Here is a 57,671-nt window from a genome sequence, read left to right as displayed (position 1 = left end):
CGCCCAGCTCGAAGAAGCGGTCGCTGCGGCTCACACGCTCGACGGCGAGCAGCTCCGCCCAGATCCGGGCAAGAGTGACCTCGATCTCGCCAACAGGAGCCTCATGCACCTGCTCGACAGGGCCGCCTTGAGACGGCGGCGGCAACCTGCGCCTGTCGATCTTGCCGTTGGGCGTGAGCGGCAGTTGCGGCAATATGATCAACCGCCACGGTACCATGTAGTCTGGCAGCACCGCGATGAGGGCCGAGCGCAGGCTTGCAGCATCGAGCGCTTCGTCGCCGCTGACATAGCCGATCAAATTCAGGCCGCCGCCGATCTCCCGCGCCACCACGACACTGTCGCGTACGCCGGGCTGCGCCCGGAGATGCGCTTCGATTTCGCCGAGCTCGATCCGGCGGCCTCGAATCTTCACCTGATGGTCGGCGCGACCGACATAATCGAGCACGCCATCGGCACGCCAGCGCGCCAGATCACCGGTCCGGTATAGCCGCGCACCGGCCGGCCCAAACGGATCCGGGACGAAGCGCTCGGCGCTCAGCCCTGCACGGCGCCAATAGCCACGCGCAAGTCCCGCGCCGCCGATAAAGAGCTCGCCGGCCACGCCAATCGGCGCGAGATTGAAATGCGAGTCGAGCACATAGAACGTGGTATTGCCGACCGGCCGACCCAGCACAGGCGACCGATTGTTCGCGTCAAGCCGACGGCGCGCGGACCAGACCGTGGTCTCGGTCGGCCCATACAGGTTCCAGACATCGTGGCTCAGCTCCGTCAGCCGCGCGGCCAGGTCGGGCGCTAGCGCCTCGCCACCACTCAGCACGCGGCAGCCGTCGGGAAGCCACACGTCACCGTCCTCATGGTCGAGCAGCATGCGCCAGCTCGACGGCGTCGCCTGGACCATGGTCACACCATGTCTGACCATCATCGCCTTCAACGCCGCCGGATCATGCGCGGCGGCCCGATCGGCGAGCACGATGCGAGCCCCGCACGTCAATGGCAGCCACAGCTCCAGCACCGCGATATCGAACGACAGCGACGTCAGGCCTAGCGCGCAATCTGCGGACGCCATTCCCGGCTGCTCGGCCATCGTGGCCAGAAAATTCGCGATCGCGCCATGCCGCACCATCACGCCCTTGGGCAGCCCGGTCGAGCCCGAGGTGTAGATCAGGTAAGCGAGGTTCTCCGGATGCAGGCCAATGCCGAGATTGGCGGCTGAGCCAGCCTCTTGACCGGTCTGATCATCGAGCAGCCAGGCCTCGGCGCCGCCATCGGCCAGCGCTGCCGCAAATCGATCCTGAAGCGACGCTTGCGTCAGCAGCAGCTTCGTGCCGCTGTCGCGGAGCATGTGGACGAGACGGTCAGGCGGATAGTCGGGATCGAGCGGCAGATAAGCCCCTCCCGCCTTCAACACCGCAAGCAGCGCCACCAGCATGATCGGCGCGCGCTCCAGCGCAAGGCCAACCACCACGTCAGGACCGATCCCGCGCGCCCTCAGCCGCCGCGCCAACCGGTTTGATCGGGCATTCAGCTCAGCATAGCTCAGCCGGCGCTCGCCGCTGATGACGGCAACCGCATCGGGCGTTCGGGCCACCTGAGCCTCGATCTGCGCCACGAGGTTCAGCGATCCTGGCGCGAGGGCGTCGCCATCCGCACTCCCCCAACGCAGAACGCTTGCGAGCGTCTCCTCGCTGATCGCCTGCAGGCTGCCCATGACGCGCGTGGCATCGGCCGTGATCGCGATCAGCCAGTCGCGCATCGCAGCGCTCACCCATCGTGCCGCGTGCTCATCCAGCTGCGACCGATCATAGTTGAAGTCGAGCCGGAGACTTTCGCCGCTTTCGAAGACCGCGACCGCCATTGCATAGGTCGTCGGTGTCACATGCTCGACACGTCCGACCTGCGGTAAGGCATCGTTGCGATCCATCAGGGACTGATCGATCGGATAGTTCTCGAACACCAGGATGCTATCGAACATCTGCCGGCCACCGAGCTCGGCGAGGCGCTGGATTTCGTGCAGCGGCATCCATTCATAGTCGCGGGCCGCCACGTTGCGCGCCTGCAGCGCGCGCAGCCAATCACCGATCAGCGCCTGCGGATGCGGGGCATCGACCAGCGGCAACGTGTTGATGAACAGCCCAATCCCGTGCTCCGCGTCGACAAGCTCTGCCGGGCGTCCGGCGACGGTGACACCGAAGCAAATGGTGGCCTGCCCGCAGAGCTGCCGCAGCACCTGCGCCCAGGCGCCCTGCAGCAGCGTATTCATAGTGACCCGCTGCTGCGCCGCGAACCGCTTGAGACGCGTCGCCAGCGCGCCGTCCAGGACCTGCGTCAGCCGTCCGTGTCCGATCGCCCGGCTGATTGGGCCCCTGGCGTGCAGCGCATCAGCGAGCAGCGTCGGCTCCGCGAGATCGTCCAGTGCCTCGCGCCAGAAATCAGCGGCCACGCTGCGGTCTTGCATCTGGAGCCAAGCGATGTAGTCGCGATATCGACCTTGTGACACAGCCGGCGTGCCGCCAGCCGCGCGCTTCAGGACCTCGGCCAGCAGCCGGGCCGAGCTCCAGCCATCGACCAGCAGGTGATGGTGCGTCCAAATCATCCAGAGCCGATCATGATCGAGCCGGATCAGACGCAGTCGCTGCAGCGGCGGTTGGGTGACGTCGAATCCAAGCGCTCGTTCGCGCTGCCCGGCTTCGGCCAACGCCGCGTCGAGATCCGCGCCCTCGCGCAATGAGGCCATCCGGCTGCGCCAATCGTCCTCGACGATCGGAACATCCAGCCGGCGATAGACGATCTGCTGAGCCGCCTCCGAAAGCTGCCAGACAAAGCCCGTCCGCAGCACTGCATGCTGCGCGCTCGCCGCTTGCCACGCCGCGCACAGCGCGGCCGGCGTGACACCACGCAGCTCCACCGCGAGCTGATTGACATAGGCGTCGTCGTGGCCATCGCGAAGCGCATGAAACAGCAGCCCCTGCTGCATCGGCGATAGCGGATAGATCTCTTCGATATTGCGAACGTCGCGCGCTGCACAAAGACGGTCGAGCGTCACCTGATCGAGATTCGCGAGCGGAACGTCGGAGGGCGTGAGGCAGCCCGCGCTCTGAACACAGTGATCCACGAGACCGCGCAGCGCTGCGCGATAGAGCTCGGCAACCCGCTCGATCGTCGCCCGCCGATAGCGGCGTCGGCCATAGCGGAAGGCAAGGCGGAGGCTGCCGTCGCGCACCTCGCCATTGATGGTGAGCCGGGCCCGCAACGGCGTGTCCGCCGCCCGCATCGCGCCGGGATCTTCCGCGCCGATCCGATACGCGGCCGCCGCGCCGAGGTCCTGATCGAACCGGCCGAGATAGTTGAAGATGACGCGCGGGTTTGGCGCCCGCGAGAGTGCCTCGCGATGCTCAGGCCTGCCGAGGTAGCGAAGGATCCCATAGCCGATTCCATGATCGGGAACGGCGCGCAGGGCTTCCTTCACTGTCTTGATGAGGGCTGCATCGGCGTCAGCACCGCCCTTCAGGCGGAACGGGAATGCGCTCGTGAGCCATCCCACCGTTCGCGTGATGTCGGCATCGGCAAAGATGTCCTCACGACCATGACCCTCGAGTTCGATCGCGATATCGTCGCGGCCGCACCAGATCGCGATCGCACGTGCCAGCGCGGCGAGCAGCAGGTCGTTGATCCTGGTGCGGTAGGCTGCCGGCGCTGCCTCGAGAAGCTGCGCGGTCAACGCCGCGTCCACATCGAGCACCACCTCATCAGCATCGGCTTCGAGGTCGACGCCGCCATGGTCGTCATCGCAAGGCAGATCGCTCCCTTGGGACGTTGCCAGCCAGAACGGCAATTCGGCCGCGAGCCGTTCGGATGTCGCATATGCGTGCAGCCGCTTTGCCCAGGACGACGGCGAGTCGCTTTTCGGCAAGGTGACCGCCGCAGCTCCGGCCTCGAGCTGCTCGCAAGCCGAGACGATGTCCGCGAGCAGGATGCGCCAGGACACGCCATCCACAGCGAGGTGATGGATTGCGATCAGCAGACGCTGACTGCCATCGATGAGGTCACAGCCGACTGCGCGGAGCAAGGTTCCCGACGCCAGCGAGAGGCTGGCCTGCGCGGACGATGCGATGGCGCCTAGATCAGCCGGCTGGACCTCGCTTCGGGTCCACAGCAGATCGGAGGCTGCAGGCGGATCGGCAAGGGACGCCTGCCAAGTATCCGCCACTCGACGATACCGCATACGGAGCGCGTCGTGATGCAGGACGACCGCCATGAGCGCGGCCTGCAGCACGCTCCACCTGGTGCGATCTCGCGGTACGAGCATCACGGCCTGATTGAAGTGATCACGGCTGGGGATCTTCTCTGCAAAGAACCGCAATTGGATCGGCAGCAGCGCCGCAGCGTCGGAGTTCGCGACGCTGCGCGCTGCCGCCGACGCCGCCACAGCCGGCGCGGAGGTGGTCGCAACCACGCCGGCCAGGGCCGCGATCGTCTGCTGCGCAAAGACCTGCTTGGGTGTCAGGACCACGCCGCGTTTGCGCAGCCTTGCGATGATCTGCAGGCTGAGAATGGAATCGCCGCCGAGCTCGAAGAAATTGTCGTCGCGGCCGATACGGTCGCGACCCAGCACTTCGCGCCATACGGCGGCAATGGTCTGCTCGACCTCCCCGACCGGATCGGCATAGGATGTCGTGGCCTCGTCATCGGGCTGCGGAAGCGCAGCCCGGTCCAGCTTGCCGTTCGCGGTCAGCGGCAGGCGATCGAGAATGATCACGCGCGAAGGAACCATATAGTCCGGTACCAGCGCAGTCATTTGCGCCCGCAGGATGTCTGGCGAGAGCTCCGTGCCCGTCTCCACGACGCAATAGGCCACCAGCTCGAGCCGATCCTGCTCGACGTCGCTCGCGCGGGTCACAACGGCTGCATCGACCACGCGACTGAGCGAGGTCATCACCCGCGCGATCTCGGTCGGCTCGACGCGGTAGCCACGGAGCTTGACCTGGTCATCGCGCCGGCCGAGGAACACGATCCGTCCAAGTCGATCGCACCGTACGCGATCGCCGGTGCGATAGAGGCGCTCGCCGGGTGGTCCGAAAGGATCCGGAACGAAGCGTTCGGCGGTCTGCCCCGGCGCCCCGCAATAGCCTCGCGCAACGCCCGAGCCACCGACATAGAGCTCGCCTGCGACCCCGCATGGCACCACGCTCAACGCATCGTCGAGCACATAAGCGCGCAGGTTCGCCAAGGGCAGGCCGATCGGCACGATATCGCCGTCAGTGATCCCTGCCCATTCATGGGTCGCGATTCCCACGGTGGTTTCGGTCGGGCCGTAATGATTGACGATCCGGCATTGGGGTCGCAGCTGGCGCACGTCTGCGAGCAGCCGCGGATCGCTAGGCTCACCACCGAGCACAAGCACATCCCGCGGCAGCACGTCCTCCGAACGGCGCGCCTGCAACAGACCGCGCAGATGACTCGGAACGATCTTGAGGATGTCGACGCTCCCCTCGCGCATGGCCTGAGCGAAGGCGTCGGCATCGAATGCGGCATCAGCGGGCAGCAGGTTCAGGGTCGCGCCGCTGGCAAGCGCACCGAACAGGACGGTGTGACCAAGGTCGGCGGCGACGGTCGAGACCATCGCCATATTGGTATCTGCCTCAGGCCGCAACCGCGTCAGCACCGCCTGCACGTAGTTCGCCAGTGCGCCGTGCGACACCGCGACGCCCTTCGGCGCGCCGGTCGAGCCGGAGGTGTAGATGATGTAGGCGGTCTGGGCCGAATGATTGGCATGCGGCACGAACCGGTCGGAGACGTCGTGATCGCGCCATTCGGCATCGAGCACGAGACATTCCAACTCCTGCGCTGCTGCGAGGCGGTCGCCGGTCGCGATCAGCAGGCGGATCTTTCCGTCTTCGAGGATACGCCGCGCGCGGGCGACAGGCCAAGCCGGATCGAGCGGGACATAAGCGCCGCCCGCCTTCAATACCCCGAGCAGCGCCGCGACGAATGCCGGGGACCGCTCGATCCACAGTGCGACGGGTACTTCGCGCCCGACGCCGCGCGCCGCCAGCCGATGCGCAATCTGATCCGACCAGCGCTGCAGCTCGGCAAATGTGACACTGGCCCGTCCTTGCCGCAGAGCGACCTTGGCGCCACGACCCGCAGCCGCCGCCTCGATCAGGGCAACGATGTCCGTCAGCGGGAACGTCCGAACCTCCTGCGCCACCGCCTGACGAAGCTGAGGTGCAAGGGCGAAGTCGGTCAGCGGGCGTTCGACGCCGTCTGCGATCTGCTCCAGGAATTCGACGAATTGGGCGCCCATCCGCTCGATGGTGAGCCTGTCGAACAGATCGGTTGCGTAATTGAGGCTGGCCGCCATACCCGCGGCGCCATCGACGACATCGAGCGCGAGATCGAAATGCGAGCCGACCAGATCCATGATGTGGGTTTCGGCGCGCAGGCCGTCGGCCGCGGCGAATCCTCTCGGCTCCGCCATGTAGTTGAACTTGACCTGGAACAGTGGATTATGTCCGCCCAACCGCACGGGATTCAGCGTTTCAACAAGTCTGTCGAACGGCAGGTCCTGATGCGCGAGCGCCGCAATGACTTCGGCCTTCGCCTGGTTCAGCAGATCGCCGAAGCTCATATCGTCAGCCACGTCGGCGCACAGCACGAGCGTGTTGACGAAGCAGCCGATCAGGGCGTCAAGTTCGGTCTGCCGGCGGCCGGCGACCGGCACGCCGACCCGCAGAACGGACTGGCCCGAGTAGCGGAACAACAGCAGCTGATAGGCGGCAAGCAGCAGCATGAACATGCTGACGCTTTGCTCACCGGCACGCCGACGCAGCTTCCGCGCCAGGTCCGACCCGATTTCGAGGTGAATGGTATCACCACGATAACTCTGAACCGGCGGACGCTGCCGGTCGAACGGGAGCGCCAGCGGTTCCTGCGTCTCGCCGAGCCGCCCGCGCCAATAGGCGATCTGCCGATCGGCCTCTGGACTCGTCAGCCAAGCCCGTTGCCATGCCGCGTAGTCGGCATACTGGACGACGAGCGGCGGCAGTGACGCTGGAGATTGCTGCCCATGCGAGCCATAGATGCTCGAAAGTTCGTTCAGCAGCACATTGAGTGACAGACCATCGGCCACGATGTGATGCGCCGAGAGCAGCAGTTCGTGCCGATCGTCGGCCAATTGCACCAGAACGGCGCGCAGCAGCGGCCCATTGGCGAGATCGAACGGCCTCGCCAGCTCACCCTGGATTCGCGCTGCGGCCCGCATCGCACGATCTGCCGCCGAGCAACGCCGAAGATCCTCGACGGCGACGAGCACCTCCTGGACGTCATGAATCACTTGCGCCGCTCGGCCATCGTGGGACGCAAAGGTGGTGCGAAGCGGTTCGTGGCGCGCGACGATGTCGTTCAGAGCGCGCACCAGTCGAGCCTGATCGAGTGCGCCTTCGAACCTGACCGTACAGGCGATGGTGTAGGCCGTGCTGGCAGGGTCCATGCTCCAAAGGAACCAGAGCCGCTCCTGTGCAGGCGACAGCAGCACGCGCGCGTCCGGCGCCGCGGTGCGCAGCGGCGGCACGGCGTCAGCCACACGGTCCGCGGCATCGATCGAGGCGGCCAGAGCACCGAGCGTGGGCGCATCAAAAAAGCTGCGCAGATCAAGATCGACATGCAGGCGCTCACGCACCCGTCCGGCAATTTGCACAGCGGTAATCGAGTTGCCGCCAAGCACGAAGAAGTCTTCCTCGCGGCTGACTTTCGCAAGGCGAAGCACATCCTGCCAGATCAGTGCAAGACTGCGCTCGGTTTCTGTGAGCGGATTCGGCGCCGGCCGCTCGGCGGCCTGTTGTCCCCGTGCGAACACCGCGAAACTGTCGAGCGTCCCCTGCATCCAACCCGCGCGACAGGCGGAACGCTGCAGCTTGCCGCTGGTGGTCAGCGGCATGCCCTGCGGATTGAGCAGCACGACAACCGCGGGATATTCCTGGGTCTGCCGCATGACCGCATCGCCGACGGCCTTGATCAAGGCGTCAGACGGCGTCCGCCGCAGCACGGCTCTGCTGAACTCCGCGGCGATGCCGATGCCTTCCGCACCGTCAATCTCGACCGGGAAGGCCGCGACGCGGCCCTTCCGAACCTGGGACACCTCGGTCTCGACGGCCTGTTCGAGGTCGAACGGATAGATGTTCTGACCACGAACGATCAGCAGATCCTTGAGCCGCCCCGTCACGACCAGCGCGCCATCGCGGAGAAAGCCGAGGTCGCCTGTGCGCAGCCAGCGCGAGCCGTCTCTGTTTACAAATGTCTGTTGCGTCGCCTGTGCGTTGTTCCAATAGCCGTTGGCCACGCTCGGGCCAGCGACCCAGATCTCGCCGATCTCGTCCGCATCGGCCTCACCCGAGCCATCCGGCCGCATGATCCGCACGACGTGATGTTCGGCTGCGACGCCACACGCCATCAGTGCGGAGCCCTCATCGGCATCGGCGACACGCCCCTGAGCAAGCGCGTTCGGCTCGAGTGTGTGGCACACAGCCCTGCTTGCACGCTCGCCTGCTGTGACCAACAGGGTCGCCTCCGCGAGTCCATAGCACGGCGTCAGCGCGCGCTGATCGAATCCTGTGGGACGGAAGCGCTCAGCGAACCGTTCGAGCGTCGCACGCCGCACGAATTCCGAGCCGGAGAATGCAAAGCGCCAGCGGCTGAGATCAAGGCGCGAAATCGCTTCGTCGGAGATCCGGTCCGCGCAGAGTGCAAAAGCAAAGTCCGGTCCGCCACTGACCGTGCCGCCATGCCGATCAATCGCATCGAGCCAGCGGCGCGGCTGCTCCAGGAAGTTGCGCGGCGACATCAACACTGCCGAGTAGCCCGTGAAGAGCGGACTCAGCAATCCGCCCATCAGACCCATGTCATGGTAGAGCGGCAGCCAGCTGACGAAGACGTCGTCCGCCGTCACCCCCGTCGCGGCCTCGATCGCGACCTCGTTGGCGACGAGGTTCCGGTGTGTGACGCAAACGCCTTTCGGTTGCGACGTCGATCCTGACGTATATTGAAGGAATGCGATCGCATCGCCTCGCGGCCCGGTCTCGTGCCAGGACGCCGCACCTTCCACCGGGATGGCATCGACGGCGAGAACATGAGGGACGAGGCGGCCGAACGAGGCAGGGATCTTGTCGCGCAGGCCCGCCGCGGTGAGGATGAAGCGAGGCGCCGCGTCGCGCAGGATGCCATCGAGGCGAGCCGTATGGCGCTCCTTGCCGCTTTCCGGCGGATAGGCAGGCACGGCAATCACGCCGGCGTAGAGGCACGCATAAAAGGCCACGGCGTAGTCGAGACCGCTCGGCAGCAGAATGACGGCGCGTTCTCCGGCGCCACCGAAATCCTGCAGCCGTGCGGCCAGGGCACGCACACGCCGGTCGAGATCAGCGAACGTCAACTCTCCAACGACAGTCTCGCCTTCGATGAAGCGCAACGCCAGACGGTCGGCTCGCAGCGTAGCGTGCTCACGCAGTCGTTCGACGAGAGTTTCTGGGAACATGTTGCAGATATCCGCTAACGGCGTGGCATTCGATCAGTGGTCTGGACGGCTGGGATCACTGCAGCCCGTAGGCTTGTGCCATCGCGACGATGACCCGGCGCGGCCCCTTGAACGGCTCGCGGGCATGCGCCGTCAGCATGTTGTCGAGCATCACGACGTCGCCCGCCTGCCAGGGGAAGATGATCTTGTGGCGATCGAGCACATCGCGGACAGCAGCGAGCGTCTCATCCTCGATCGGCGAGCCATCGCCATAGAAGGCGTTGCGGGGCAGTTCCAGCGGATCGCTCACAATGTCGAGCAGGCTTTCGCGCACCTCGGGTGCAAGACTGGAGACATGGAAGAGATGCGCCTGATTGAACCACACCTTGTCCCCCGTGAAGGGATGCACAGCGGTGCCCTGGCAAACCTGGCGTGTGCGCAGCTCATCGCCGTCCTTCCATTCGCAGGCGATCGCATGAGCCGCACAATACGCCTCGACTTCGGCCTTCGATTGCGTGCCGAACACGTCTCGCCAGTCTACGTCGAGGCCGCTGCCATAGTTACGGACATACATGACGCCCTTCTCGGCAAATCGGCTCCGGATTGCGGCAGGCATGTCGCGGTAGATGAGCCGGCTGTCGGCGATCGGCGTCTCGCCGCCTTGCTGAGCTGGCTGTTCGCAATAGAACCAAATCTTCAACGGCCAATCGCGCGTGTAGGCCTGCTCATTGTGCAGGGGAATGCTTTGATGCGGCGGATATTCTGTCGACGTGTAGACGCCAGAGCTCACTTGCGTGCGCGGCGTCGAACCGAATTCATAGCTGAGCAGCGGATGACCAAAGCTGGCGGCGAAGCTCCTGAATGCTTCGGCGCCGTCGAGATGAAAGTCGCGAAACAGAATCCCGCCGCTGGCCTGGAGCTGCCTCTCGATTATGCCCCGCAGCTCACTGACGGCATCCGTCAGTGACTGCTGCTTGCGGCTGGCACGCAAAAGAAACGGAAGCGCCTCACCATCAATTTTAGATTGCATTGCGAACATGAATCCTCCCTGCTTTCCACCTCGACCGCGCCATCACCCTGCCTTCAAGAAGCCAATGCAGCCAGCCTCCCTGCCCCGGCCCGCTACGGCTCCGCGCCGACAGCAGCAGGCTGGCGCCGGCTTTGGCGTGCCAACAGTGCGGCGATGCGGCTCACCAATTCGGCCTGCCGCGCATGAATGAAGAAATGATCGCCTGCCAGCACGTCGAGCCTGAACGACGCCGATGTCTCGTCGCGCCAGGCATCGAGCGCCTCCCGGCGCGTCTCGTCCCGATCACCGCCGAAAACCTGTATCGGACAGGGCAAGCGCTTCCGCTGTTGCGGGACGTAGTTGCCGCAAATCAGGAAGTCGGCCCGCAGAATCGGCAGAGCGTGACGCATGATCTCCGGGCTTTCCAGGGCTTCCGACGGCGTGCCCTTCAATCTCGACAACTCGCCGCGAAGCGCATCATGGTCGAGCGGTTCCCGCCAACGGCTCCCGTCACGCATCGCCGGCGCCTCCGTTCCAGATACGAGCAAGATCTGCGGACTGGGCGCGCCGCGCGCAAGCAATCCGTGCGCGACCTCGAAGGCAATCAACCCACCGAGACTATGCCCGAACAACGCATAAGGCGATCGCCACGCTGTCCCGATCAACTCAGTTGCAAGCTGATCCGCGAGTCCGGCCATTTCCGTGTGCAGAGGCTCATCCATTCGCGCGCCACGGCCAGGCAACTCCAGGGGCACCACCTCGATCCATGACGGAAGAAGGCGTCTCCAGCGCGCATAGATCATGGCGCTGCCTCCCGCGTAAGGCAAACAGATGAGCCGCATTGGTGCCAGCCCCTTGGATCTAGGATTGAGCCGGCGTCTGGGGGCTCTCCTGCATGAACTTGCGCAGCGACAACGGTCGCATGTCCGTCCAGACCCGCTCGATATGATCCAGACATTCCTTCTTGCTGCCGGTCACACCGACCGCATTCCATCCGCTCGGAATGTCCTTGAATGTCGGCCAGATCGAATATTGCTCTTCGTGATTCACGACGACGGTGAAGGTGACATCGTCCCTGTCGAAGACCATCATGCCCGGCTACTCCTACTAACAAGCGATAGCGATGAGCTACGAGTAATGCAGCTGAGAATGACAGTCAAAAGGATACCGCCCTCTCAAGTTTTTAATCTCTCCAAGGTAACGCTGCGCCGACGACACAACATCAGGATGCGTTACAGTTTGAACGTGTTTCGACCTTTGATAGGTCGACCAAGACCACTCGTGATCCACAGACGAAGTGTCGATATGATCTCGCAGTTGAATGCGACTGAACTCCGACGACGCCCAAAGCGAGCACAAACGAGCTCACAAGGCTCAACGAGATCGTTACCCCACCGCCGCTATCGATCGCGCAGCAACCCCTTCGGACATCCCGATCATCCCAAGCTCCAGCTCTCGGTACGTGGGCGCTCCTAACACACGAGCATTCCGGGATGACGACACGACGGCTAGAACTCGTCTAACAAGCACCAGGCCGGACGACGACTCCGGACGAGCATGTTGGTAATTCAGCGATTTCTCTTCGTAGATACTTCTTCGACGCTTTCCAAAGAAGCGCGCCAACAGCGACGGCATCGTTTCCGCCCTTGAAAGCGCCGCAAAGCAGACGCGCACCGTCATGCAACTCGGCAGCACGCGCCGAGCCCCGAAGACATCAGGACATCGCCTTGCTAAGCAACCACAACTTATCAGTTTGCATATCTTTGGTTCTATATTGTTTCAGACGCGCCGCAGATGTGACGCGCGTCGCTCTGAATTGCGGCGATACGCGCCACATGCATCTGAGTATGCCGTGCCAGGGCAGGCTCGAACGATCATCCCTGTGGCAACAACAAGGATGTTCAATCACCCCGGCCAAGGGGCACGCTTCATCGCCTTCATCTCTGCCCCGAAGAGGGTACACAGAATCGCTTCAAATTGAGCGACCTGTCGCTCTTCATTCGTCTTATTCGTCCAGGAGGTCCAAGAAGAGCTCTACTCTTCGTAAAGCAGGTTCACTACTGCGCCCGGGATAGACGACGCGATCGCCCTCGCGCTGCAGCAGCCGCGAGCACGACTTCCTGATCTTCCCTGCGAGCATCGTCGCCGCGATCGCATCCGGCCCGACATCGAGACGCATGATCCCTCGTTCCCGGCAATTCACCCTGAGCCTGGCAACCGCAAAGAAATTGCCGGCCTCGGACGGCAGCTTTCCAAATCGGCGCTGCGTTTCATCCTCGAGCTCCTCCAGCTCGTCATCACTGCGGCACCGGGCGGCCCGCGCATAGATCTCGAGCCTGACGGCCTCCGATTGCACATAGCTCGCGGGAAGCAGCTCAGGGATGGGCAAATTCAGTTCAGGGATCCAGAGCGCGGACATTCCGTCGCGATCTCCCTCCAGCGCAAGTGTAAGAAGGTGGCCGTAAAGAGTCGGCCCGAACACCTGCATGTGGCCCGATTGTCGATCGGAGCGCAGGTCGCCGCCGCCACGGAGGTCGAGGTCGCGAGCGCTGATGGCAAAGCCAGCTCCCGGACGGCTCAATTCCTCGAGAACCGAGAGCCGCTTTTCCGAGCGGTCAGAGCCGCCTTCCGTCAGGAAATGCGCAAACGCGCGGATGCCGCCGCGTCCCACTCGTCCCCTGAGCTGATGCAACTGTGCCAAGCCGAATTTTTCCGGCCAGCATACGACGATCGTGTTCGCACGTGGAATGTCGAGACCGCTTTCCACGATGTTGGTGGCAAGTAGGACATCGGTGCGGCCCTCGACGAACCCCATCAATCTCTCGTCGATCTCGTCCGTCGGCAACTTGCCGTGAATGGTATTGATACGGAGTTCCGGCACCAGCGCGTGAACCTTGGCCAGGAGAGGATCGAGATCCTGGATCCGCGGACAAATGACAAAGCTCTGACCGTTGCGTCTGTGCTCGCGAACCAGGGCAGCGGCGATCGCGATGTCCGACAGCGGCGCCACCTTGGTGGCGACCGGAACACGATGCACCGGCGGGGTTGCGATCACGCTGAGATCCCGCAAACCCGTCAGGCCGGCCGCGAGGGTGCGGGGGATCGGCGTCGCACTCATCCAGAGCCTGTGGCCGTTTTTATTGAGATTCGACAGCATGGCTTTCTCGGCAGCGCCGAAATGCTGTTCCTCGTCAATGATGATCAGGCCAAGGTCAGCAAATTTCACCTCCTTGGATGCCAGCGAGAGGGTCCCGACCACGATCCTGAGTTCTCCGCTCTTGAGGCGCTCCCTCACGTCGCGCGCGTCCGCGGCCGAGGCCACCCGCGACAGGTTTCCAACATCGAAGCCGAGAGGCGCAAAGCGCTTGCGGAAGGTTTCGAAATGCTGTCGTGCGAGCACCGTCGTCGGCACGACGATAGCGACCTGCTTTCCGGCCAGCACAGCGGCTGCCGCCGCGCGCAACGCCACTTCGGTTTTACCGAAACCGACGTCGCCACAGACGATACGGTCCATCGGGTGCCCCGATGCAAGATCATCCAGGACGTCGCGAATAGCCTTCGCCTGATCGGGGGTGGTGAAATAGGGAAACCGCGCGACGAACTTCTCATAGGCCGCCGGGCGCGGCACAAGCTTCGGAGCTGGACGCCGCCGGCGCTGCCTCATCTGCTTGGCCAGCTCCTTGGCAACGACGTGAATCTCTGTCTCGGCCGCAGCTCGCCGCGGCCGCCACGAGCTGCCGTCGGCCTTGTCCAGGGAGGTGTTCCCGAGTTCAGCAGCATACGGCCAGATCAGGGCCAATTCCGCGAGAGGCACGAGAACGGCGTCGTTTCCGGCGAAGACCAGCCTGACCATCTCGCGCGCCGAAAGATCTCCGCTGCCCATGGATCGCAAGCCGCCAAGGCGTGCCAGTCCGCGTTGCAGATGAACGACCACCGATCCGAGCTCGGGGAGGTCACCCGCCTCGAAGCCAGGCGTCCAAGCCCAGTTCGTCGGTTGCGGTTGGTGGGCCCTGCTGCCGAGCACGTCGGCAGCAGTGATGACCACGAGCGGCTTCTTTCCAGGAACGATAAAGCCCGCATCGAAGCCGGCCAGCAACGCGGCCTGCCGCCTGCCCCTTGCGGTCGCGTGCGCCCAATCGGGCACGCATTCGGCTTTGGCAGCGCTCATCCGGGCCATGAGACGCAGATCCGATTCGACCGCAGCGACGAACACCACACGTGCGTCACCGCGTTGGGCTTCCTCGATGAACGCACGGAGGGCCTTCCGGGGCGAGGACGCCTTATAGAACTCCGGCGTCGCGCGAAACGGAACGGTCGGCGCCAACAGGGTGATCTTCTTTGCCGCCTGATCCCATTCGCGTCGACTCAGATATGCACGGTCACGCTCGCCACGGGCGGCCGCATCCTCGATCGTGCTCAACCAAGTGTCGGCGTGCCTAGGCACCGCGCTGTCGGCGATCCACTTGGCGCGCGAACAGTAGTCGAACAGGCTGGATCGTTTTCGAGCTCTGTCCTTGAACGCCAGACGCTCGGACATCGGATCGATGAAGAGCTCGTTCGTCTCAGAAATCACCTCCTGATCCATCGGATTGATCGCTGCGATACGCCGGATTCGTCCTCCGGAGTGCTCTATTCTCAACGGCCCGAGCGCGCCGGCCGGGAAGATCTCAAAGGTGTTGCCGTGAAACAAGACTCCACCGGGATAATCGGGGCTGTCGTCCAGATCGTACCCAAGGGCCTTCAAGCGAGCCTCAAGGTCGGCTTCGGAATAGATCGCCCCAGTCCGAAGTTGGAATCCGATACGAGACCAGTTTGTGGGCAACGGCAGGAGCTCCATCATGGCTTCCGCCGTCGTGATCAGCAGGATCGGCTTCTTTGTGCCGGCCAGACGTCTCAGGACAGAACTCCGTCGGCCTGCAATATCACGTGACGGCTCAAGCTGATCGAACGGGAGCGTGTTCAAGCGCGGATAGACGAGCACATCACAGGCCGGCTCGATGACGGGGATGATAGAGCCCAAACGTTCGGCTCGACTCTCATTTTCCGCAAGGAACACAACTCCGTCTCGGCCCGAAGCACGCCATTGCGCCGCGAGATACAGCGCCAGCATGCCGAGCGGAGATGAGGAAGAAATGCCGGCCCGAAGCGGAGCGCTCGCTTTCGTCACAACGACTGTCTTCTTCCGCGGAGCGGCCTTCAATGGAGCGGCTTGCTTTGCTGATGCTTTCTTGCGCAGCGTTGAGCCGCGGGCGGTACGAAGAGCGGATGTCACTGAAGTCTCGTGCTGAATTGACGAATGCCAGGCAAGCCTGCGAATCTCGTTCGGAGCTTTAGCGGATTCGGCGGCTCGAGGGGATCCAAACTTCGGAGTATCCAACATTCGGCCCCCCTTGAGCGCGAAGGTGTCACTCACCGGCACTCGCGCAGCCCTCCGCGGAGCGAGCCAGGCGCCACAGAATTCGCCGCGCCTCGATGCCTTCCTCACTCATGACCACGGTACTTGAAAGTGCGGTTCCTTTGTGATCGAGCTGCACAGAGTTCATGAGCCGGAGCCGAGAAAAGCACGCAGCAGGCGATTGAGTTGCGGCAAGATCGTCGCACGCGAGGATGAACGGCAAGGCCTCAAGAGCAATGGCGCCTCCAGAGGGTGTCCCGGCAAGACGAGAATAGGGATCGCTGCTGCGATCGGCATGGTGCGTCACGAGCTTCGAGCGCCCACCGCGGTCGCAACGCGGTACACCCGGCCTATCCGATCACCCAGATGCTAGATCATGATGCGCTTCCACGGAAACGCATCATGATCTTTCCTCTTTGTTTGAGCATGATCTTTTCGGGAAACCGGTTTCCACTTTTCCGGATCATGCTCTAAAATGCGACGGCGAAGGTTCAGCTGCGAGACTGCCCCCTCATCGGTGAGGCTGAGCACCAAGTGATCTCCACCATCCAAGACAATGGAATATGGCCGCGCCATCACCGGCGCGTCTCTTATCGCGGCAGAGCGGCTTCCGAGCGGTGCGGGGCCAGCAGTCTGCGGCCGAAATCGAGCAGCCTGCGTTCGATCAGCACATGGGCCGCCGCACCGGCTGCGAGGCAGATGAGGACGACAAACGGCACCACCGGCAACAACGACATTTCGCTCAGGCGCGGCTGGTTCTTCACGATGCGCGCGAACACGACCATCACAAACGGGTGGGTGAGATAGATCGCGTAGGAGCAGTCGCCGAGCCATGCCATCGCGCGCTCAAGCCTTGAGCCGACCGCCTTGAGACTCAGCGAGGACGCGACAATGAGCAGCGCCGGAAGTCCCCAGGCGACGACCCGCGCGGCCGGGGGCAGTCCATTCGTCGTCTCATGCGGGACGAACAGCGAAGCCAGGACGATGGCGGACAGTCCGGCGGCGATCCCGATCCACGCGGGCATCACGTGCAGGCGACGAAATGCGGTTGCGAGCAGCATGCCCATGCAGAACTCGATGACGATGGGATTGGACAGGAAGTCCTCCCGGTCGCCGAGCAGCAGGCTTGCCGCCAGCAAGGCCGCGATCGCGGTCGTGATGCCGAACACCGCGACGTGGCGCGACCACTGCAGAAACAAGGCAGCCGCAAACAGCATGTAGAAATACATTTCGTAGACCAGGGTCCACGAGACGGTCAGGACCGGCTGGTCCGTCGGCAACAGGAGCACCGCGCGCAGCCAGATGCCGGGCGTGGGATCCAGCTTGCGATAGAATCCGAGCCCCCAAAGGATCAGGATCAGCAGCAGACATGTCCAGTAGAACGGATAGATCCTGACAAATCGCTTGGCGAGAAACGTCCCGGCGCCGATGGAGGGACGCTCGGAGGCGAAACTCGCATAGACCATGACGAAGCCGCTGATCACGAAGAAGATGTCGACACCGGACGCGCCGAACGTCGTCAGCCAATCCGGGCTGGTCGGCGCGGCCTTGGACGCGAGCGACTCCTCGAGCGTGTGATGCAGCACGACCATCGACGCAGCCAGGCCGCGCAGCATCTGGATGCCGATCAGATCCGGCCTCTTCTCGGCTCCGGCAGGCTCGCGGACAACACCGGTCTCGATCATGTCAGCGCCCAGGATTGACTTATGAGATTGACGTTTGAGAATTCGGACCAGCCTCAAGGTACTGAAAGATCGAGGACTCATTCGGCGGCAATGAGGCGGGCTGCTTCCACGCGCTCCTCGGGCATGTCGGGCACGATCGACGGCGCCTCCACCTCGCGCAGCGCCAATTGCTGCAACAGCTCCAACAGCCGCGGCGGAACGCTGGTCGAGCTCCGATCCAGGTAATACCGCAATCGCTCGCCAACCTCATTGCAGATCGCCCTGCAATGCTGGCTGCTCAGCTTTGCCTCGCTCATCCCGATCACCCTCCGTCAAGGAGGATGAGAGTTCCCTCTGAGGACCTCGTTAATGAAAGCGATCCGCCGCGGCTTATGGTCAACCTGACGTTAACGGGTGATCCGGGATCAACCGGACTCGACCCGTAAAACGGACGTTAACCAAGAGCGGCTAATTTTACCTCACACGACGAGGTACTCACGGGGGCCGACGTGGATATCGTACTTTACGGAATGCTCACGCTGTTGGGGGCCTCGTTCTATTTCGCCTGGTCCTGCGGACGGTCCTACCAGGCGCGCGGACGGATCAGAGGAATCGAGGAAGCGGTCCGCGAGCTGCAGGTCGGCATGGCGTCCCATCTGGCCAGCACCCCGGGCGCCGACATCCAAAACGCGCTGAAGAACCTCTCCAGGATGCTCGCACAGAGCTCCGAGCCGCGCCGGCGCGAGACCGACCCCATCCCGTCCCTGCTCTGGGTTCTCGGTGCGGCTCTGGGCGAGGAATGCTGGCGGATCGGGCATGGCGCCGGCGTCCGGCGCAAGGCGCCCGCCGAAGGTCAGATCAGACTCGACCTTTCGCCGACCGAGCTGCTGCAACTTGGCGGCCTTGCCAATCTCGGCTTCCAACACATGATGCCCAATGCGCGGATCATCGCGACGCACCGGTTCGTGGATGTCGATGACGCAAGAGATGCGTCGCGATCACTGAGCAAGGTCGAGGCCGCGATTCCAAGCAAATACCGTCCCGACCTGCTGCATCAGGCTGAAAGCCGCGAGGAGCTGATCAAGGGCTGGTGGCGGCCGGCGGTGCGGCCCAAATCAGCCTGACAGGGCTCAGGCCCGCCGGGGCGAAGCCGGGAGGCCATATCCGCACTCAGCGATCGCGGCCGGATGACCCCGATGCGTTGCACACGAATTCGCCCGTAAGATGCGAAGCGCTCGTGTAATGCCCGCGCTGCGCCTCGGGGCTGGGACGATCGACCGGACCCTGGCTGATATGGCGGCGGATCAAGCGGGCATCCGCCGGATGTCGCGCGACGAGGTCGCGTTCGTGCGCGGCGACGAGCGCGGGCTCGGCGGACGGCACGTCGTGTCGAACGGCAGAGGAGCTCAGATAGAAGCTCTTCGGATCGCGATCGAGCTCTTTCGGAAACAACGCGATCAGCCGCTCATCAGCCGACTCGGCCGAGAGCGTATGCTGGCGACCGCTGACCTCCGACATCAGGGCGCCGGCGAGATCTTGACCGAACAATTGTCCCAGATGACAGCTGCCGACACAGCGCGGGTTCATCTCGATCAGCGTGGCCGTTTCATCCTCGGTGTTGAGCATGAAATCGAAGCTGACGAAGCCGGAGCAGCCGAGCGCCTCGGTCAGCGCAGCCGCGGTCTCGGCCATTTCCTGGTTCTCGACATGACGAATGACGGTGCTGGCGCCGGTCGGCTCCGGATGGATCTGCTCGGCGACGAAGCTGACGCCAGCCAGCACGCGGCCTTGCCAGGTGCTGACGGTGCGAAAGGCAGGCCGTCCCACCGCATGGGTCTGGGCGATCATGTCCGCCGAGGCCCACAGATCGAATCCGGCTGCGCGCTGTAGCGCATGTTTCGCTGTCGATGCGAGACGGCGTATCCCGGAGCCGCCGCGCCGCTGTGCGGCGACGCGCTGGGCGAATTGGGAGCGGTCCTGCACGACTTCGACCCCGAAGCCTCCGCAGGTGTGCTCCGTCTTCAGGAACAGCGGAAACGACCAGTCATCATCAGACGGATCTTCGTCCGCAAATGCTCCGGTCACGGCCGCGTGGTGCGGCTTGCGCAGACCGAGGCGCGCAGCGAGCTCCATGAGCAGATGGCGGCTGGTCGCCGTCCGATAGCCGTGGGGGGCACCAAGCGACCGAACCAGGATCTCGCGTGCGCCGGCCGAAAGCTGACGAGTTGCGACAAGGCTGCGGAGCAGCCAGGCTGCGATGTCGTCCAGCGGCACGATCAGCTCGGGCGACCAGTCTCTCACGACCTGTTCGAGCCGGCGGCGAACGAACAAAGAGGTCAGCCAGACGCTGCTGAAAGAGGGAAGCGGGATGTGTCGCGTCAATCCGCTCACCGACGCGGCATAGAAGTCGGGCGGGCTGATAAGAGCACACAGCGCCCCATGTTGCGCCATGTCGACGACGACCCGTTCGCAGCCGACATTGTTGACGATGGCGACGAACAAGACGCGCGGCTTGCCTGGGGGACAGCGTTCGCCCTCAATCGGCCCGCTCGCCTCCATCGCGTCCGCCGCGAGATCCACGCGGTCCGGCGAGACCGGATCGACGACCGCGGGGCGGCCGGGCCGGATCACGGACGCGACCTCTCGGAGCTCAGCGCCGTGAACCGTTCATCCTGCCGGTTGCCTTTGCGAACCGAGACTCCGGCCAGATGGCGCGACAGCCGCCTGGCGGTGTAGTCGGCACCATAGGCGAAGCGCATCAACGGTCCGAAGCTGTTGGCGGCGGCGGGACCGACGAAATAGAGGTTCGGGACGCTCGACTCGAAATGCCGCGACAGCGCCGGCGCGGTGTCCGACCTGCGCAGCGACGAGCGGATCCCGTCGCCAAGAAACGTCAGGCGGTCGAGATCGACGCGATAGCCTGTCGCACTGATCACGTGATCGGCCTCCAACGTCCTTGTCGCACCATCGGAGTGGCTGATCTGCAGGCGCACGCCCCGTCCGCCGGCTTCGACCTTTGCGACCTTTGCGTCGGCGACAACCGGCACATGTCCCTCGACCTGGTCCCGCACAAACCAGGCCGGCGCCGGACCGAGATAGCGTCGGACGACGTCGACGCGGAAGTCCTCTGGCATGGCGTGGAACACGAGCGGCGCGTGAACGCACAGCACCGACTTCCAGCCCGGGCCCAGTCCGGTCATCGGCGCCTTGATCCGGTCGAGCAGAGAGCGCTGACCCAAGGCTGATTGAAAGCGGATGCTCGGCCGCCGGGTGACGATGAACGGGTTGGCTCCGCGCGCGCGAAGCAAGGCCGCAATGTCGGTTGCCGAAGCGCCCCCGCCGACCACCGCGACGTCTCGCCCGGCGAGATGCTCAGCGTCGCCGTAGCACGAGGCATGTGTCACGAGGTCATTCGACAACCCATCGAGCTCGGGCGGCGTGTAGCTGAAGGCCTTGATGCCCGTTGCGACGACGACCGTCCGCGCCCGGACCCCTTCCCCATCGTCCAGCCGCAGCGCAAAGCCATTCGGGACCCTTTCGATCGACGAGACCATCCGGGGTTCGAGATGCGGGATGAACTTCTGCTGGAAGGCCCGGCCATAGGCCGAGAAGATCTCCACCTTCACCGGAGTTCCGGTATGCGAATAAGGCAGGCCGTTCAGTTGGCAATAGCGCTCGAGCGTCAGCTCACCGGTGGGATCGGACAGATTGGACGCGAACCCTTCCGATTTGAGCTTCATGCCGACCGGCATCGCCTCGTGCCACGTCTGCATCGGCAGACCGAAGACGCGGACCTCGCGTCCTTGCGCAAGAAGATGGCTCGCGACCGACAGCCCGTAGGGGCCTGCGCCGATGACCGCAATCTCGACCTGGGTACTCATGATGCAACTCACTCCGGGAACTGGTTGGGCGCCGCCTCGGTGATGGCTCGCGACGGGAACGATAGGTCATGACGACAAGGCTTGGACCGGGCGAGACGGCGCGAACGTCAACTCGGCCTCGGAACTTGCCGGTTCGGAAAAGAAGGCATGGATCGTGCCGAGCAGCGCCGACAGATCGCCGCTCGCCTTCAGCAGGGCGTCGTAACGCCGTGCTGCCTCCCTTGCTGCCGCGAGGCGTTCCGGTTGATTCAAGATCATGTGCGCGGTGCGTTCGTCGATCTCGAAAACGGCGCCTTCATGGCCGGCCGGAAGCCCTTCCAGACAATGCGTGGATGCCAGGACCGGCATCCCCGCCGCCAGCGCGCTCACGACCTTGATCTTCAGCCCGGTGCCATCAACCGGCGCCAGCGCCGCCTTGCTGCGCGCATAGATATCCTCGACACGGTCGACGAAACCCAGCAGCTCGACATTCGGAAATTCAGCGGCGGCGGCGATCACGGCCGGCTGATCGCAGACCTTGCCGCACACCGCGATCCGATAATTGGCCAGCCATGATCCGTGCTCCTTGAGCAGCGTGGTCAGGCCGCGCACATTCATCTCGTATTCTGAGCCGACGAAAATGAGATCGAAATCATAGTGCTGCTGCGCCAGATCCGCCGTGGAATTCGGCCGCTCCCAAGAGGGAACGTAGGAGATCGTGGGCGACGACAGCATCATCTTGAAAAACGCTGTCTCGGCCGAGGAGATCGCGAGCACGCCGCGCACGGCTTCCAGTGCCCCGACCTCGCCGCGCAGCTTGCGCAGCGGCATCAGCGAGACCGGACTCCGGTGATGCAGCTTCGACCATTTCAGGAAGTTGACGTCGTGCGTCTCGACAATACAGCGCGACGTCTCGACGCCGTTGAGCTGGGCGAGACCTTCGGCATAGCTCACGATGAAGAGATTGGAGCGCGATCTGAGCGCATCGAATTTCGGCGTCGTGCCGTTGGCCGACAGCCGCAGGATCTGGGCTGCGAGCCAGGGAAACAGCGAGACGAGGAGGTTTTTCGCCCGCGTCACATAACGCAACAGCTTGGTGTGGCGCTCGATCACCAACTCGACGCCCGGCCACCGCTGGCGGAACGCCGCTTCCGCCGCGGGCGTCCAAGGACATTCCGGATGATTGTCGTAGGAGTAGAGCGTGATGTTGCTGAATTCCTGCGCAAGGCGGTCCAGCATCGAGGTGATACGAACATGCGAGCCATTGGCCGGCGGCAGGAAGCTGCCATAGTAGAAGACGACTAGCCGATTTTCAGTCTGCATTGCCTCTCTCTTTACGCAGGAGTACCCCCGGGGTCGCTTCGTAGTCAGGGCCGATCAGCCCGGACCTCCCTTGTCTGATCGCCAGCTTGCGATGGATTGCTGGATCGCCCTGCGCCAGGCGGACACCGCCGCCTCGCTCGAAAAGCGACCGATATTGGCTTTCATGGCGGCCAGGCGCGCCGCCCGCTCCTGATCATCCATGGTGACGAGCGTTCTCATGCCGGCGGCGATCTGACCGACATCGAGCGGATCGACCAGCACGGCGGAATCGCCGGTCACCTCGTGCAAGGCGCCTCCTGCGCCAACCAGCGGCACCAGTGCACGATTGATGGCCTCGGCGGCCGGCAAACCGAAGCCTTCCAAGATGCTCGGCAGCACGAACCCGCGGGCGTGCCGATACAGCCAACGAAGCTGGCGGTCATTGACATAGCCGCAGAGGTGAACGCCCTTGGTGTCGCGGGCGGCGGCTTCGACGGCCTCTGCGCCCGGTTCCGGGCCGCCACAGATGACATAGGCGCAGCCCTCGTCGGCCAGTCCTGACATGGCGTAGGCCGCGATCGCGCGCGCGTGGTTTTTGCGCGCGCCGATGCTTCCGACGGTCAGCAGGAACCGAGAGGGCAGATTTGGAATCTCCTCCTCTTCGGCATCGTCGAGGTCTGATCTGATCGGCGGATGAGCAACGGCAAGCAACGGGAAGTCGTCGCCATAGAGCCGAATGAAATCGTTCTTCGAGGCTTCGCTGACAAAGATGATCAGCGGACGAGCCGCCTTGATGCGCTCGAAGGCTGCCGAATAGATCTCACGCACACCGGGCGCGTAGAGCTCGGGATGGGTGATGGGCCCCATATCGTGGCACAGCACGACGTCGTAGCGTCGGAGACGATACAGCACGCATTCACGCGGATCAGTGAAGAACACCGGCCGCCGTCCACGCATCGCCGGAAACACGCGATAAGTCCAGGGATGCTGTGTCCGAAACGAGACCTCGATGCGGGCCAGACGTCCCAGGATGCGCGACATGGTCCGCGGCGGTACCTTGGCCGAAGGCAAACGCCAGAACAACTGGCGGGAGATCAAATCGGCGCACGCCTCGATCATGTCGCGACAAAGGAAGTACTTCCCCGTGCGATTGTTCAAGGCGAGCGTAAACTCGCAATCAATCTGCAAATCCCGCTGCATCAAACTCGGATTCCTTACAGACCCGGCAATTTGCCGCGCAAAGCGGCCAATAGGTTCTAACGAATTTTCGGCGAAACCATATCCGCGGCCCGGGCCCTTAACACAGGTTAAAGCACCCCAGGCCGCACGCTCATCACGCGCTGCAAGATGTAGCAGCCCGGCGTGCCGGTCCAGCACCACTATTGTTCCGCATGGTAAATTCTGCAGCGTTAAGCCGCTACGGAACCCGCTGGAGGCTATGATGAAATCCCTTACCGCCGCTCGGCCTGGTCAGATCTGGCGATGGACAGCAGATAGCGGCCGTAATCGCACTTGCCCAGCGCCTCGCCGAGACGCTCCAGCTGCTGACGATCGATGAAGCCGCAATTGAACGCGATCTCCTCGGGGCAGGCGATCCGGAGCCCCTGGCGGCGCTCGAGCGACGCCACGAAATCGGATGCGGCCAGCAGGCTGTCCGGCGTCCCGGTGTCAAGCCAGGCGAAGCCGCGCCCCATCAATTCGACATCGAGCAGGCCGCGCTCCAGATAGACGCGATTGAGATCGGTAATCTCCAGCTCGCCGCGCGCCGAAGGCCGCAGCCCGGACGCGATCTTCGCGGCCTCGCTATCATAGAAGTACAGGCCGGTGACCGCGAAATTCGATTTGGGAACGGCCGGCTTTTCCTCGATCGAGCTCGCGCGCCCGGACTCGTCGAAGCCGACGACGCCGTAGCGCTGCGGGTCCGCGACGCGATAGGCAAAGACCGTCGCACCCTGCGTTCGCGAAGCGGCGCGCGACAGCATCTCGGGAAGTCCGTGGCCATAGAAGATGTTGTCACCGAGAATGAGCGCCGACGAAACGCCATCCACGAAGTCGGCGCCGATAATATAGGCTTCCGCGAGCCCGGCCGGGCGCTGCTGGACCGCGTAGGACAGTTCCAGGCCCAAGCGCTCGCCGCTGCCGAGCAGCGCTTCGAACCGCGGCAGATCCTCCGGCGTCGATATGATGAGGATCTGGCGAATGCCGGCGAGCATCAGCGTCGTCAGCGGATAATAGATCATCGGCTTGTCGTAGATCGGCAGCAACTGCTTGGAGATCGCCAGCGTCATCGGATACAGGCGCGTTCCGCTGCCGCCCGCCAGAATGATTCCCTTCACGTTCATCTCCTTCGTCAGCTTCCGGTGGCGATCAGGCGCGAGACGCACTCCGAAAGTGATGCCTCAAGCGACGGCATGGAAACTCCAAAGACCGCCGTCAGGCGATCGCATGACAAGCGCGAATTGGCGGGCCGGCGCGCCGGCGTGGGATAATCGCGCGTCGGGATCGGCTCGATGCGCGCCGTCCGCGCACCGTGCGCGGCCGCGACCCGCATGATGCTGCAGGCGAAATCGTACCACGTGACGACGTCGGGACCGGCAATATGCGTGACGCCGCCAAACTCGTTCGTCCAGCCGGCGCGGTCGATCCTGCGCGCGATCGCAAGAATGGCTCGCGCGATGTCGAGTGCCGAGGTCGGGCAGCCGACCTGATCGTTCACGACCCGCAACGTGTCGCGGCTGCTTGCAAGCCGGAGCATCGTCCGAACGAAGTTCTGGCCGAATGGCGAATACACCCAGGCGGTTCTCAGGATGACATGCCGGCGGTTCGCGGCGGCGACCGCAAGCTCGCCTGCAAGCTTCGAGGCACCATAGACGTTGATCGGAGCAGGCGCGTCATCCTCCACATAGGGAGCCGGCTTCGCGCCGTCGAAAACATAGTCGGTCGACAGATGGATGGTCGGGATCTCCAGGCGCGCGCTTGCTTCAGCGACCGCTCTCGCACCATCCCGGTTGACATGATAGGCGGCCGCCGCGTCCTCTTCCGCGCGATCGACCGCCGTATAGGCGGCGGGGTTGATCACGATGTCAGGCTGGAAGCCGTGCAAGGCCTGCAGGACAGCATCGGTATCCGCGATATCGAACGCGTCGCGCCCGCCAAAGCCTACGACCAGGTCAGGCTGCGCCTCGGATGCTTCCTGGAGCGCCCTGGCGACCTGCCCGTGCCGTCCGAGGACATATAGCCGCGTCGACTTCAAGACCTACCTCGATACGCCAATCCGCTCGCCGCGATAAACATCGCGAAGCGGCATCCACCAATCCGAACGGTCGAGATACCAGCGCACGGTCTTCTCGATCCCGGTCTCGAACGTCTCCTGCGCCTTCCAACCGAGCTCGCCTTCCAGCTTGCTGCAGTCGAGCGCATAGCGACGATCATGGCCGGGCCGATCCGCCACGAAGGTCAGCAGGCGTTCGTGGGGACCTCCGGCGGGACGCAGCCGGTCGAGACACTGACAGATCTGCCTGACCACATCGATGTTGCGGCGTTCCGTCCGTCCTCCGATATTGTAGGTCGCTCCCGGGACACCGCGTTCGAGCAGCGCGACCAGCGCGCGCGCGTGATCATCGACGAACAGCCAGTCACGAATGTTGCCACCATCGCCATAGACCGGCAGCGGCTGCGCATGCAGCGCGTTCAGAATCATCAGCGGGATGAGCTTTTCCGGAAACTGATACGGTCCATAATTGTTGGAGCAGTTCGAGACGATGACCGGCAGCCCGTAGGTCCGGTGCCAGGCCCGCGCCAGATGATCCGATCCGGCCTTGCTGGCCGAATAGGGCGAGCTTGGATCGTAAGCGGTGGTTTCCGTGAACAGCCCCTCCTCGCCAAGCGAACCGAAGACTTCGTCGGTCGAGACATGGATGAAGCGAAACTGGTCTGCCTTCGCGCGGCCCGCTCCGTTGAGATATCGGCGCGCCACCTCCAGCAGCGTAAAGGTGCCAACCAGGTTGGTCTGAATGAAATGATCAGGACCATCGATCGAACGATCGACATGGGTTTCCGCGGCGAGATGGATGATGGCATCCGGAGCGAAGCTCGCAAACGCCTGCTCCACCTTCTGCCGTTCGCAGATGTCGACCTGCTCGAACGAAAAGCTCGGGCTCGACATCACCGGCGCCAACGACGCGGTGTTCCCCGCATAGGTCAGCTTGTCGAGCACGAGGACCGCATGTCCGAGATCGGCTACGAGATGACGGCAGACCGCCGAGCCGATGAAACCGGCCCCGCCTGTAACGATGATCTTCATGAGGATGTCTTCTCAGAAAACTGAAAAACCGGGGCAAGGCCGGAAAGCCGAGGATGCACGCGATCCTTGTCGGACAGGATCACCTCGTCGCGGCCCAGGCGCCAATCGATGCCGAGATCAGGATCGTCCCACGCAAGACCAAGCTCGGAGGACGGAGCCCAATAGTCGGTGACTTTGTAGAGAACCTCGCAAGGCGCCTCCAGCACCGCATAGCCGTGCGCAAAGCCTTCGGGGACCCATAATTGCGTCCAATTGGCGGAGGACAGTTCGACGGCAACATGACGCCCGAAGGTCGGAGATCCCGTTCTGATATCGACCGCCACGTCCAAGATGGCACCGCGGATACAACGTACGAGCTTGCCCTGCGCGCGCGGCGGACGCTGGAAATGCAGCCCACGCAGCACGCCGCGTTGGGCCGAGAAGACGTGGTTCTCCTGAACGAAATCGACCGGCAGACCTGCTGCGGAAGCGATCTCCCGTCGATACACCTCGGAAAAGAAGCCACGCGCATCGCCGTGCTTCACAGGGGTGAGAGACAGAATGCCCAATATCGGATAGCGCTCAATATGCATTCCAGTCTCGCAACGAGATGATAAATGGCCTTACGGTCGCTGAGGACCGTGCCGACTTATACCAAGAGCCGTAGATCAGGCCAGCCCTCGCCCGTAGGGCCGATCATCATCGCGCGGTCCACCAATCCGCGGGCGCGCTGTCCGCCGCGTCCATCGGTGCGGATCTGTGCTTCGATCTCGCAATCACCGTGCCTGTGATAAAAATACCACAAACCTCGAGCGTCTGCAGGAGCGCGGAGCCGAACGTCACTGAATTTCGGAAGCGGAAGCCGCCGCTTTCGAGAAGCAAGCGCGGATCGCCGCGGCGGCAATTCCCCATCGCCCCCTCCTACGAGGACGAATTGCCAGCGAAGATCATCAGTTGACGCGTCCCCTCGCGGTCATCGGCCCAGCTGCGTGCAGAGAACGACGGATCAGTTCGACGTCACCCGCAGCCTCCTTCGACAGGGGCGAGCGGCCACGATGCAATCAGCAGAGCTGAATAATGTCGGTCAATGGCGATGCAAGAGCACGTCGCCAACTGTGTCGAATGGGGAACAAAGGTCCTGAGATCGCCATTACGCCATTCCAAATACCGGTCTCCGCCACACATGAGGTTGCATTGCAATCCCCTCAAGATTAGTCTGCCCGCATTGGTGGAAAATTACTTCTGAAAGTTGAGATCAGACTGACTACTCACCTTTTGAATGCGGAATGGTTCTTTGATGTCGATGCGGTCAGAGGTTCGCGATCCGGAGCAAGAGGTTGCGACCTCAGCGGTTGCGAGAGCCCAAGCTCCGCTTCCAAGCCAGGCGATCACCTACGTCCTCGCCACCGCAGACGCGGCGATCATTCTGATCGCGAGTTTGTCCGCGTGCTTCGCCTATCATTGGCTGACTGACACCCCCATCCCCGACCTATCCGCGTATTTTGCGCTGGGCCTCGCCGCGAGCTTTCTCCACATCGTGCGACTGAGCGGCCTCGCCTACTACGATCTGGAAAGCGCAGCGAAGCCCGCGGTCGAGTTCCTCGAGATCATGTTCTCCTGGCTCACGACAGCGCTGATGCTGGCGTTCTTTGCGTTCCTGTTCAAGATCGGCACCGCGTTCTCCAGAGGCGCATTCCTGTTGTTTCTCGCCGCGGCGCCAGCAGGGCTGCTCGCTGGCAGGAAATTGGCAAAGTACCTGCTCGAAGATGCAGTTGTCCGTGGCGTGATCGGCCGACGCGACCTGATTCTTCTCGGCGCCCCACAGGAGTTGGACGCGCTCGAGCCGAGAGATCTGCTGGTTCTGTTTGGCGCCGCCGAAGTTCATCGAATCGCGCTGAGTGCGGCGTCGGACCCGGCGAATCAGAAGGCCGGCGATCTCAAAGCCGTGGCGACCGCCGCGAAATTCATGCAGGAACACGACGTGACGGAAGTCCTGCTCGTGATCCCCTGGAACTCGCCGGAGCGGCTGGAGTACCTGCGCCAGCAGATGAAGGCGTTCCCGGTGTCAGTTCGGCTGCTGCCGGACAAACAGATTCGCGCCTTGAGCGATTACGCGCCGTCTGCCCAGCAGCGCGTCGTCTCGCTGGAGATCCAGCGCGCGCCGCTGAGCGCCGTGGAGCGTGGCGTGAAGCGCATGATGGACATCGTCATCGGGCTCACCGCGCTGATCCTGTTGAGTCCGATCATCGCGTTGACCGCGATCTTGATCAAACTCGACGGAAAGGGGCCGGTGTTCTTTCTGCAGAACAGAAAGGGCTTCAATGGCCGGCAATTCGTGATGTTCAAGTTCCGGACGATGACCGTGCTGGAGAACGGCGACACTGTAACCCAGGCGACGCGGAACGATCCGCGGGTCACGCGCATCGGAGCCTATCTCCGCAGCGCCAGCATCGATGAGCTGCCACAGCTGGTCAACGTGTTGCGCGGCGACATGTCCCTGGTCGGGCCGCGTCCTCACGCCATCGCCCATGACAATCAGTTCGAGCGCCTGCTGCAGGATTATGCGTTCAGGCATCACGTCAAGCCAGGGATGACCGGCTGGGCGCAAGTGAATGGTCTTCGCGGCGCGACCCCCTCGCTTGATCTGATTTCCCGGCGCGTCGAGATGGACCTCTGGTACATCAACAATTGGAGCCTCTGGCTCGATGTTCAGATCATCATGAAGACCTTCTTCGAAGTGGTGCGAAAGAGGAACGCGTTCTGATCGCGTTCGCATCTGCGAAGGACGATGCCGACCGGTAACTTCGTCCCCGGCGCGCATCTGACCACCAAAGCTCTCTACGTGGTCACAGGTTTCCTGCCCAAGATTAGAGCTGCGCTCGCCGCATACCTCCTATACCGGGAGGCGATCTGGGCTCCCGGCACCGCCCGTTAATTGTGTTGAACCGCATAAAGTCATCGGTTTACACTCAATTTTGCACAGTTGCGCCGTCCTTGGCGCGCTGAAGCTGCTGAATGGTGACCGCGGTAGGCGAGCTCTATGGCAGGGCTGCCATATCTGCGCCAGCTTTGACATAGTTAATAGGGCGTATCACGTCGAAAACAACCTGAAGTACCTGCCAATGATTGCTGCCCTCAACTCCCGCTTCAAGCATGTTGCTATGGCGCTCGGCGCCGCGGTTCTGAGCGCTGCCTTCTTTAGGCACACCGCCCATGTTTACGCCGGCTTTTCGCGCGAGGAGATCCGATCAGCGGCCCTCGTCATGTGCCTGGCGATGCTGATTATCCTGACTGCGGGCCATACGCTGCGTAAGAACTGAGCAGAAGCCTAGGTTATCTGACCAACAGAGAGGCAGCCCGTCCCGACAAGCGGATCGGCGATCATGCGGCGGGATATCGAACTCAGCGGGCGGGGGGCACGCCGTCTTTCCTCATGAAACAGACGACCCGGCCTACCGTCTGAAGGCGCTGTTGACCGCCGACCGGATTGTTGAGCTCCGCCCTGATCGCGTCGGCAGCCTTGTTGCAGAGTTGTTCGTTGGGGAATGAGTCGATGACCTGGGTCGTCGGCTGAGTCGGGCTTCCAAACACGATCCACTGCAACGAGACGAACAAGACCCATTCCATCGACAGCTCCCGACTCGATCGCGAGCTCCTGCGATCAGCTATCGAGGCAACCCAAGTTAGCTTTCCGACGACTCGCGCGGCCCGACGTTAAGGATCGTCTCGCCTCGTGTCTATCAAGCTGGTACGCTTGACAGCACCGGATATCCTGGCTGGACGGGGAGTTAAGAATTTGAGCGCGCTGACAAAAGGCAGTCTCATTGTGCTGTGGCTGGGGGCTTTCGCAGGCTCGGCCACAGCTCAAAATGGGGTTACACCGCAAAGAGACGCCTATGGGAATCTTCGGCGTGAAAATGCGCCCTACTCCCAGCAGGGAATCAACCAGGGCCCGATCAACAACGGGCCCATCAGGAACACGCCATCGCAACCTTCGACGACGAACCGCACACCCGCGCAAGCGACGAGCAGATAGTCATCGGTGGTGACAGTCGAGGTCGTGCCTCACCACCACCAGATCATTTCGCGCGCCGGCGCTCCGCAGACGACCGCGCGGCGGCGTTCGATGCCATAGGCGGTCTGGACGGGCACCGTCTTGATGCAGCTTGGGTGAATGGCGAGATTATAGTGGAAAGGGGCGCCCTCGAATGAACCATGCAGCGGGCACAGATGGTCGAGGTTCGGACCGCACTGCGTGAGCGGATAAAGCCGATGACGCGCCGAAGCCGGATTGGATAGCGCCATTGCAGCGATCGCGACTGCCACCGCGGTCGCAATTTTGAACTTGGCGTGCATCGTCTTCATCCCCCAATCAAAGAAGCGCATTATTCGTGGTGAGACTATACGAATCTGACGCTTCTGGCAAAGCCGCCCAGGCCCATTGACGCTGAATATGACGAAGTGGTGGCCTCCCTCTGTGCTTGGGAGCAATCTACGGTTATGTTCGCCGTCTAGGGGGTAAGGACAGGCGATGAATCCCGAATTGTCGAGTGTCGATAAGGACAAGGCGGTTTCTCCGTTTGCACAGGAGATCGAATACGCCCTGACTCTGCAGCGGATGATCACCCGTCTGACGGAGGATCCGGCCGAACTCCGCCTGACCGTCTACGATTTCGCCCGGGCGCGCCTCAAGGATCAGAGCTCGTGGATGGATTCCACCGAGCAGGAGCGACTCGTGGCTGCGCTGGAGACCGCCATCCAAGGTGTCGAGCGGTTCGAGGCGCGCCGCACCGAACGGGAAGGGCTGGCTCCGCCGCCACCGCCCGCAGCCCAGCTTTCTCATGAGTCCGCCCCGCCGGCGGAGCCGGTCACGCCCCTCCCCGCAACGCAATTGCCCATCACTCCGGCCACCGAGGACATCATCGTTCCGGCGCGGGCGCGCTGGGCCCCGGACGTCATGTACATTCAGGCGCGGGAGGGCTTGCTCTCCAGCCTCGCGCGCTTCGCCCTGAGCGCGGCCCTGATCGGCGGCATCCTGACGATCATTCTCCAGCGCGACGCGATTTGGGGACGCCGCGAGATCCCTGTTGCGCTGCAAAGCAGCGGGCCTGCAAACCCGGCACCGAGCGTGGCAGCCCCGAGCACCGCGCCGCCTGCACCGGTCGCGAGCCCGGCCCCGCCGCCGCCCCCCTCGCTCGGGTTTCCGGTCCCCGGCGACTACGGCATCTATGCCATCGCCGGCGACGATCTGAAGGAGCTCGAGCTGCTTCCCGAACGCGTCCCCGACAAGCGGATCTCGATCTCGACACCCATCAATCAACCGAGCCGCACCACGCTTCCGGACGGCAAGGTCCGCTTCCTGCTGTTCCGGCGCGATCTCGCCGGCAACGCGCCGGAACGTCTGGAGGTGCGGGTGGTCGCGCGCGTGACCCGGGCGCTGTCGTTCGATGCAAAGGGCAAATTGGTGGTGACCCCGGTCACGGATGCCTGGAACATCCGCAACAAATCCTACGAGCTGAGACTACGGCCGGTGGCCGGCCATCCGGAAATGCTGCTCGCCCAATCCGAAAAGGTCGATTTCGCGCTGCCGCCCGGACGCTATGTGCTGGCCTTCCGTGAGCAGGCCTATGACTTCACGGTGGCCGGCGCGGTGACCGAATTGGCCCAATGCCTCGAGCGCACCGACGCCGTGAACGGGTCGTTCTACTCCGAATGCAACAACAAGCCCTGAGTAAGGGTTGTCGGTCGTGACTTCTCACAGGCATGCTTGCCGGCTGGCTGCGCGGCACGATCGGATTGGACTGCTTCCTGTATCCATTCCGTCCCTCGTGCGTCAGCGATATCCGGCAGGCCGCCCCCGCTGTAAGGTGAAGATACTTGGATCTGCACCGGCTCCATTATTACTACCGATCTGCCCGCCACATCGCGCGCAAGCATCTCGTCGGTTGTTCGGTCAGCCCGATTCCTGCGTTCGACCGCGGCGGCCTGGAATTCTTCACGGCGGCGATCCGATCCAGCCGCGTCTACCTTGAATATGGGAGTGGAGGCTCGACGATCATGGCAGCGAGCCACGTCTCTCGGCTGGTCAGCGTCGAGCCTGACGCGATGTTCGCCAAAGCCGTTCGAGCAGCGCTGCCCGAGACAGAGGCCGAGATCTCGATCCTGACACCTTGGATCGGCGTGACACGTGACTGGAGCTATCCCGTGTTCGGCCGTCCTACCCCCGCAAGACGAGCCAGATGGAAACGCCTGCCGCGGGCCCCATGGGCCGTGCTGTCGGATACTCCCGACCTGATTCTGGTCGATGGCCGCTTTCGGGTCGCCTGCGCGCTCGAAAGCCTGCTGCACATCGGCCCCGCCACCAGGCTTCTGATCGATGACTATGCAGGCCGCGACTACGGCGCGGTGGAGCAGTTTGGCAGACTGGTCGCGATGCATGGCCGAATGGCCGAGTTCACCAAACGCTCCGATTTCGACGAGGCGGCCTGCCGCACAGCGCTCGAAACATCCTATGCTGATGTCCGATGATCCGATCGCGACGTGCCGTCCCACAACGGCGCCAGCGCTTTGCTTCGGGCATTGAGAGACACCATGCGCGCGTCTCGCGCAATTCCAGGACACGATGTTGATGATGCTCAGAACTGATAAGCCGTCGAGACGATGCGCCATCAATGGCCGCTTTCTCGCACAGCCGATGACAGGCGTTCAGCGCTATGCCTACGAGATCGTCAGCGCGCTCGATGCGATTCTGTCGACAGAACCGGACGCGGCGCTGGCATTCAGCCTGGTGGTGCCGCCGCAGACCAGGCACCCTATCGATCTGCAACGCATCGAGCTCGTCCGCACGACATTCGGCTCGGGCCATGTCTGGGACCAGATCACCCTGCCGCGTCATGCGGCAGATGTCGGGCTCAACCTCGCGAATTTCGGACCCCTCCTCGCACGCCGGCAGATCGTCTGTATTCACGATGCGAACACTTTCGTCGTTCCCGACAGCTATTCCCGCAAATTCGGCCTCGCCTACCGCACGCTGTTGCCCATCATGGGCAGGATGGCGGCGAGGGTCGCCACGGTCTCACAATTCTCGGCCGACATGCTGGTCAAGTTCGGGGTGACCCGGCGCGACAAGATCTTCATTGCTCCAAACGGGCACGAGCACGTGCTACGCTGGGATTCCGCGCGGGCACGCCTGCCGATCCTGCAGCAACTGACACGTCCCTATGTGCTGCTGCTGGGCAGTACGGCAAAGCATAAGAATGTGGACGTCATCATCCGGCAGGCCGATGCGCTCGACGCCGCCGGCATTGACATCCTCGTGGCCGGGGGCGCGTTTTCCATCTTTGCATCCGACGGCCCAGCAGCGGCGCGTCGCAATGTCCATCATCTGGGCTTTGTCGAGGATGACCAGCTCGCGGCTCTCTATGAAGGCGCACTCTGCCTTGTATTCCCGTCCAAGACGGAGGGATTCGGAATTCCACCATTGGAAGCGATGGCGAAAGGATGCCCGGTCATATCCTCCAATGCGGCAAGCCTGACGGAGGTCGGCGGCGACGCCGTGTTATATGTCGCTCCCGATGACGGACAGGGCTGGCGGGACGCCATCATCCGCCTGAGCCAGGCGCCCGACCTGCGCCGTTCCCTCTCGGCGCAGGGACGAAAGCGGGCCGAGCTGTTTTCGTGGAAGCGCAGCGCGGATCTCTATTTGAACGAACTCCTGCGCCTTGCGACCTCGCGCCCCACCCCCAGCGTATAGGTTTCAGGTATTCTGCTATTCGGAACGCTTGTTCAAAGGCCCCGCGGCTCGATCCGCAGGCGCAAAAAATCGTTCCAATGGAGGGCATTCTGCGACATGTTGTGAGACGCTCGCCATACTGGGAGGAACGGGGCTCATCCACTTACGCACGTCATTTTCATTAGGGACCTTTCATGTTGAAACGCACTGAAAAGTCGGCTCGGAAATCGATTGCGCGGAGCGCGCTCGAGCAGGAACTCGCAGAGGCCGTTCGCACGAGCACTCCGGAGTGCGAAGGCTTCCTTGCAGTGTTCGTCGAGAAGATCGCCCCCAAGGAGCGCGGCGGCCCCAATTGGGCCGTCAAAGGCGTGCGATACGGCAGCGCCGATCGTGAGCGCTCACAGGCCGCTCTTTCCACCGTCGTGGTCGCCCGACAACAGGAGGTCGACCTCGGCGACGAGGCTTGATCTACAACGGTCCGAATGTCACCGCCGTAACGGAGCCTGCGTCCGACGACGCACCACGGGGTGCTCCCGAGAGCTACGATTAAGGACCCAATCTGATAGTGACTTCCGTATTTCAGGTCGAGAACGCCGGCACATGAGAGCGACCACAACGAGCCCGTTCAGGATCACCCAGCCGCCGGCCAATTTGACGATGCTGGACATGATGAACTCCTCGCTGAACAACGTCTCACATCGCTTGAAGTTCCGCACTGGAACCAGCGCATCGCCCGTTTCGCGTCATTTCAGACAAAGTGCATCAACTTGCCACAGGTCGGTTTGCCCTCTGCTCAACTGCGGCGACAATGTGAGCCCGAATAATATGGCTACGAACATCGCGGGCATGGGATGCGCACTCATCGAGCCTGACTGCAGCCCATCGGTCCCGCTGATCTTTGCGAAACACCGGCTTCCTCTTCTGCGGGTCACGCTGTAAGCAGCAAGACCCAGTCGCCGTCTGCGCTACAGGCCGGCGCTCTCAAGGTTTGCTGCTTCGAGGCGGCCAACGATTGAGGCTCTGCCCCGAAGAACCGACCATTCGCCGGATCGAACCAACGCACGCCCACATGGCTGGTTGCCATCTGCGTGAGATCGAGCACGACCTCGCGTGGAGACGGCAGGTAGACAACCGCCAACGTCTTGTCATGTGAGCGCGCCGCCGTTGCGCGAAAATGGCCGGTGAGGACGCCACCGACGAGCAGTTGATTCTGCCGATCAGGCTCCAGCCTGGACCAGGGCAATGCGAGCAGGAAGTCGCGCATGCTGCTGATGCTGCGCGCGCCGGCGCTATCGAGCGCCTGCTTCCAGGGCATCGGCTGCGGGTGAGCGGCCGGCGCATTGTAATGCCAGATCGGATGATTTCCGAACACCTGCCCGCTCGCCCCCGACAACATCGCCTGCCAGGCCTGAATTCTGGTCCGCAGCGCCGTGCCGTCGTGCTCGTTCTCGTACCTGCTCTCGATCAGAAGATACGGCATGTCGTGCTTGGCGATCAGAGGTTCGGCGGCAACGGTGATCGGCGCGTAGGTATAGAGCGCATCGATCGAGACCGGGATTCCGCGCTCCTTCCAGAAGTCGACCGGATCGGTATCCGGAGCATTATGCGCCGTATGCGTCGAATGCGGGATGATGTCGCGAATGCCGTCGCTGACCGCCTGGCTGAGACGCGCGTCCGGAGGATCGTAATCACCGCCATCGACCCAGATGATGTTGTCGAAGTCCCGGAAGCGTCTGCCGACATAACGACCATAGTCGCGCAGCTTGTCCGGCCCGCAAGCCAGCATCTTTTGATACCAACCTTCGTCGCCGCCTCCTGTTCCGAGATAGGCCGGCGCCAGCAGGACGAGGATCCCCCGCCTCGCCGCGCTGCTCAGAACCCAGGCTGCATGATCGAAATAGCGGTCATTGGGAGCCGAGAAATCTCCATCGGGCTCGAACGGGCGGTCGCCGTACATATTCCGCGGCGCCTGATCCGCGAATTTGTGCTCGATCAGATTGACAAGCACGGTGTTGAAGCCCCTGGCCTGACGGTCGTCCAGATAGAGCTCGCAATCCTCACGGCTCAGCTGCGCGATCAGCGACCAGGCGGTGTCGCCGACCAGGAGGAACGGCCGTCCTGCGGCATCGACGAGAAAGCGCTGGCCGACGACCGGACGCAGCGGAAATGTCACGGGCGCCGCGGGCTGGCGCGCAATGGCCTGCCATGTCCCGCTGTCTGTTGTCGGCACGGCTCCGCGGCAGGTCTGAGGGCTCGGCTGTGCCTCCGCGCGGAAGCGGGGCCGGAGAGCAACAAGCCCGGCGGCGCCCGCAAGGACGCCGGCTCCGAGGCCGAGATGGAAGGTCCTCCGGCTCATCAGAGCTCGCAGTCTCTCGCCCATCACATCACCCGAAGTTATGGTCTGCAGCGGAGCCCCGCGTCGCGCCGGCTGTATGTCTCAGATCAGGAGACCGCAACATCTTTTGTGGCGCCCAGCGGCTGCGAAGACTGGCCGAACAAGCGATGCATCACCTTCTGCTCCTGATCGGCCAGCATGCTCCTCGCCGTCTCTGCCCTCTGCATGATGACCGGCTCGTATTTGGCCCTGTTCGAGGACAGCTCCGAGAACTGGTTGATCAGAACCTCCAGATCGATCGATTCGCTGTGCTGAGCGAAGCCTCCGAGCCCCATCGTCTCGATCAGCTCTGCGTGATACTCCGAATAGCCGACCGAGATGGTCGGCTTTCCCAGCATCAGTGCGAACACCAGGGTGTGAAACCTGGTCGCCACCACGATGTCGGCAGCACGCAATTGCCGAAACGCGTCCTGCCAGCCGGCCGCCCGCTCCACCACGACAAGGTCGTCCGGCAGTGATGGGCGCGCCGCCGAGATCGCCTGGCGGAGGTCGCACACCGCCCTCCAGTCGCGTTCATCGCCCATGACCAACTGGACGCGCATGCCGCGCTCCAGCAGCCACAAAGCAAAATCTCTCAATTTGCCAAGATAGGTTTCGTAGATGTTCTCGTCAGTCTCCAGATGTCCGCGCCATCCCTGATAGTGCATGGCGCCGATACAGACGGTGAGACGCTGTGCCGGGGCGGCCTGGGGCGGCGCCGAGGGGATCGGGAGCGCAAATGCCAGGTCCGGATAGACAGGATCGTTGCTCACATCAAAGCCGAGACCGGCAAGATAGTTTTTCGAGAATTCGTTGCGGTATGAGCGATAGGTCGCCATCGCGGCAGAGCGCAGGACGAACCATTTCGTCAAGCCGTGATGCAGCGGACCAGCTCCGATGCTGACCAGGGCGAGACGCGTGCCGCACAGACGAGCGGCGAGACACCACCTGAAAAGCGTATAGGGCAGCCCGAAGGGCGGAGCACAATAGTCGTTGAGAATGCCGGTGCCCGGTATGATCAGGACGTCGAGCTTTCTGACGACCTCAATGGCGTACCAGATGTTGGAAAGCTTTCTCATGAGGGGTGATCGCCCGGCCGTATTGAGCGGGACGGCCTGCAGCCCATAATCCTGCCTGACCTGGTCAGGGTTGGTGCAGATGCAGGTCAACTCCGCGTCGGGCCTGAAGCGCTTCAGCGTGTCCAGCATGGCCGCGAAAGTGGCCTCGTTGCCGAAATTGCCGATCCCGAAATTCCCAAACACTCCGATCTTCATCGGTCGCGATTGCATCGTCATACTCCTGACACCCGCGGGGACACGTCTCGTTCCCTCAAGGCAAAATCTCTACGCATGAATCCTGCGCCAATATCCGCCGACCACTTTCACGATATGGTCCTCCAGGCCGTCCGGACGGCCCGCTGCGCTCCATAGCACGAACATCGTGCCCCAATAGCAGATCGCACCGCTCACGCTGACCGCGGCGAGCTTCACGGCAACGCTGAGCATATCATTGGCGTCGGAAATCGCGTGCTGGGCACCGATCATCGCTGCAGTGGCAATGGCGACGCTCGCCGCGGCCCTCCACGGCCCCAGCAATTGTCCGCGCAGAGACAGCCCGATAAAGCCGCGCACCATATACATGGCGTATCCTGCTACCGCCGTCGCCGTCACCAAGCGCACCGCGATAACACCGGCGATGCCATAATGAGCGATGGCGACCAGCATCAAGGGGGTCTTGAGGCAAAGCTCAGCAAGGTTGAGCCGAAAGAACGCGACCGTTCGATTGAGCGTCGTTGCCAACGGCATCAGCGGCCCGACGAACAAGGATGGGATGATGCCAAGCGCAAGCCAATGCAGAATTGGCGCGGCTTCAAGCCATTTCTGGCCGATCACGAGGCGAACGATCGCGTCCGAATTCACGCTGACCCACACAAGAATCGGCAGGCCGATCGTCATGATCCCGACCGCGCTCTTGTGATAGGCGGCACGCAGCCGGTCCGGATCCTGCTTCACCGCCGAGAATGCAACGGTCAGCGGACTGGTGATCTGGTTCACGAGCACCTGGAGCGGCAGCACAGCGAGATTGGACGCCATCGAGAACTGGCCGAGATCAGACCGGCTGACGAAACGGCCCAGCAGCAATTGATCCATCTGCCACACCACGGCCGCCACCAGCTGGGCCGCGGTCGAGGCGCGAAGATAGCTCTCGAAGGTGCGCCATTCCTTGAGCGAAAACGCCGGCCGGTAGGGAGCGAAGCAGTAGGACAGAATCAGCATCGTCACGGGCGATGCGATCGTCGCCACCGCGATCGACCAGTAACTCCCTGTAAACCACGCGACACTGACCGACGCGGCCAGCGCGGTGCATTTGCCCGCCACGTCCATCGTCAGGCTGGGCAGATAGTTGAACTTGATCGCATATTCGACGGTCCGCGGACTGATGAGTCCCCGGGACGCCGGCGCGGCCGCGAGCGCAAACAGCAGCCAGATCAGCCGGTGGTCATCATAGACCAGCGACAGCGGCCAGGCGATCGCGAGCACGATGCCGGTCAGCACCAAGCCTCTGAGAAGCTGCAACGTGAAGGCACTATCGAAATGAGACTTTGTCCGGGTCGACAACGTCATCAGAGCGAGGCTCAGCGGCAACTCCAGGATCGCCTCGAGGATCTGGACGATCGACATCGCAATCGCCACGAGCCCGAAATCGGTCGGCGACAGCAGCCGCCCCAGCGCGACCAGGGTGACGAGGTCCAGCCCCCGCGTGATAAGCCGCGCGATCACCAGGACGATAGCGCCTCGCGCAGCAAGGCTCCTGAGCTTCTGTGTTCCCTGGCTCAACGCTGGCACCGCGTCTGAGGATCGGCACGCCACATGATCGACAACGCGTCGTTCAAAGCTCAGGACGAGCGGGAGCGTGGGTCGGCCCCATGCCCTGCAGGGGTCCCCTGACAGGCGCGCTTGGACCGGCCAACCGGCAGCAACGGCTCATCGCCGGGGAGAGAGGCCCGTGGCTCACGCGCGCGCCCCCAGTCGCGACGACACGGAAGCGGCATATCTGAGAAGATCCCAGCTCTCGCCCAGCTCACCGTGGAGGAGCGCGCGGGCACTCCAGCGCGCGGCCCGGATGGCGATATTCCGGTTGATCATCTTGCGCAGGCAGGTCGGATCAGCGAGCGCATTTCCCCTCTCGTCCAAAAAGCTGTCGAAGGCGGCCTTTCGATAGATCAGGTCCGACTTTCGGCCCTTCAGATAGACGTTGGACATATTCTTCCCGTGCAGCCGACGGATGGCCTGGACGGCCGAGGTTTCGACGACATCCCCGAAACTGGCGAGGCGCAGCATCATTTCAACGTCTTCGGTATAGGACAGGTGCGCTTTGTAATGACCGGCCTGCTTCTGCACCGAGGTGCGCGTCACCAGCGTCCCGAGCGCGACAAAGCTTGCCGGGTTGCGACACCTTTCGTCGATGAAATCGACGCCGCGCGACATCCGCCAGGACTCCGGCTGCGATTGATCGATATGCGGGAATGGCTCATCCTGAATATATTCGAGCTCCCGCCCGATCAGGAATGCCGCGCTGGGGTGATCGTCCAGCAACCGGACGGCGCGTGACAAGGCGCCGGGAGCGACCAGATCGTCGGCGCAGACGATGGCGAAATACGGCGACGACGCCCAATCGACGCCCTCATTGAACGAGGCCATCAGCCCGAGATTGGTCTCGCGCGTTCTGACCTCGATTCGGGCATCCTCGCTGGCGAGCTGGCGCGCGATCTCGACGCTGTCATCGGTCGACGCGTTGTCGAGAATGAGAATGCGCAGATCGACGTCTTGGCTCCGGATGCTGTTGATGCATTCGGGAAGAAAACGGCCGTATTGATACGACGGTACCAGAACGTCAATCTGAGGCACTTCACTACTCCATTCCACCCCAGCTCGTTGCGAGTTCGAGCCGAAAGCGATCGATCAAAACCAGGGGACCGCGACGTCTGCATCCATGCTGAGGCGTGAGAGGGCTTCGACCAGCCGTCACGCGTGAGGGGCATCCTTGGCGGCCTATAAACTCCCGAAATATTGCAAAACAATATGCTCGAACGCACGTCGAGGCATCAATCAGTGCGAGAGACAGTTAATCTCGGACGTGTGTGTGATCCGACGACCCGCGCCAGTGTCGGCGGGTGACTTCGGAGCGCTCGACAAGCGACGTAGCAGTTTTGGGGGACGCGTCCAGCGGACGTTATGCCAATGGCGGATCATCGAGCGGCTGATCGCCGGCCCGCCGCCCTGCGTCAAATTGCCATACGCAGTCATCGGGCGACGGCCGATTTCGTCGCCTGACGTGATCGCTCTCTCGCGCGTCATCGGAGACCTCTGCGGCCTTTGCTGGGCGGACACCGCGATTCGCTGAGACTGCGCCGGGCCGACGCTCAAGGCGGGCGGAGCATCGCGCAAAGCGACACACCTTTCAATGAAATAGATCACAGAGCGCGGCATGCCGGCGGATCGGCGCGGCACCAGCGCTCCGCAGCACCGGCAAGCTCCCCTGCCCACTTCAAGGTCGCTCGATACCGCCGTGCACCATTGCGACGTCGCTTCCCCGCGTTTGGCGGACTGCGACGAACGACCGTCGCCGCGTGCGACATCCGGATGGCGCGGCCTTCGCTCAGGCTGGAGATCCAACACCATGCGGAGAGGCGCCCGAACGGGCGACTGATGTCGCGAGGGCGAGTGTCGCGGGGAGCGAGCCGTCCGACGGACTGGGTGACCACGGCAGCATGCTCCAGGAATGGGGCGCTCCGAATTTGCCCCGGATCTGGAGAAGCGGCAGCCTGTCGCAAATCCGTCAAGGGAACGGGGTCAAACCGTTGCGGCTGGCTAAGGTCCACTGCGGGCTCACCACGGAGTGAACCAGCGGCTCTGCCAGCATCGGTCGCCGCGCTTGACCGTTGTGTGCCAACCGGGAGTGCGTGTAGCATGCGAGCGATCGCTGCGGCGGTCCTGGAGCGCTGGACCTGGGCGAGACCTTCCGCGCGGTTACGACCGGCTCCAAGCCAAGCCATGGCGCCCAGGATACGGTTCGGACGCCCGGCTCGGCAGACAGATTTCCAAATGACGTTTAACCATGCGGCACAAAGACAGGTTTTTTCGGCAGTGCAGCACGGCTAATGTCTTTTTGACGCACGACAGACCTAAGAGCGGGCGGTCGTGAACCAGTCACTTCAGACCAGAGACATTGGTATTAGTCAGTTATCGTTTTGAGGACAGCGCACATGAAGGTCGTGATATTTTGTGGTGGCAAGGGTCTTCGGCTGCGGGACTTCTCAGAGAACATCCCGAAGCCGATGGTGCCGGTCGGCCCGCGGCCGATCATTTGGCATACGATGAAATATTACGCCCATCACGGTCATAAGGATTTCATCCTTGCGCTCGGGCACAAGTCAGAAGCCATCAAGGATTTCTTCCTCAATTACAGCGAGGCGATGAGCAACGACTTCGTCCTCAGCAACGGGGGACGCTCGGTCAAGCTGCTATCCTCGGATATCGATGACTGGACGATCACCTTCGTCGACACCGGGATCGAGTCGAACATCGGCCAGCGGCTGATGCGGGTTCGCGACCATGTCGCGTCCGACGAATATTTCATGTGCAGCTATGCGGACTGCCTCACCGACGCGCCGCTCGACCACATGATCGAGACCGTGAAGCAATCGAACAAGGCCATGAGCTTTCTCGCGGTCAAGCCGAGCTCCAGCTTCCATGCCCTGCAATATGACGCCTCAGGCGATCTGATCGGAATCAAGCCGGCCGACCAGCTCGGGCTGTACATTAATGGCGGCTATTGGATCATGCGCCCGGACGTTTTTGATTACATCAAGCCCGGCGAGGAGGTCGTCGAGGAGCCGATGCGCCGCTTGATCGCCGCCAAGCAGCTTCATCCCTATCGCTATGACGGCTTCTGGGCCTGTATGGACACCTTCAAAGAGAAGATGATGCTCGACGACATGGTGAGCACAGGCAAGGCCAAATGGCAGGTGTGGGCGAATGCAGCGGCCCGCGCGCAATCCGCGCCGCCGGCCGGCCCCGCGATCGATCTCGGAAAGGTCACTGAGGGCCTGCAGCCGATCAAAGCAGCTCAGGCGGGTGCCTTTCCTCGCAACACGCTGGCCTGACGTCGAAGGCGGCGCCACCACTGCAACTTGGCGCTTGACGTCGGCAGAACAGAGTATGATCCGGGACCAGTGGAAACTGGTTCTCCGAGGAGATCATGCTCAAACGAAGAGATAAGATCATGGTGCGCTTCTGCGGAAACGCATCGTGATCAAGGGGGGTCTCGTCAGATCGTGGCGCCCCCGCCGTCTCGGATCGTGCGGCAATAGCCGTGTGGTGAACGCGCAGATCACGCCGCGTCGGATGAGATCGGAATCTCGGCGGGTGGCCCGACGGCCACGCGATTGTCGGTCTCCCTAGGCTGCTTGGGTGACCGGCGGCGCAGCCGGTTCAAGAGCGGCCGCTCCAGCACGTAGTACACCCCAATTGCGACGATCCACGCTGCTGCCAGGAACACGAATCTCGTACCGCCAACCCCCAAAATCGGGAACAGCCGGAAGGCGCGCAAGGCGCTTGTGACGAGAGCGAGGGCGAACAGGTGAGAGACGAACACCGAATAGGATGTTTCGCCAAGCGCAGCCACGAGACGCCATTTCGGCCAGTTCCATTGCTTCTCGACGAACACGCATACGAACAGCAGGGCAGCGCTGGACACCCCCCAATACAGCGCCCGGTCGTCGCCACCCGAGACATCTTCGAACACTCCGGCCGCGAAAACCGACAGGCCCAAGACACCGACGACGACGATCGTCGATAACGAGACGCGTCGTTCGATGAACAGCCAGCCGACGATCATTCCAAGGATGAAATCGAGGTTGATCGTCGCACCATAGAAGTCCAGCAGCCTGCCTTCGCCCGGGGCCAACAGCCGCAACGTCATCAAGCCCAGGAGAACGGCGCTGGCGGCGAGAACACGGCGCCTGACCGGCAAGGGCAGCAACGCACCAAAGATCACATAGAAGAACACGAAATGATTGAGGACCCAGCCGGGAAACAGGAACGGCCGATCGACGCCCAGCACGGGGTGAGGATATGGAACAAAGGCGAGCGAGAACAGGAAGTGCCAGGGCTCGAACCCGGAGGTCATCAAGTGGCTCGGAGCCACCACCAGCACCAGCAGCATCAGAAAGGTGAACAGCCAATAGAGCGGCGCGATGCGCAGCAGGCGCCGGTACATGAAGCCGCCGAACGTGTCGCCCCTGTCGCGCTGGGTGTACACCATGATGAAGCCGCCGATCACGAAGAACAGATCGGTGCCGGCGGCGCCGAAGCCGAACGAGTGCGCGTGATGGCCGTCGGAGAGCCGGGTGATCTGCAGTTCGGTGTGATAGAGGACGATCACCGATGCGGCGAGAACCCGCAAATGCTGCAGGCTCTGGATTTTGGCTTCCGCCGTCTGGAGATTACCTCCAGGCTTGCTGGCGGCTCCCTCTGACTGCCTTAGTAACACTTCGGTACTCATCAACAGACCTCAGGTCACAGAGCGCGACGGAGACGAAGTGACCTCCTGTCACCAGGGAGCCGTTCGCATTCCAGCCGATATAGCCCCAGATGTCGTGACCCAGACTTGATCTCTTACTAGGTCACATCTTCCACCAGCGATGCATCGAGCGCGAGCCGCGCGGCTGCCTCGATACGAGAAAACGGAATGTTGGCGCGATCTGCCATATCAAGCAAACTGTGCCGGCCATCGGCGAGATTGAGGAACCACAATAAATCCATTTGCGTGGCGCCGCCGGCCTCGCGCTGCCCTGCAATCATTCGATAAAGCCCGCGGCGTCCGAGTTGCGGTTCGCCGCGGCCGTCGACGCGGCGATAGAGGCGGTCGCCGTCGAGCACCGAGCAAATCGCAGAAACCACAGCGTAGGAGTGCTCGAGGGCTTCCGGCCGCACAAAGTCGAGATTATCGGCCGACGTATGATATTCCGGAAACGTGCCGTGCAGGCCGCGCATCAGGCAACCGACGGGCAGATCGAAGCCCGGCGAGCAGAACTGCCGTTCGTCATAGCCGTAGGGGTTGAACGGAAGAACCTCGAAGCGGTGTCCGGAATGCCGCAGCACATGCGCTGCAGCGCGGTCGATCGACGCTCCACTTCGGCTTTGCTTGTAGTGGAACGGGCCGGGATCGCCCACGCAGGTCAACACCAGCCCATGTTTGATCCTGTCCAGATCACGCTCGTTGCGAGCAAGCCAGGTAATCGCGCCGATCGTCGCCGGCAGGAACAAGAACCGGTAGCTCAGTTGCCGGCGCCGGGCCTGCTGGCTCAGCGCCAGCGCGGTCATCACGGCAATGCCCGAGAGATTGTCATTTGCCAGGCTGGGATGGCAGATATGACAGCTGAACAGAACCTCGTCGGTGGTCTCACCCGGAAGGTAGAATTCGCCGTATGTCAGCGAGCCCGGAGAAATGTCGCTGTTGATCTCGACCCGATAGGTCTCATCCGTCATCGACTGCCAGAGGTGGTGCGGGATGCAGAACCCCCAATCATCGGCGTAGTAGCCGGTGCGATAGGGAATGAGATCGGGCTGGTCAGGCAGCGTATGAACGTGAGTTGCGAGTTCGGCGCGCGTGAACACGCCCCGCACCGGCTTGCTGTATCCCATCACATGGAGATTGCTGTCGGCGAAATCGACCAGACGGCGGCCGTCCATGGTCGCGATATGCGCGCCGCGGATGTTCCATTCCTTCGGCACATGCCAGTCGAGAACGGCAGTGCCCGTCTCCACCTCTCGGATCTGCAGATCGAGGTGCCTTGCGACGATCGCCAGCGTCTGGCGGACACCGTCGCCGGTCAGGCTCCGATTAAGCGGATACAGTTGTTCGACCAGGCCATAAAGATCAAGCGGTGGCTTGCTGCTCGCAGCCGAAGCATCATCGCGTGATTGGTCGACCACCATCATGTGTCGCGCCCGGCGAAGTCCGGCCACGCCGCGTCCTTGTCCGACATTTCGGACACCGCCTCGGGCCACGCGATCCGGAAGCTCGGGTCATCGTGACGAAAGCCATCGGACAGCTCCGCCACATATTCGATCCCCATCAGATACTCGACCACGGAATCGTCGGCCAAGGTCTGGAAGCCATGGGCAAAGCCCGCGGGGATGTAGAGCATTCGCCCCGACGACGGCGACAATTCATAAGCGTAGACTTCGCCGCGGGTGGACGAGCCCTCACGAATGTCCACGATGACATCGTGGATACAACCCGACGTGCATCGAACGAGCTTGGCGTCGGCTTTCGGAGCGCGCTGGAAATGCATGCCGCGCACCGTTCCGCGCTTGCGCGTCAACGAGCTGTTGCCTTGCACTGGCGTGAATTCGATGCCGTGATCCGCGAAGGTCGACGCGCACCAGGTCCGCGTGAACGTCCCGCGGCGGTCGCCATGCGGCATCAGCTCGATCAATTGAGCTCCCGAGTTGCCAATGGGAATGAACTTCACGGCACGAGATCCTCTTCAGAACCGATCTAAACTGTTCGCGCTGGTCAGGCCAAATGGATTCGGCACTACTCGATGGTCGCTTTGGGAACCGGTATGATGAAACGTCCGCCCCACTCCCGGATGCCAGCCATCTGCGCCTGGATCTCGTGCTTGAGGTTCCACGGCAGGACCAGAACATAGTCCGGCTTGGCTTCGAAAATCGCGTCCGGCGAAAGGATCGGAATGCGGACGCCCGGAAGATAGCGCCCCTGCTTCGAAGGGGCGCGATCGACGGTGAAGTCGATGAAATCCCTCGCCACGCCGCAGAAATTCAACAGTGTGACGCCCTTGGCCGGCGCGCCATAACCGGCAATGGTCTTGCCGGCCCGCTTCAACGAGATCAGAAGTTCCAGCAGGCTGCGCTTGGTCTCCTTCACCGCCTCGTTCCAGGCCGTATAGATGGCATCGCCATCGAGACCATAGGCCCGCTCCTTGGCAAGCACCTCGGCAACGCGCGGGCTCTCAGGGTGCTGCGCGTCCTGATGACAGACGAAGAAGCGGATCGAGCCGCCATGTGTCTCGAGCAACTCGACGTCGAACACGCGCAAGCCAGCAGCGGCGAAGATCCGCTGCCCGGCAATGAGCGACAGATACGAGAAGTGCTCATGATAGATGGTGTCGAACTGATGCCGCTGCATCAGGGTGAGGAGGTGCTGCACCTCGAAGGTCGCAACGCCTTCCGGCGCGAGCAGGATCTTCGCGCCGCCGACAAAGTCGTTGATGTCGGGCACGTGCGCCAGGACATTGTTGGCGGTGAGCAGGTCGGCGGACCAGCCTTCGTCAACGAGGCGACGGGCAAGATCACGGCCGAAGAACTCGATCCGGGAATCGATGCCCTTTTCCCGCGCCTCAAGCGCGACGCTGGCGCAGGGCTCGATGCCGAGACAGCTCAGTTGCCTCTTCAGCGAGTACTGCAGCAGATAGCCATCATTGGAGGCAATCTCGACATGACGTGAACCCGCGCCGAGTCCGAAGCGAGCGGCCATCGCATCGACATAAGACCGCGCGTGCTCCAGCCAGGACGTCGAATGCGAGGAGAAATAGGCGTAGTCGTCGCGGAAAATATCGGACGCTGCCAGCAGGTCGCGGGTCTGCACCAGGCGGCACTCGCGGCACACGAACGCCTCAAGCGGATAGAACGGCTCAGCCCTGTTGTAATTTTCCGGGTCGACGTAATCGTTGGCGACCGGGGACATGCCCAGGTCGATCAGCTTCAGCGAGAGCTCGGTGCCGCAGTGCCGACACTTGGGGGCAATGTCCCGCCCGGTCGATAGGCTCAACGTCGTCATTACATCCTCACTCAAATCTCACGCGCCCGGTCGATCATCCGCGCGTGCCATCATCTAACCACCGCAGTGGCGCTCGCACTCAGATCAGGGTACCGATGCCGCGGCCCGCTCTTTGCCGTCGTCGGTCTCGATGAATACACTCTTAATATCGCAGGCGAACACGGTCCGCACTCGCCTGCTGCGATTATGCTGAATCGGAGGTCGGGCGCCCTCGGCGCCCGCGAAAAATCGCGTTGGGCGTCAGGTCCATTCGAGCGTGCGGTTGAGGCGCTGATTGTCGATGTGGTCCTGCAGGATCCTGAGACGCATCAGGCCGGACGTCCTGAAATTGGCGTCGTTGAAGCGCATCGCCCGAAGCCCGGCAATCAGGTTCTGGATCGATTGCTCAAGCGTAACGACGGGCTGATGATGCGGCGCGAGCGAGCGATAAAGCCCGAAATCGACCTTGTAGGAACGGCTGTCGACCGGAGCTGAGGTGTTGATCGACACGTCCGTTCCAGGCACGCTCTGTGCGACCGCATGCGCGAGCTCCTTGACCTGATAATTCCGGTCGTCAGAGCCGACATTGACGGCGAGATACCGGCCGCCGGTCTGAGCCCCCCTGTCGATGGCCCAATCGATCGCGCGCGCCATGTCTGCGACGTCGATCAATGGCCGCCATGGCGTCCCATCGGACAACACGCTGATCTTGCCTTGGCTGAGGGCGCAGGCCACGAAATCGTTCAGAACGAGATCGAGGCGCAGCCGGTCCGACATGCCGCAGGCCGTGGCGAAGCGAAGGCTCGTCACCACCATATTGGTGTCGATCGACGCCAATTCCCGCTCCGCTCCGATCTTGGACTTGGCATAGGCCGTGATCGGGTTGAGCGGATCGCTCTCCTTGCGCGGCGCACCTTCAGCGACGCCATAGACGCTGCAACTCGACGCGAACACGAAATTCTTTACGCCGGCAGCCGCTGCCGCCTTGGCGATCGACACCGTGCTGCCCTGATTGATGTCGAACGTCACCGCCTCGAACTGATTGCCCATCGGATCGTTCGAGATGGCCGCCAGCTGGACGACCGCATCATAGCTGCGCAGATCGAGGCCGACATTGCGGACGTCGCCGTAGAACTGTTCGTCGAGGTCACGCTCCGGTAGACGCGGCGCGCCGGTCAGGCAATGGGCGAAATAGGCATTGTCGAAGCCGTGCAGCGTCGCGTCCGGGCGCTGCTGGCGCAGGTACTTGATGACCGCAGGACCGACATAGCCCAGATTTCCCGTAATCAGAATTTTCACCACATTCACCCCTGATGATGGCGGAGATCCGCCGCGCGCAGGCCGGACGAACCATCTCGATTATCGATCGCGTCTGTTATCATCGAGCTTACCACGATGCGATGACGGACCTCGGCGCCGCTCCGGTCGGCAAATTGAGGCACGCGTGAGACGGCTGCGTCAGCCTGTTTGAAAAGACTTGCGATATCATTCGTCTAGGCAACTGCGTCAGACGCCGCAATGAGAAATACCACACTGCGCTCCTGCCGGCCATTTTAACGTTACAACCGCGAGCCGTCTATTTGGGCTTGGTACGTGCAGGATTATGGTCTAGGTTTACAAGGAGCCAGCAGCTACGCTCAGTCAGCGCTGACGTTCGATTTCAAAGCAGAACACATTACAGAGCAGAGTCATTTGCGTGAACTCGCGCCACAAACAGCTTGATGCGGCCGCCTTTGAGCGGTCCCTCGCGATGAGGTCCAAGGCTCATTCGCTCATTCCCGGCGGGGCCCATACGTACGCCAAGGGCGATGATCAATATCCGGTGCTTGCTCCGAGCTTCTTGACGCGGGGCGAGGGATGCCACGTCTGGGATATCGATGGCAACGAGTTCATCGAGTATGGCATGGGGCTGCGGGCCGTCACGCTCGGCCACGCCTACAAGCCCGTCGTCGAAGCCGCGCACCGGCAGATGCTGCTCGGCGAGAACTACACCCGCCCTGCGACAATTGAACTCACCTGCGCGGAAGAATTCCTCGGCTTGATCGAGGGCGCCGACATGGTCAAGTTCGCAAAGAACGGCTCCGACGCGACCACCGCCGCGGTGCGGCTGGCGCGCGCCTATACCGGCCGCGACCTGATCGCGCGCTGCGGCGACCAGCCATTCTTCTCGACCGATGACTGGTTCATCGGCAACACGCCAATGTCGGCCGGCATTCCGAAGGTCGTGCAGGACCTGACATTGCAGTTCCGCTACAACGACATCGAAAGCCTGCGATCGCTGTTCGCGCAGCATCCCGGCGAGATCGCCTGCGTGATCATGGAAGCGGCGACAGCCGTCGAGCCGCAGCCCGGTTTTCTCCACGCGGTCCAGGCGCTGTGCCGCAAGGAAGGCGCGGTGTTCATCCTCGACGAGATGATCACGGGCTTCCGCTGGAATGTCGGCGGCGCCCAGAGGGAATATGGAATCACCCCTGATCTGTCGACCTTCGGCAAGGGCATCGGCAACGGTTTCTCGGTCTCGGCTCTGGCGGGCAAGCGCGAGCTGATGGAACTCGGCGGGCTGCGCGACGATCGCGAGCGCGTGTTCCTGCTATCGACGACCCATGGCGCCGAGAATCACGCGCTGGCGGCGGCGATCGCCACCATGCAGGTCTACCGCAACGATCATGTGATCGAGCATCTGCACAGGCAAGGCGAACGGCTGCGCGCCGGCGTCAATCCGGTAATCAAAGAGCTCGGCATCGGCGATCATTTCGAGCTGCTGGGCCGCGCCAGCAACATGGTTTTCGCGACCCGCGATACAGCCAAGCAGCCGTCGCAGCCGTTCAGGACGCTCTTCCTCCAGGAGATGATCAAGCGCGGGATCATTACCCCATCGCTCGTCGTCAGCTTCTCTCATACCGACGCAGACATCGATCGGACTATCGAGGCGATCGCCGAATCGCTCAAAGTGTATCGGAGCGCGCTCGAGGACGGGGTCGATCATTATCTCGTGGGACGTCCGGTCAAGCCGGTGTTCAGGAAGTTCAGCTGAGACCCAGCAGCTGCATTATGTCCGAGAGGCCGGCCAGGTCGGCTGAGTCAGCCGCCCGCTAGGCCGGAGCCGAACGGCTGAGCTTGCGCAGCAGCGCACCCGCCGCGCCGATGGCGTCAGCCTCGATGCCCTCCGGCATGCCGGACAGCCGCCATAACAGGAATACGCTCCCGACATACACGCCCCCGCCGGCGGCGATCGTCACGGCCAGATACGTCACCTTGGCGACGGTGGTCCCGGCTGCGCCGAGCCAGAGCTGAAGCGGCACCACCGCCACCGCCATGGCGGCTGCGCCGAGCACCGCGCGCCATGAGGAGAGCAACTGGTCCATCACCGGCAGCTTGATCAGATCGCGCGCAGCCACCATCGAGCAGATCGCCACCGCGGCGCTGACGGTCAGCCGAACCAGGAGGACCCCTTCAATCCCGTCGTAATAGACGCCCAGGAGCGTGAGCGGCAGTTTCAGGGCCAGTTCGGCGACCGCCAGCCACAGCAGCACGCGCGTCTGGTTGAGCGCCATCGACAGCGGCGAGAGCGGCGCGACGAACAGCGAGGGAACGGCGACCAGAGCGAGCCATCGCAGCATCGCGCCCGCTTCCGACCATTGGTCGCCGAGAATCAGCTGAACGATCGGGCCTGCAGTCAGCGACATCCCGACCATGATGGGAAGGCCGACGGTGACGATGGTCGCGACGCTCTTCCGATAGGCTCCCCGCAGCCGCGCCGCATTCTCCCTCACCTGGGAAAAGGCCACGAGCAGTGGACTGATCACCTGCACGATGAAGATCTGCCAGGGAATGCTCGCAAGGTTCGAAGCCATCGCGAATCGACCGAGTTCGAACCGATCGACCCAGTGACCGAGGATCAGCTGATCCATCTGCCAGTTGGTGGCGGCGACCGCCTGGGTCACCGAGGTCCAGCCCAGGAAGCTGCCGAACGCCCGCCATTCGGCAAGAGCGAAACGCGGCCGGTAGGGCGCGAACAGGTAGGAAATAGCCGAGGCCGTGATCGGGACGGCAATGGTCCCCGCCGGCAGCGCCCAATAGCTCCTGGTCGACCACGCCAGGCTGACAGCGAGGACAAAACCGACGAGCTTGCCCGACGTCTCCATGACGAAGTTCGGCCAGAAATTGAAATTCGCCGAATGATCGATCATGCGCGGGCTGCCCAGCCCGCGCGACACGGGAGCAAGCCCCAGCGAGAGGATCAGCCAGATCAGGCGCTCATCATTGTAGACGTAGGCGACCGGCCAAGCCACCAGCAGCAGCATGGCGCTGAGCAGCGCGCCCTTGATCGTCAGCAGCGTGAAGGCTGTGTCGTAGTGGGCCCGGGTGCGATTCTTGATCGCAACCAGCGCGAAGAACACCGGCAGCTCCATCACGGCCTCGAACACCATCATCACCGACATTGCGATGGCGACGAGACCGAAATCCGCCGGCGACAACAATCGCCCGAGCACGACAAGCGATACGAGATCGATCGACCGGGTCGCCAACCGGAGCGCGACCAGCACCACCGCACCGGCAGCCGTCTGCCGGCCGATTTTCCTCGCTACGGCCTCAGTCTTTTCGGAGCTCATCGTATGTCGACCGACCTGGCGCTTGCGCTTGGGCCAAGATGCAAAGGATGCAATGAGGCGCGCTTGACGTTCACGCCTGTCGGCACTTCAGGCCGGTGGCCTGCTGTACTGCAGCCGGAACGACGTCACAAGCTAGAATACGGCGCGATCGACCACCAGCAATCCGAGGGCACGCAGGACGTTGAACTGCAGGTCGTTCAGGCAATAAAGCCGCCGGAACAGCGATTCTTCCGTTCCGTGGCGGGCCTGCTTCTCATACAGGTCGAGCTGCCTCTCCCGCTTCCGCCCCATCTCCTTGACGTCCTGAGCCGCCACACGCCGCTCCCATTTCTGACGCCACTGCACGAAGCTGATTGCATCAAAATGAGCCAGGTAGAGCGGCGATGGCCCTTCGGACGCCGCATATTCTCTGAGGACCGTGCCGTCGGCCGTTGCGTCGTGAATATCGAGCGTGAGGCCGGGGATACCGGCGCGAACAGCCTGCTTTCCCCGAGAGTGGCCGAGCAAGCCGCGAATGAAGAGATGCCCCAGCCCGGGATAGATCAGATGCGGCAGGATCGCGGCAAGGTAGCGATTGCACGGCCTCCTGAAGGCTTTCGCGCCATAATCGCTGGAAATCCGATCTCCGTCGATAAACACGGCCTCCGCCGAACCAAAGCGAACGACCTCATACTTCCCGCTTGCCTGAGCGAGGACGGCGGACAGCGATCCGTCTCCGAACACGAACTCGTCGATGTCGACGATCAGAACCCAGTCCGAGCGCGCGCTCGCATAAGCGCGATTATAGACGAGCCGCTGACGGTCCTCGACCGCGGCCGGACGCGGCACCTTGGCTGTACGCCAGAACTCATCGTCGCACTCGACGAGTTCAACACCGGATGGCGGAGAGCTTTCCTGCAGAGAGCCATCGAAGAAGATGCGAACCCGACTTGCACCAAGACGCAAATAATAGTCCGAAAATTTGGAGAGATATCGCTGTGGCGCCAGCGCCATCGCGATAACCTCAAAGCTAGCCATGACTTCCACTTCCCAAATAATGACACGGCGCGAGGCCGAAAACGACTTCCAAAATATTCACCTACATGTCTTGCACGACGTGATCATGTCCAGCGCCTGAACAAGCAATCGTCTGCGCCGCAATCTGATTATCACTTAACGTCCCCCGCAACCAATCCTAGATCTGGGTTCCCTGGATGGATCTCAGCACGTCCATCAGCCTGTCCCCGGCCGCGCGCCAGGTGAATATGTTCGCCCTCTCGCGCCCGTTCTGGGAATAGCGGTTCCAGCATAGTGGATCGTTGGCCAACGACGAGATCGCCTCGACCCATTCTCGCGGATCATCAGCCGACGCGTAGATCGCGGAGTCGCCGCACACTTCCGGCAAAGCCCCGCAGGGCGCCACGACCGCGGGACAGCCAAGCAGCATTCCTTCCAATGGCGGGAGGCCAAAGCCTTCGGTGGTCGAGGGAAAGGCGACGCAGACGGCCCGTTCCAACAGTGCGCGGAGCTCGCCATCGCTGACCCTGCCGGCAAACCGGACATTGTCGGGAACGACATGGCCCAGCGCCGCGAAGGCCTGGGCCCCCTCGCCGCCGACAAGAACCAGCCGGATCGGCTTCAGGCGTTCATCCGCGAACGCCTTCAGCAACAGACCGACATTCTTGTGCCGCTGCGTATTGGCCAACGCGACGACGAATTTCGTCTCGCCAAGCTGGAGCCGATCGAAGATGCCGGGCTCGGACGGAACCCGCAGGACATGATCGACCCCGTTGGGAACCACCGCGATCCGGTCGGCCGTCGTCACCCCGAAGTCGACCAGTTGTTTCGCGGTGAAGTGGGAGACGGCGAGTATCTTGCGATGTCTCCTGCCGATGGTCGGCAGGACGTAGCGATACCAGCGGGCAAACGCGCTCGAATATGATTCCGGCGTCGAGAAGGTCTGCGCATCATGGATCATGGTGACCGCGGACGTGCTGATCATCGGCGCGAGATTGCACAGGCTGAGCAACAGCCCCGACCGCGCGGCCCTCGGGAGGTCGAGTTGCTCCCACAGCTGGCCTGTGAGGAAACCCGCCTGCTTCATCTCGAACTGGTGACGGGACTTTGCCACGGTCCTCGGCACCACGATGGTGGTGGGCTCCGCGAACAGTCCAGCAAGCTCGTCGCGCCGGCTCGCGAGCTGAGCAATGAGCTCGTCAGCGACCCGGTGCACGCCGGTAGGGCCGGCGCCGAGATATTTTCCATTAATGAACAGTCGTCGGCCGCGCATCGTCGGTCTCAAATCCGCAAAACAAGCTTCCATCGATCCGATCTGGTGACATCTGCCAGATCTGCACGACAGCCGCTTTACCCCACCACGAACTTCCGGGCCGTAAAGGCCTCGGCATAGCGACTGTTGCTCTCAAGGCCGCGAAGCCTGAGGAGCGAGCGAAAGGTCTCCTCGTCGAACCAGTGCTTGCTTCTCTGGCTGGTGAACACACGGAGCGCATTCAACTTCCGGGTGACGTCATCAGGCTCCACTGGAACGTAGAGGTTGGGCTGACCGAGATCGCCATCCCATTTCGGTATTTCATATTCCCAGATCTGATGCGACCGGAACGTGTTCCAGGTCAGCTCGTTGACCAGGCGATGATCCTGATGAGCGTCGTGGCGCGCATGAGTCAAAATGAGATCCGGATCGGACGGCTTCAAGAACTGTTCAAAGAACTCCTTGATGCTCCGACGCTGCTCCGGGAAGTAGGCATCGGGAAATTCCCTCAACAGCAGCGAGAGCTTCTTGTCCGGGCCCAGCAAGGATTCGGCGGCGAGCCGGGCTTCTTGCTGCCGCACCTCATTGCCTGACAGGACACACCAGGTGACAGCGACGTCGGGATTCTCGCGCATGATCCGCAGCACCGTGCCTCCGGCCCCGATTTCGATGTCATCCGAATGGGCGCCGATGCACAGCAGCCGCCGCACGTCCTTGAAACCCTTGAACCCGATCATACCAGCCCTCCATGCCTTTTGCGCCTTACACCTGCAGCGGAGCTACGCTTCACCGGCGCGAATACGTTGAGATCAGAAAAATCTGGAAACAGAAGGTCGGGCCCTCTGCCTCATCTTGGCCTGATGAGGGGCGGGCCAATTGCGATCCAAGGCTGCAGGCGACAGGGCCTGAAGGACCCCGGCGCAACGTCAAGAGCGCGTTAATCAAGCTTCTTCACCCGAACCTCTCTGATCAGGAGCTCGTTCGGCGATGCGATCGCATTGAGGCGGAAATTCCACCCCCATGCGCCCGCGAAATTCGCATCAGACAGGCGCCAACTCAGCTCGGTCCACTGATCGCCATCTGGTATAGTCCGATAATCGGCGCCGACGTAGCCGCGCGTCGATTCATAGTCAACGCTCATTCCGGCGATCTCACCCGGCTTTGCGCGCCGAACCACCGCGGTGATCTCCACCTGCTTCGCGCCGAGCCCCAGGAATGCCGGATCGACGCGAAAATAGGCGTAGTGCCCCTCTTTGTCGGCCCTCGCGAAATTCATCCGGCGCGCGCCCTGCTCGGCCACCGTCGTATCTTGCCGGATCTGGCTCAGCGCGCCCGCTTGACTGTCATCGCCCAGTCTGGCCACGGCGACGTTGCCTGCCGCGCTGGCAGCCCAAGGATACGGCGCGTCGCGGTTCTTCCGAGCCATCTCGATCAGGCGCGGCGACAGGCCGGTCAGCAAGACCGGCTTCGATGAAATCGAAACCGGTGTCCCTGCCCCGACCGTTGTACTTGCGCCGCTCGGCGCCGTGATCAGAACCTCGCTATCGAAGGTGATCCTGGTGTCGTGTCTTGGAGCCGTCCACGCGGCGAGTACCGCGCCCTTCGCCCCGTCGAACAGGAAGCCATAAATTCCGTCGCCCAGATTCAGCCACCCGGCAGCCTTGGGCTCCTGCCCCAGCACATCCGTCAAGGTCTTGAGCGACGTCAGCGATGGGCGCGGCGACATGTCTTCGCGGATGAGACCATAGTCAGTCCCCTTGCCGTAGGACGGTCCGCGCGCCTCGAACCAGAACACGCGCTCGAAGCCGGCCGCGATCGAGAGAAGATAGGCCTTGGTCAGCAGAACCGCTTGCGTGTCGTCCGCGGCCTGATCCGGCCTGGTCGGCGCCGACGATCCGATCTCGGTGATCCATAATGGAAGCCGCTCGGACTGATGATTTGCCTTGAGCATGTTGCGCAGCGAGGTGGTCATGCTCAGAAAGGCCGGCTCACCTCCAGCAGCGAGTTCGGCGAGATACTCGTAGGGATGAACGCAGACGAAATCGAAATGACCCGCCGCGCCGGACTTGATCGCCGCGTCGAGAAAGTTGACGTCGAAGCTGGCGACGCTCATGCCGATCTTGGCGTTCGGGTCGATCTTCTTTGCTGCGATGGCAGCTTCACGAACGAGTTCGGCATATTGCGCCGGCGTGCCGCCAGGAGCGAAGCTGCCGTTGAACTCGTTCCAGATCTCCCAATACTTGATATCGGCATGATACCTTGTGACCAGGCCGTCCACATAATCCCGCCAGAAACGGATGTCCTTGATCGGGAATTGTCGTGTCCCGCCATCGGCGGACGCCCAGGGTGCGAGATAAGCGAGCACGCCGACGAGATGAACATCATTCGCGCGGGCGGTCCGGACCAGCGCGTCTGGAAGCGTGAAGTTCCAGCGTCCGGGGACCGGCTGGATGATCTGCCATTCATAAAACCCGCGCAGCCAGCCCACGCCGGCACGCCTGAGCACCGGCATGAATTGCGGATACGCGTTGAACCATTCCGCGCCGGATGCCGCGCCCCACGGGCTCAGATCGTCCCGTCGATCCGCGACGGCCGACGAGCGCTCCTGAGCCGCACCCCGCTCCGCGAGTCCCCCCGCCAGCAGCGCACACAGCACCACGCCCCCGGCCCATCGGACAAGACTACCGCAACCCGTTGAAGAGGGACGGCGATCAGCACGTCGCTGGTGGTCGACGTCTGCAGCTGGAGCGAGGCCAAATGGATTCGTCATTCCACGCTCCATGCGGGTTCACGCGACGGGTCGAACGTACCGCATGTCGGTCGCGTCCGCTGCCCCCAG

41 protein-coding genes (1 of these 41 only partly in view) are annotated in these 57,671 nt (G+C 62.7%); 9 read left to right on the top strand and 32 right to left on the bottom strand.

The genetic code is table 11. The features are described from left to right. From BBTA_RS05120 to BBTA_RS05090, 8 genes are all read right to left on the bottom strand, one after another. Positions 1 to 9,526: the 5' portion of a non-ribosomal peptide synthetase gene (locus BBTA_RS05120; protein WP_012041384.1), read on the bottom strand. Its footprint begins 182 nt before the window's first position; 9,526 of the gene's 9,708 nt are visible here — the first part of the coding sequence; the start codon lies at positions 9,524 to 9,526; the stop codon falls past the left edge of the window. A gap of 55 nt (positions 9,527 to 9,581) precedes the next feature. Beyond that, a complete protein-coding gene (locus tag BBTA_RS05115; protein ID WP_012041383.1) occupies positions 9,582 to 10,544 on the bottom strand; it encodes a TauD/TfdA family dioxygenase in 963 nt (320 codons plus the stop codon). Positions 10,545 to 10,627: 83 nt separating this feature from the next. After that, entirely contained in the window at positions 10,628 to 11,356 is a 729-nt protein-coding gene (locus BBTA_RS05110) for a thioesterase II family protein (protein ID WP_083780605.1), read from the bottom strand. Between the two features lie 19 nt (positions 11,357 to 11,375). Continuing rightward, positions 11,376 to 11,606, bottom strand: coding sequence for an MbtH family NRPS accessory protein (locus tag BBTA_RS05105; RefSeq protein ID WP_012041381.1), 231 nt, complete (start codon positions 11,604 to 11,606; stop codon positions 11,376 to 11,378). A 913-nt stretch (positions 11,607 to 12,519) separates the two neighbouring features. Further along, a complete protein-coding gene (locus BBTA_RS05100) occupies positions 12,520 to 15,624 on the bottom strand; it encodes a DEAD/DEAH box helicase (RefSeq protein WP_041750348.1) in 3,105 nt (1,034 codons plus the stop codon). Positions 15,625 to 16,278: 654 nt separating this feature from the next. Then, a complete protein-coding gene (locus BBTA_RS40635; RefSeq protein ID WP_168167871.1) occupies positions 16,279 to 16,440 on the bottom strand; it encodes a hypothetical protein in 162 nt (53 codons plus the stop codon). A gap of 59 nt (positions 16,441 to 16,499) precedes the next feature. After that, complete coding sequence (locus BBTA_RS05095) at positions 16,500 to 17,594, bottom strand: acyltransferase (RefSeq protein WP_012041379.1); 1,095 nt, start codon at positions 17,592 to 17,594, stop codon at positions 16,500 to 16,502. A 77-nt stretch (positions 17,595 to 17,671) separates the two neighbouring features. Further along, positions 17,672 to 17,890 carry a hypothetical protein gene (locus BBTA_RS05090; RefSeq protein WP_041750347.1) on the bottom strand — a complete coding sequence of 73 codons (219 nt, stop codon included), beginning with the start codon at positions 17,888 to 17,890 and terminating at the stop codon, positions 17,672 to 17,674. 192 nt (positions 17,891 to 18,082) lie between these two features. Between BBTA_RS05090 and BBTA_RS05085 the strand changes: the two genes are divergently transcribed. Continuing rightward, complete coding sequence (locus BBTA_RS05085; RefSeq protein WP_012041377.1) at positions 18,083 to 18,697, top strand: hypothetical protein; 615 nt, start codon at positions 18,083 to 18,085, stop codon at positions 18,695 to 18,697. A gap of 46 nt (positions 18,698 to 18,743) precedes the next feature. Here the strand turns inward: BBTA_RS05085 and BBTA_RS05080 are convergent, their stop codons facing one another. From BBTA_RS05080 to rfbC, 8 genes are all read right to left on the bottom strand, one after another. Next, positions 18,744 to 20,204, bottom strand: coding sequence for an ATP-grasp domain-containing protein (locus BBTA_RS05080; protein WP_012041376.1), 1,461 nt, complete (start codon positions 20,202 to 20,204; stop codon positions 18,744 to 18,746). Next, entirely contained in the window at positions 20,201 to 21,454 is a 1,254-nt protein-coding gene (locus BBTA_RS05075; protein ID WP_041751246.1) for an NAD(P)-binding domain-containing protein, read from the bottom strand. Before BBTA_RS05075 ends, BBTA_RS05080 begins: the two co-directional genes overlap by 4 nt. Before the next feature lie 66 nt (positions 21,455 to 21,520). Further along, a complete protein-coding gene (locus BBTA_RS05070; protein WP_012041374.1) occupies positions 21,521 to 22,756 on the bottom strand; it encodes a glycosyltransferase family 4 protein in 1,236 nt (411 codons plus the stop codon). Positions 22,757 to 22,810: 54 nt separating this feature from the next. Then, a complete protein-coding gene (locus tag BBTA_RS05065) occupies positions 22,811 to 24,112 on the bottom strand; it encodes a glycosyltransferase family 1 protein (protein WP_244424354.1) in 1,302 nt (433 codons plus the stop codon). 74 nt (positions 24,113 to 24,186) lie between these two features. Then, positions 24,187 to 25,077: a glucose-1-phosphate thymidylyltransferase RfbA gene (rfbA, locus tag BBTA_RS05060; protein WP_012041372.1), complete on the bottom strand. Its 891-nt coding sequence runs from the start codon at positions 25,075 to 25,077 to the stop codon at positions 24,187 to 24,189. 8 nt (positions 25,078 to 25,085) lie between these two features. Continuing rightward, positions 25,086 to 25,988, bottom strand: a complete 903-nt coding sequence (gene rfbD, locus BBTA_RS05055) for a dTDP-4-dehydrorhamnose reductase (protein WP_012041371.1) — start codon at positions 25,986 to 25,988, stop codon at positions 25,086 to 25,088. A gap of 3 nt (positions 25,989 to 25,991) precedes the next feature. Continuing rightward, positions 25,992 to 27,038: a dTDP-glucose 4,6-dehydratase gene (gene rfbB, locus BBTA_RS05050; RefSeq protein ID WP_012041370.1), complete on the bottom strand. Its 1,047-nt coding sequence runs from the start codon at positions 27,036 to 27,038 to the stop codon at positions 25,992 to 25,994. After that, positions 27,035 to 27,610, bottom strand: a complete 576-nt coding sequence (gene rfbC, locus BBTA_RS05045) for a dTDP-4-dehydrorhamnose 3,5-epimerase (RefSeq protein ID WP_012041369.1) — start codon at positions 27,608 to 27,610, stop codon at positions 27,035 to 27,037. The genes rfbB and rfbC overlap by 4 nt, the downstream gene beginning before the upstream one ends. Positions 27,611 to 28,314: 704 nt before the next feature. Between rfbC and BBTA_RS05035 the strand changes: the two genes are divergently transcribed. Then, positions 28,315 to 29,781, top strand: a complete 1,467-nt coding sequence (locus tag BBTA_RS05035; protein ID WP_244424352.1) for an undecaprenyl-phosphate glucose phosphotransferase — start codon at positions 28,315 to 28,317, stop codon at positions 29,779 to 29,781. A gap of 358 nt (positions 29,782 to 30,139) precedes the next feature. Beyond that, positions 30,140 to 30,337: a hypothetical protein gene (locus BBTA_RS39855; protein ID WP_148221396.1), complete on the top strand. Its 198-nt coding sequence runs from the start codon at positions 30,140 to 30,142 to the stop codon at positions 30,335 to 30,337. Between the two features lie 82 nt (positions 30,338 to 30,419). On the opposite strand, the gene BBTA_RS05025 is transcribed toward BBTA_RS39855, so the two are convergent. Further along, positions 30,420 to 30,644 carry a hypothetical protein gene (locus BBTA_RS05025; protein WP_012041364.1) on the bottom strand — a complete coding sequence of 75 codons (225 nt, stop codon included), beginning with the start codon at positions 30,642 to 30,644 and terminating at the stop codon, positions 30,420 to 30,422. A gap of 438 nt (positions 30,645 to 31,082) precedes the next feature. Further along, positions 31,083 to 31,382 carry a hypothetical protein gene (locus BBTA_RS05020; RefSeq protein WP_148221395.1) on the bottom strand — a complete coding sequence of 100 codons (300 nt, stop codon included), beginning with the start codon at positions 31,380 to 31,382 and terminating at the stop codon, positions 31,083 to 31,085. 370 nt (positions 31,383 to 31,752) lie between these two features. Here BBTA_RS05020 and BBTA_RS05015 point away from each other — a divergent pair, with 370 nt between their 5' ends. The 4 genes from BBTA_RS05015 to BBTA_RS05000 all read left to right on the top strand — a co-directional run bounded on the left by BBTA_RS05015 (position 31,753) and on the right by BBTA_RS05000 (position 35,216). Next, entirely contained in the window at positions 31,753 to 32,748 is a 996-nt protein-coding gene (locus BBTA_RS05015; RefSeq protein ID WP_244424348.1) for a hypothetical protein, read from the top strand. A gap of 146 nt (positions 32,749 to 32,894) precedes the next feature. Beyond that, positions 32,895 to 33,545 (top strand): hypothetical protein, encoded by a 651-nt coding sequence (locus tag BBTA_RS05010; protein WP_012041360.1) that lies wholly within the window; start codon positions 32,895 to 32,897, stop codon positions 33,543 to 33,545. 100 nt (positions 33,546 to 33,645) lie between these two features. Further along, positions 33,646 to 34,770, top strand: coding sequence for a glycosyltransferase family 1 protein (locus BBTA_RS05005; RefSeq protein ID WP_168167869.1), 1,125 nt, complete (start codon positions 33,646 to 33,648; stop codon positions 34,768 to 34,770). 173 nt (positions 34,771 to 34,943) lie between these two features. After that, a complete protein-coding gene (locus BBTA_RS05000; RefSeq protein ID WP_012041358.1) occupies positions 34,944 to 35,216 on the top strand; it encodes a hypothetical protein in 273 nt (90 codons plus the stop codon). 461 nt (positions 35,217 to 35,677) lie between these two features. Here the strand turns inward: BBTA_RS05000 and BBTA_RS04995 are convergent, their stop codons facing one another. The 4 genes from BBTA_RS04995 to BBTA_RS04980 form a co-directional block, all read right to left on the bottom strand. Then, entirely contained in the window at positions 35,678 to 36,922 is a 1,245-nt protein-coding gene (locus BBTA_RS04995; RefSeq protein ID WP_012041357.1) for a DUF4038 domain-containing protein, read from the bottom strand. Positions 36,923 to 37,191: 269 nt separating this feature from the next. Then, complete coding sequence (locus tag BBTA_RS04990; RefSeq protein WP_168167868.1) at positions 37,192 to 38,397, bottom strand: polysaccharide pyruvyl transferase family protein; 1,206 nt, start codon at positions 38,395 to 38,397, stop codon at positions 37,192 to 37,194. Between the two features lie 69 nt (positions 38,398 to 38,466). Continuing rightward, on the bottom strand, positions 38,467 to 39,969 hold the full coding sequence (locus BBTA_RS04985) for an oligosaccharide flippase family protein (RefSeq protein WP_041750344.1): 1,503 nt from the start codon (positions 39,967 to 39,969) through the stop codon (positions 38,467 to 38,469). A gap of 165 nt (positions 39,970 to 40,134) precedes the next feature. Next, entirely contained in the window at positions 40,135 to 41,031 is an 897-nt protein-coding gene (locus tag BBTA_RS04980; RefSeq protein ID WP_049795307.1) for a glycosyltransferase family 2 protein, read from the bottom strand. Between the two features lie 1,358 nt (positions 41,032 to 42,389). On the opposite strand from BBTA_RS04980, the gene BBTA_RS04975 reads away from it, so the two are divergent. Beyond that, on the top strand, positions 42,390 to 43,289 hold the full coding sequence (locus BBTA_RS04975) for a sugar phosphate nucleotidyltransferase (protein WP_083780600.1): 900 nt from the start codon (positions 42,390 to 42,392) through the stop codon (positions 43,287 to 43,289). A gap of 227 nt (positions 43,290 to 43,516) precedes the next feature. Here BBTA_RS04975 and BBTA_RS04970 read toward each other — a convergent pair whose 3' ends face one another. The 5 genes from BBTA_RS04970 to BBTA_RS04950 form a co-directional block, all read right to left on the bottom strand. After that, positions 43,517 to 44,689 (bottom strand): acyltransferase, encoded by a 1,173-nt coding sequence (locus BBTA_RS04970; RefSeq protein WP_083780599.1) that lies wholly within the window; start codon positions 44,687 to 44,689, stop codon positions 43,517 to 43,519. 116 nt (positions 44,690 to 44,805) lie between these two features. Continuing rightward, complete coding sequence (locus BBTA_RS04965; protein WP_012041351.1) at positions 44,806 to 46,128, bottom strand: DUF4910 domain-containing protein; 1,323 nt, start codon at positions 46,126 to 46,128, stop codon at positions 44,806 to 44,808. After that, positions 46,125 to 46,664, bottom strand: a complete 540-nt coding sequence (locus BBTA_RS04960) for a dTDP-4-dehydrorhamnose 3,5-epimerase family protein (protein WP_041750342.1) — start codon at positions 46,662 to 46,664, stop codon at positions 46,125 to 46,127. The genes BBTA_RS04965 and BBTA_RS04960 overlap by 4 nt, the downstream gene beginning before the upstream one ends. 65 nt (positions 46,665 to 46,729) lie before the next feature. Continuing rightward, positions 46,730 to 47,992, bottom strand: a complete 1,263-nt coding sequence (locus BBTA_RS04955) for a class I SAM-dependent methyltransferase (RefSeq protein ID WP_012041349.1) — start codon at positions 47,990 to 47,992, stop codon at positions 46,730 to 46,732. Positions 47,993 to 48,232: 240 nt separating this feature from the next. Further along, the gene (locus BBTA_RS04950; RefSeq protein ID WP_012041348.1) at positions 48,233 to 49,270 is read right to left on the bottom strand and encodes an NAD(P)-dependent oxidoreductase; all 1,038 of its coding nucleotides are present in this window, start codon (positions 49,268 to 49,270) and stop codon (positions 48,233 to 48,235) included. A 397-nt stretch (positions 49,271 to 49,667) separates the two neighbouring features. Here BBTA_RS04950 and BBTA_RS04945 point away from each other — a divergent pair, with 397 nt between their 5' ends. Further along, positions 49,668 to 51,005 (top strand): glutamate-1-semialdehyde 2,1-aminomutase, encoded by a 1,338-nt coding sequence (locus tag BBTA_RS04945; protein ID WP_041750341.1) that lies wholly within the window; start codon positions 49,668 to 49,670, stop codon positions 51,003 to 51,005. Between the two features lie 58 nt (positions 51,006 to 51,063). Here BBTA_RS04945 and BBTA_RS04940 read toward each other — a convergent pair whose 3' ends face one another. The 5 genes from BBTA_RS04940 to BBTA_RS04920 form a co-directional block, all read right to left on the bottom strand. After that, positions 51,064 to 52,584 (bottom strand): oligosaccharide flippase family protein, encoded by a 1,521-nt coding sequence (locus tag BBTA_RS04940; protein ID WP_012041346.1) that lies wholly within the window; start codon positions 52,582 to 52,584, stop codon positions 51,064 to 51,066. A gap of 132 nt (positions 52,585 to 52,716) precedes the next feature. After that, positions 52,717 to 53,601: a glycosyltransferase family 2 protein gene (locus BBTA_RS04935; RefSeq protein ID WP_041750340.1), complete on the bottom strand. Its 885-nt coding sequence runs from the start codon at positions 53,599 to 53,601 to the stop codon at positions 52,717 to 52,719. A 157-nt stretch (positions 53,602 to 53,758) separates the two neighbouring features. Then, positions 53,759 to 54,853, bottom strand: a complete 1,095-nt coding sequence (locus BBTA_RS04930) for a glycosyltransferase family 1 protein (RefSeq protein WP_041750339.1) — start codon at positions 54,851 to 54,853, stop codon at positions 53,759 to 53,761. Between the two features lie 77 nt (positions 54,854 to 54,930). Next, complete coding sequence (locus tag BBTA_RS04925; RefSeq protein WP_012041343.1) at positions 54,931 to 55,569, bottom strand: PIG-L deacetylase family protein; 639 nt, start codon at positions 55,567 to 55,569, stop codon at positions 54,931 to 54,933. Between the two features lie 200 nt (positions 55,570 to 55,769). Beyond that, entirely contained in the window at positions 55,770 to 57,488 is a 1,719-nt protein-coding gene (locus tag BBTA_RS04920; protein WP_168167867.1) for a glycosyl hydrolase, read from the bottom strand. Positions 57,489 to 57,671: the final 183 nt, after the last annotated feature.

This window comes from Bradyrhizobium sp. BTAi1 (assembly GCF_000015165.1).
GTDB classification, from domain to species: Bacteria; Pseudomonadota; Alphaproteobacteria; order Rhizobiales; family Xanthobacteraceae; genus Bradyrhizobium; species Bradyrhizobium denitrificans.
This window is presented reverse-complemented; position numbering and strand designations above follow the sequence as displayed.

Bases quoted from the DNA above. Each gene is read 5' to 3' on its own strand.
- BBTA_RS04930 (WP_041750339.1), bottom strand. From the start codon at position 54,853: ATGCGCGGCCGACGACTGTTCATTAATGGAAAATATCTCGGCGCCGGC.
- BBTA_RS05110 (WP_083780605.1), bottom strand. From the start codon at position 11,356: ATGCGGCTCATCTGTTTGCCTTACGCGGGAGGCAGCGCCATGATCTAT.
- BBTA_RS04955 (WP_012041349.1), bottom strand. From the start codon at position 47,992: ATGACGACGTTGAGCCTATCGACCGGGCGGGACATTGCCCCCAAGTGT.
- BBTA_RS05000 (WP_012041358.1), top strand. From the start codon at position 34,944: ATGTTGAAACGCACTGAAAAGTCGGCTCGGAAATCGATTGCGCGGAGC.
- BBTA_RS04990 (WP_168167868.1), bottom strand. From the start codon at position 38,397: ATGAAGATCGGAGTGTTTGGGAATTTCGGGATCGGCAATTTCGGCAAC.
- rfbC (WP_012041369.1), bottom strand. From the start codon at position 27,610: ATGCATATTGAGCGCTATCCGATATTGGGCATTCTGTCTCTCACCCCT.
- BBTA_RS39855 (WP_148221396.1), top strand. From the start codon at position 30,140: ATGATTGCTGCCCTCAACTCCCGCTTCAAGCATGTTGCTATGGCGCTC.
- BBTA_RS05025 (WP_012041364.1), bottom strand. From the start codon at position 30,644: ATGGAATGGGTCTTGTTCGTCTCGTTGCAGTGGATCGTGTTTGGAAGC.
- BBTA_RS04935 (WP_041750340.1), bottom strand. From the start codon at position 53,601: ATGGCTAGCTTTGAGGTTATCGCGATGGCGCTGGCGCCACAGCGATAT.
- BBTA_RS05100 (WP_041750348.1), bottom strand. From the start codon at position 15,624: ATGCTGGCGCTGTATCTCGCGGCGCAATGGCGTGCTTCGGGCCGAGAC.
- BBTA_RS05005 (WP_168167869.1), top strand. From the start codon at position 33,646: ATGATGCTCAGAACTGATAAGCCGTCGAGACGATGCGCCATCAATGGC.
- BBTA_RS05035 (WP_244424352.1), top strand. From the start codon at position 28,315: ATGTCGATGCGGTCAGAGGTTCGCGATCCGGAGCAAGAGGTTGCGACC.
- rfbA (WP_012041372.1), bottom strand. From the start codon at position 25,077: ATGAACGTGAAGGGAATCATTCTGGCGGGCGGCAGCGGAACGCGCCTG.
- BBTA_RS05090 (WP_041750347.1), bottom strand. From the start codon at position 17,890: ATGAGCGAGGCAAAGCTGAGCAGCCAGCATTGCAGGGCGATCTGCAAT.
- BBTA_RS05115 (WP_012041383.1), bottom strand. From the start codon at position 10,544: ATGTTCGCAATGCAATCTAAAATTGATGGTGAGGCGCTTCCGTTTCTT.
- rfbB (WP_012041370.1), bottom strand. From the start codon at position 27,038: ATGAAGATCATCGTTACAGGCGGGGCCGGTTTCATCGGCTCGGCGGTC.
- BBTA_RS05070 (WP_012041374.1), bottom strand. From the start codon at position 22,756: ATGCAGACTGAAAATCGGCTAGTCGTCTTCTACTATGGCAGCTTCCTG.
- BBTA_RS04940 (WP_012041346.1), bottom strand. From the start codon at position 52,584: ATGAGCTCCGAAAAGACTGAGGCCGTAGCGAGGAAAATCGGCCGGCAG.
- BBTA_RS04970 (WP_083780599.1), bottom strand. From the start codon at position 44,689: ATGAGTACCGAAGTGTTACTAAGGCAGTCAGAGGGAGCCGCCAGCAAG.
- BBTA_RS05075 (WP_041751246.1), bottom strand. From the start codon at position 21,454: ATGAGTACCCAGGTCGAGATTGCGGTCATCGGCGCAGGCCCCTACGGG.
- BBTA_RS04975 (WP_083780600.1), top strand. From the start codon at position 42,390: ATGAAGGTCGTGATATTTTGTGGTGGCAAGGGTCTTCGGCTGCGGGAC.
- BBTA_RS05095 (WP_012041379.1), bottom strand. From the start codon at position 17,594: ATGATCGAGACCGGTGTTGTCCGCGAGCCTGCCGGAGCCGAGAAGAGG.
- BBTA_RS05105 (WP_012041381.1), bottom strand. From the start codon at position 11,606: ATGATGGTCTTCGACAGGGACGATGTCACCTTCACCGTCGTCGTGAAT.
- BBTA_RS05020 (WP_148221395.1), bottom strand. From the start codon at position 31,382: ATGAAGACGATGCACGCCAAGTTCAAAATTGCGACCGCGGTGGCAGTC.
- BBTA_RS04925 (WP_012041343.1), bottom strand. From the start codon at position 55,569: ATGATCGGGTTCAAGGGTTTCAAGGACGTGCGGCGGCTGCTGTGCATC.
- BBTA_RS04965 (WP_012041351.1), bottom strand. From the start codon at position 46,128: ATGATGGTGGTCGACCAATCACGCGATGATGCTTCGGCTGCGAGCAGC.